Annotated in this window: 48 protein-coding genes; 20 read left to right on the top strand and 28 right to left on the bottom strand. The window is 48.8% G+C overall.

The window, feature by feature from the left end; all coding sequences use genetic code 11:
- Positions 1 to 89 precede the first annotated feature (89 nt).
- The 4 genes from PK629_09745 to PK629_09730 are packed head-to-tail and all read right to left on the bottom strand — an operon-like array spanning position 90 to position 6,679.
- Positions 90 to 323, bottom strand: a complete 234-nt coding sequence (locus tag PK629_09745) for a hypothetical protein (protein HOP11758.1) — start codon at positions 321 to 323, stop codon at positions 90 to 92.
- Positions 323 to 5,200, bottom strand: coding sequence for a TNT domain-containing protein (locus PK629_09740; GenBank protein ID HOP11757.1), 4,878 nt, complete (start codon positions 5,198 to 5,200; stop codon positions 323 to 325). Before PK629_09740 ends, PK629_09745 begins: the two co-directional genes overlap by 1 nt.
- 35 nt (positions 5,201 to 5,235) lie before the next feature.
- Positions 5,236 to 6,363, bottom strand: coding sequence for a hypothetical protein (locus PK629_09735; GenBank protein HOP11756.1), 1,128 nt, complete (start codon positions 6,361 to 6,363; stop codon positions 5,236 to 5,238).
- 16 nt (positions 6,364 to 6,379) lie between these two features.
- The gene (locus PK629_09730; protein HOP11755.1) at positions 6,380 to 6,679 is read right to left on the bottom strand and encodes a hypothetical protein; all 300 of its coding nucleotides are present in this window, start codon (positions 6,677 to 6,679) and stop codon (positions 6,380 to 6,382) included.
- Positions 6,680 to 6,832: 153 nt separating this feature from the next.
- Between PK629_09730 and PK629_09725 the strand changes: the two genes are divergently transcribed.
- The 19 genes from PK629_09725 (at position 6,833) to PK629_09635 (ending at position 27,423) form a co-directional block, all read left to right on the top strand.
- Positions 6,833 to 7,225 carry an ImmA/IrrE family metallo-endopeptidase gene (locus tag PK629_09725; protein ID HOP11754.1) on the top strand — a complete coding sequence of 131 codons (393 nt, stop codon included), beginning with the start codon at positions 6,833 to 6,835 and terminating at the stop codon, positions 7,223 to 7,225.
- Between the two features lie 257 nt (positions 7,226 to 7,482).
- Positions 7,483 to 7,971, top strand: coding sequence for a hypothetical protein (locus PK629_09720; protein ID HOP11753.1), 489 nt, complete (start codon positions 7,483 to 7,485; stop codon positions 7,969 to 7,971).
- Positions 7,972 to 8,006: 35 nt separating this feature from the next.
- Complete coding sequence (locus tag PK629_09715; protein HOP11752.1) at positions 8,007 to 8,552, top strand: Lar family restriction alleviation protein; 546 nt, start codon at positions 8,007 to 8,009, stop codon at positions 8,550 to 8,552.
- A gap of 37 nt (positions 8,553 to 8,589) precedes the next feature.
- Positions 8,590 to 9,915, top strand: a complete 1,326-nt coding sequence (locus tag PK629_09710; GenBank protein HOP11751.1) for a sialidase family protein — start codon at positions 8,590 to 8,592, stop codon at positions 9,913 to 9,915.
- Between the two features lie 471 nt (positions 9,916 to 10,386).
- Positions 10,387 to 12,210, top strand: a complete 1,824-nt coding sequence (locus PK629_09705) for an ABC transporter ATP-binding protein (protein HOP11750.1) — start codon at positions 10,387 to 10,389, stop codon at positions 12,208 to 12,210.
- Positions 12,203 to 13,981: an ABC transporter ATP-binding protein gene (locus PK629_09700; GenBank protein HOP11749.1), complete on the top strand. Its 1,779-nt coding sequence runs from the start codon at positions 12,203 to 12,205 to the stop codon at positions 13,979 to 13,981. The genes PK629_09705 and PK629_09700 overlap by 8 nt, the downstream gene beginning before the upstream one ends.
- 216 nt (positions 13,982 to 14,197) lie before the next feature.
- On the top strand, positions 14,198 to 15,112 hold the full coding sequence (locus tag PK629_09695) for a phosphatase PAP2 family protein (GenBank protein HOP11748.1): 915 nt from the start codon (positions 14,198 to 14,200) through the stop codon (positions 15,110 to 15,112).
- A 37-nt stretch (positions 15,113 to 15,149) separates the two neighbouring features.
- Positions 15,150 to 15,854 carry a LytTR family DNA-binding domain-containing protein gene (locus tag PK629_09690; GenBank protein HOP11747.1) on the top strand — a complete coding sequence of 235 codons (705 nt, stop codon included), beginning with the start codon at positions 15,150 to 15,152 and terminating at the stop codon, positions 15,852 to 15,854.
- 1 nt (position 15,855) lies between these two features.
- Positions 15,856 to 16,620 carry a GHKL domain-containing protein gene (locus PK629_09685; protein ID HOP11746.1) on the top strand — a complete coding sequence of 255 codons (765 nt, stop codon included), beginning with the start codon at positions 15,856 to 15,858 and terminating at the stop codon, positions 16,618 to 16,620.
- Positions 16,621 to 16,938: 318 nt separating this feature from the next.
- A complete protein-coding gene (locus tag PK629_09680) occupies positions 16,939 to 18,834 on the top strand; it encodes an ABC transporter ATP-binding protein (protein ID HOP11745.1) in 1,896 nt (631 codons plus the stop codon).
- A complete protein-coding gene (locus PK629_09675; GenBank protein ID HOP11744.1) occupies positions 18,834 to 20,726 on the top strand; it encodes an ABC transporter ATP-binding protein in 1,893 nt (630 codons plus the stop codon). Before PK629_09680 ends, PK629_09675 begins: the two co-directional genes overlap by 1 nt.
- 209 nt (positions 20,727 to 20,935) lie before the next feature.
- Entirely contained in the window at positions 20,936 to 21,130 is a 195-nt protein-coding gene (locus PK629_09670) for a hypothetical protein (protein ID HOP11743.1), read from the top strand.
- A 276-nt stretch (positions 21,131 to 21,406) separates the two neighbouring features.
- Complete coding sequence (gene rplU, locus PK629_09665) at positions 21,407 to 21,715, top strand: 50S ribosomal protein L21 (protein HOP11742.1); 309 nt, start codon at positions 21,407 to 21,409, stop codon at positions 21,713 to 21,715.
- Positions 21,715 to 22,029, top strand: a complete 315-nt coding sequence (locus tag PK629_09660; protein HOP11741.1) for a ribosomal-processing cysteine protease Prp — start codon at positions 21,715 to 21,717, stop codon at positions 22,027 to 22,029. Before rplU ends, PK629_09660 begins: the two co-directional genes overlap by 1 nt.
- 4 nt (positions 22,030 to 22,033) lie before the next feature.
- The gene (rpmA, locus tag PK629_09655) at positions 22,034 to 22,312 is read left to right on the top strand and encodes a 50S ribosomal protein L27 (GenBank protein HOP11740.1); all 279 of its coding nucleotides are present in this window, start codon (positions 22,034 to 22,036) and stop codon (positions 22,310 to 22,312) included.
- Positions 22,313 to 22,446: 134 nt separating this feature from the next.
- Complete coding sequence (gene obgE / locus PK629_09650) at positions 22,447 to 23,712, top strand: GTPase ObgE (GenBank protein ID HOP11739.1); 1,266 nt, start codon at positions 22,447 to 22,449, stop codon at positions 23,710 to 23,712.
- Entirely contained in the window at positions 23,684 to 24,100 is a 417-nt protein-coding gene (locus PK629_09645) for a ribonuclease III domain-containing protein (protein ID HOP11738.1), read from the top strand. Before obgE ends, PK629_09645 begins: the two co-directional genes overlap by 29 nt.
- A 12-nt stretch (positions 24,101 to 24,112) precedes the next feature.
- On the top strand, positions 24,113 to 25,000 hold the full coding sequence (locus PK629_09640) for a YitT family protein (GenBank protein ID HOP11737.1): 888 nt from the start codon (positions 24,113 to 24,115) through the stop codon (positions 24,998 to 25,000).
- A gap of 257 nt (positions 25,001 to 25,257) precedes the next feature.
- Positions 25,258 to 27,423, top strand: a complete 2,166-nt coding sequence (locus PK629_09635) for a hypothetical protein (GenBank protein ID HOP11736.1) — start codon at positions 25,258 to 25,260, stop codon at positions 27,421 to 27,423.
- Positions 27,424 to 27,588: 165 nt separating this feature from the next.
- On the opposite strand, the gene PK629_09630 is transcribed toward PK629_09635, so the two are convergent.
- Together PK629_09630 and PK629_09625 are read right to left on the bottom strand one after the other, a co-directional pair.
- The gene (locus PK629_09630) at positions 27,589 to 28,368 is read right to left on the bottom strand and encodes a hypothetical protein (GenBank protein ID HOP11735.1); all 780 of its coding nucleotides are present in this window, start codon (positions 28,366 to 28,368) and stop codon (positions 27,589 to 27,591) included.
- Positions 28,369 to 28,382: 14 nt separating this feature from the next.
- A complete protein-coding gene (locus PK629_09625; GenBank protein ID HOP11734.1) occupies positions 28,383 to 29,666 on the bottom strand; it encodes a hypothetical protein in 1,284 nt (427 codons plus the stop codon).
- Between the two features lie 394 nt (positions 29,667 to 30,060).
- On the opposite strand from PK629_09625, the gene pckA reads away from it, so the two are divergent.
- Complete coding sequence (gene pckA, locus PK629_09620; GenBank protein HOP11733.1) at positions 30,061 to 31,635, top strand: phosphoenolpyruvate carboxykinase (ATP); 1,575 nt, start codon at positions 30,061 to 30,063, stop codon at positions 31,633 to 31,635.
- Positions 31,636 to 32,262: 627 nt separating this feature from the next.
- Here pckA and PK629_09615 read toward each other — a convergent pair.
- From PK629_09615 to PK629_09510, 22 genes are all read right to left on the bottom strand, one after another.
- Positions 32,263 to 33,282 (bottom strand): uroporphyrinogen decarboxylase family protein, encoded by a 1,020-nt coding sequence (locus PK629_09615; GenBank protein ID HOP11732.1) that lies wholly within the window; start codon positions 33,280 to 33,282, stop codon positions 32,263 to 32,265.
- A gap of 24 nt (positions 33,283 to 33,306) precedes the next feature.
- Positions 33,307 to 34,233 carry a SufD family Fe-S cluster assembly protein gene (locus tag PK629_09610; protein ID HOP11731.1) on the bottom strand — a complete coding sequence of 309 codons (927 nt, stop codon included), beginning with the start codon at positions 34,231 to 34,233 and terminating at the stop codon, positions 33,307 to 33,309.
- A 14-nt stretch (positions 34,234 to 34,247) separates the two neighbouring features.
- Complete coding sequence (locus PK629_09605; GenBank protein ID HOP11730.1) at positions 34,248 to 34,988, bottom strand: ATP-binding cassette domain-containing protein; 741 nt, start codon at positions 34,986 to 34,988, stop codon at positions 34,248 to 34,250.
- Positions 34,989 to 35,148: 160 nt separating this feature from the next.
- Entirely contained in the window at positions 35,149 to 36,624 is a 1,476-nt protein-coding gene (locus PK629_09600; GenBank protein ID HOP11729.1) for a DUF4340 domain-containing protein, read from the bottom strand.
- Positions 36,624 to 38,123, bottom strand: coding sequence for a Gldg family protein (locus PK629_09595; protein ID HOP11728.1), 1,500 nt, complete (start codon positions 38,121 to 38,123; stop codon positions 36,624 to 36,626). Before PK629_09595 ends, PK629_09600 begins: the two co-directional genes overlap by 1 nt.
- A 13-nt stretch (positions 38,124 to 38,136) precedes the next feature.
- Positions 38,137 to 38,841, bottom strand: a complete 705-nt coding sequence (locus PK629_09590) for an ABC transporter permease subunit (GenBank protein HOP11727.1) — start codon at positions 38,839 to 38,841, stop codon at positions 38,137 to 38,139.
- A gap of 20 nt (positions 38,842 to 38,861) precedes the next feature.
- Positions 38,862 to 39,803, bottom strand: coding sequence for an ATP-binding cassette domain-containing protein (locus PK629_09585; protein ID HOP11726.1), 942 nt, complete (start codon positions 39,801 to 39,803; stop codon positions 38,862 to 38,864).
- Positions 39,804 to 40,028: 225 nt separating this feature from the next.
- Complete coding sequence (locus tag PK629_09580; GenBank protein ID HOP11725.1) at positions 40,029 to 42,527, bottom strand: hypothetical protein; 2,499 nt, start codon at positions 42,525 to 42,527, stop codon at positions 40,029 to 40,031.
- Positions 42,524 to 43,312, bottom strand: a complete 789-nt coding sequence (rlmB, locus tag PK629_09575) for a 23S rRNA (guanosine(2251)-2'-O)-methyltransferase RlmB (GenBank protein HOP11724.1) — start codon at positions 43,310 to 43,312, stop codon at positions 42,524 to 42,526. The genes PK629_09580 and rlmB overlap by 4 nt, the downstream gene beginning before the upstream one ends.
- Positions 43,313 to 43,582: 270 nt before the next feature.
- The gene (locus PK629_09570; GenBank protein HOP11723.1) at positions 43,583 to 43,987 is read right to left on the bottom strand and encodes a hypothetical protein; all 405 of its coding nucleotides are present in this window, start codon (positions 43,985 to 43,987) and stop codon (positions 43,583 to 43,585) included.
- Positions 43,988 to 44,072: 85 nt separating this feature from the next.
- A complete protein-coding gene (locus tag PK629_09565) occupies positions 44,073 to 45,017 on the bottom strand; it encodes a transketolase family protein (protein HOP11722.1) in 945 nt (314 codons plus the stop codon).
- Between the two features lie 2 nt (positions 45,018 to 45,019).
- Positions 45,020 to 45,865 carry a transketolase gene (locus tag PK629_09560; GenBank protein HOP11721.1) on the bottom strand — a complete coding sequence of 282 codons (846 nt, stop codon included), beginning with the start codon at positions 45,863 to 45,865 and terminating at the stop codon, positions 45,020 to 45,022.
- A gap of 52 nt (positions 45,866 to 45,917) precedes the next feature.
- Positions 45,918 to 46,730: an HAD family hydrolase gene (locus PK629_09555; GenBank protein ID HOP11720.1), complete on the bottom strand. Its 813-nt coding sequence runs from the start codon at positions 46,728 to 46,730 to the stop codon at positions 45,918 to 45,920.
- Positions 46,727 to 47,647, bottom strand: a complete 921-nt coding sequence (locus PK629_09550; protein ID HOP11719.1) for an RluA family pseudouridine synthase — start codon at positions 47,645 to 47,647, stop codon at positions 46,727 to 46,729. Before PK629_09550 ends, PK629_09555 begins: the two co-directional genes overlap by 4 nt.
- Positions 47,640 to 48,116, bottom strand: a complete 477-nt coding sequence (gene lspA, locus PK629_09545) for a signal peptidase II (GenBank protein ID HOP11718.1) — start codon at positions 48,114 to 48,116, stop codon at positions 47,640 to 47,642. Before lspA ends, PK629_09550 begins: the two co-directional genes overlap by 8 nt.
- The gene (locus tag PK629_09540; GenBank protein HOP11717.1) at positions 48,116 to 49,003 is read right to left on the bottom strand and encodes a M28 family peptidase; all 888 of its coding nucleotides are present in this window, start codon (positions 49,001 to 49,003) and stop codon (positions 48,116 to 48,118) included. The genes lspA and PK629_09540 overlap by 1 nt, the downstream gene beginning before the upstream one ends.
- Before the next feature lie 116 nt (positions 49,004 to 49,119).
- Positions 49,120 to 51,858 carry an isoleucine--tRNA ligase gene (gene ileS / locus PK629_09535; GenBank protein ID HOP11716.1) on the bottom strand — a complete coding sequence of 913 codons (2,739 nt, stop codon included), beginning with the start codon at positions 51,856 to 51,858 and terminating at the stop codon, positions 49,120 to 49,122.
- Between the two features lie 22 nt (positions 51,859 to 51,880).
- On the bottom strand, positions 51,881 to 52,471 hold the full coding sequence (locus tag PK629_09530) for a hypothetical protein (GenBank protein HOP11715.1): 591 nt from the start codon (positions 52,469 to 52,471) through the stop codon (positions 51,881 to 51,883).
- Between the two features lie 14 nt (positions 52,472 to 52,485).
- A complete protein-coding gene (locus PK629_09525) occupies positions 52,486 to 53,241 on the bottom strand; it encodes a YlmH/Sll1252 family protein (protein ID HOP11714.1) in 756 nt (251 codons plus the stop codon).
- A gap of 55 nt (positions 53,242 to 53,296) precedes the next feature.
- Positions 53,297 to 54,370, bottom strand: a complete 1,074-nt coding sequence (locus PK629_09520) for an aspartate-semialdehyde dehydrogenase (protein ID HOP11713.1) — start codon at positions 54,368 to 54,370, stop codon at positions 53,297 to 53,299.
- 149 nt (positions 54,371 to 54,519) lie between these two features.
- A complete protein-coding gene (gene sepF / locus PK629_09515) occupies positions 54,520 to 54,963 on the bottom strand; it encodes a cell division protein SepF (protein HOP11712.1) in 444 nt (147 codons plus the stop codon).
- Positions 54,964 to 55,017: 54 nt separating this feature from the next.
- Positions 55,018 to 55,124, bottom strand: a 107-nt coding sequence (locus tag PK629_09510; protein ID HOP11711.1) for a YggS family pyridoxal phosphate-dependent enzyme, incomplete at its 5' end; no start/stop codon positions are given.

Genomic DNA, 55,124 nt, shown 5'->3' with positions numbered 1-55,124 from the left:
CATTAGCCTTTTTTTCTACCACTCGCCTAGCGAGTGGTTTTCTGGATACAATAAAAGCAGGGCAAAAACCCTGCTTAATTATATAATTCTTATGCCTTTTTAAAAATCTTTTTAATCCAAAGCAAGAAGTAATTACATGCTTCTCCTTCAGAATTAAAAATTTTTAAAGCTGACTTTATACCGCGCTCACTGTAATAAACCAGCCATTTGCCGTCTAATTCCGAAATACAATACATTTCATTTGGTAATCCTCCTTTTAAAGAATATGAGTTATCCGGAATTGCAAGTTTAATTAATTCTGTTTTTAAATCTTTAGTTGTCATTAATTAAAAACCTCCTTTATGTAACCATTGTCAAGTAATTCTTGAATTGTCATGTCAAATTGATATTGTGTTCCTTCTCCGGGTTCACCAAACCATGCTGCAATATCCCCCCCATTACACTCAATTGGTTTAATTATTTCATATACATGATAAGGTTTTAAATATGTACCTGGGGCTAAAGATCTCATGTTATATGGTGTACCTTCTGGTGATACAAAAGTACCACTCTCAAAGCCATACCTATCAATACGCAAGCCTTGTTTTAATATAATTCTTTTAATAATTCCTTTAAATCCATTATTCCCATCCGGCCAATGAATTTCACCTGTGCTTTGATCAAAATATTTCGGATTATCAAAAATCGACTTATATTTGCGATATAATTCTTCACTCGGTGCATTTTCCCATTTACTTAGTTTTTCTCTGTCTTTATCTGAAATAATAGAATCTTCCGTAGTTCTATTATATCCCTCGCTCTGCTTAGTGTCAATCCCGTTTTCGGCGTTGAATTTCTTAATAACCTCAGCGCCTTGCATGATCTTATTAACCATTTCTTTGCCGTAGCTATCTGGAATTACATTGGCGTCACCTGTCTCGGCATATTTTTCAGCAACGGCTCTTTGTTCTTCTGTATATTCAAACGGTGCTAATTTCGCTTCTAATTCCGGATTCACTTCTGTGTTTGATTGTTCGGTTGAAGTCGTGCCTGCCTGTTCGGTGCTTGAAACTGACTTTGTTTCTGCCGCACTTGTAACAACTGTCTCAGCAGCCGGATTAACCCCTTGCAAAACTTCCGCAGAAGAAGTCAAACTGGCTTTCGCGTCAGCTTGTCCGGCATTGTACATGGCCTCGACCGAATCTGTGTAATTCCCGGCAGCAGCATTATCCCGCGTGTCCCTCGATATGTCCTCACCGTTAAAACCCGCATTATAGGCCTCGGTTAAGTCAGTATTCTCCGCAAGCCCCGGATTTGTTTCGGCGATACCCGCTAATGCCTGTGTCCCGACTTCTCCCATCGACGGTTCGGCTTTCGCGTTGTTATTCGCTATGTTCTCTTTTTGCCCTGTCAAGGTTTCAATCGCATTGACCGTTTTTGTACCCTCAACCGTTTCGGTTGTTTTGTTGTCTGACTTCATTTCGTTCAGGGTGTTTCGGATGTTTTCAAAATACGATTTGATACCCTCTGAAATTCCGGGCTTTTTCGAACCGGATGCTGTTTTGCTGTTCGTACTTGCCGCCATCTGATCCAGTGTGTTTTTTAATACGGTTTTCGCCGAGTCCGTTTCTCCCCTCGCGAGTGCTTGATAATACTCCGCTGCCTCAGAAAATCCGGATTTGAACACCGAGTTCTTCTCACCCATCTCGATGGCCAGGTTCGCGGCGATTTCATCCCCTATGCGGGACGTCAGTTCGCCGAGATCGATATTGTTCAGTTTTCCGGTCTTGGCAGCGCCCTCGACCGAAGCCGCCAATGCTCTCGTCGCCTCATACCGGGAAGATTTGCCCTGCTCGATGATGTTATCTGTGCCGTTTTGAATGTTTGATACATTATCCCCGATTTTGGACAGCACTTTTATATCCACAAAAGTACGGTATGCGTCTGTCGCGCCGCCGAGCAGCACGCCGGTGATCATGCTGATAAAGCCGTCGTACGCGGCCTGTCTGCCCTGATTGCTGTCCCAGTTGAATTCCCCCGTGGCAAAGTAATGGAGAAACGGCTCGATCAGGGCCTGTGTGCTTTCTTCGAGCAATTCGCCCGCGCCGCGTGATGCCATGGCGCCCAACTGTGTCAGAGCAATTCGGCCCAGTGTCGTTTCGGATGAATATTTGACAAACTCGCCGAAGTTCTTTGACAGTTTGCTTGCAATCGAATTTGCCCCGCCCAGTGAGCCCAAGCCGTCAAACACCATTTCCAAACCGACTTCCGACAGCGTAATCCAGTTTGCCTTTCGAACCGCTTCCGCATCGGAATACCCGCTCAGTTTCATATCATTATAGGTATTGCCCCATATGCTTGAACCGAACACGGTGGTTGTTGCAATTCTTCCCGCCACATTGATTGCAGCCGCAGCAGCGCCCGAAGCCAAACTTGCCGCGCCCATTGTGGCTACTGCGACCACGACCGCCGGAACATTCTGCCCGATGCCCATACTCATATCCAGCGACGTATTCTCGGAACGGTTTAGTTCATCCTTCAATATCGGAATGGCGTAATCATCGGAAAAAATCACCGGAAGGGTTTCTGTATCGCTGTCCAGAAAGTTGACAAGCGAGACGATACCCTTTCCCCAGTTATTTAATCCCATGCCCACGCCCATGCCCAATCTCTTGAATCCGTTGGCTTTTTCATATTCCTCTGCGGTCTGCGTGCCTTTAACCTGCAAATAAAACGAATTCAGCGTTTCGCTGTACTTGGACGCTTCTTCGAAACCGTATTTACCCAAGATATAGAACAGTGTGTCTCCGGCTTTTTCATTCCCGTACAGCGCGGAGATCTGATCCAGCACGTCGTATATCTCCCGCCTATCGTCGGTGCTTTTGTTTGCAAAGTCGGAAAGCACATCTTTCGTATAATAAACGTCGTTGTCAAACGAATCCCCGTTCTTCAACTCCGACTTCGAGGCGTTGATATATTTAATTTTACCCTCTGCTATGAACGCATCCCTGTCGGCTGAATACTCACAATCCTTGATATACAGATCGGAAATTTCTGCTTGTTCGCTGTCATATGTTCTCCTGCCGGAGACGTTTGTATTGCCTTTATTGGCGCGTTCCTTTAATCTTTCAGAGATCGAATCGATATAAAAGCGTGCCAATCCGCCTTCCTCATCGCCGTATAAACCCACAAGGTAGGTATACTCCGCATATTCCTGATCGGTCATGAACCTGTCGTCGAATGTTGCCTTAGACTCACCTTCACTTTGCAGCTGATACAATTTGACGGGGTCCTCTTTATTCAACGTATTATAATCGTTCAGTGCATGTCCCAACTCGCTGTACGCTTTTGTAATCTCCAATCGGTTAAGGGCGGCGGGGCTGTGATCACCGCTTTTTACGGCTGCCGCTGCCTTTTCATATGCCGCGTCAATTCCTGACATATTTATTGTAGCTGTTTTTGTGGGATCATTTTTTTCATAATACTTTGCCGACAGTTCAAGATAATATAAAAGGTTTTGATATACCGCATTTTTCTCTTCTTGTTTTGCAGCTGCGGCTTTTACCATTTCTATTTCATCTTTACCTCGCGCATGACCGGTTGAATTGACATGAAATATTTTAGAACTTATTTCCGCTAAATATTTATCATATCCGGGCAGATCGGATCCCCCAAAAGCCAGATAATCTTTTTCCGTATATGTTTTTCCGTCTTCAGCCTTATGGGAAAATGAGACCACACCGGAAAGCGCGCTCTCGTAATCGGTGCCACCCATCTTCTCTTTAATCCAATCGTTTTTCTCTTGATTGAATTTATCCATATTGGCTTGAAACTCTGCCTGCGCTTGATCTTCAAGCTCTGATTTCACCATTCTGACCGACATGCCGTTACGATCCGAATCACTCACTTTAATACCGGAGGACAGAGGTTCCACTGACTGGGCATAATCGACAACGTCTTTCGTAACCATTGGATCAGTTGCACTGCCTTGTGTATACAGTGTGTTATCGACCTCGGTTTTCTGCCCCATTTTGTCCCACGTCAGTTCCCTCGAATCAAAACTTCCTGGCTTTGTCGCTTCTGTGAATTCAAAATATCCGGGAACAGCCATGCCGCCCTCTTCATAGTCCGCAGCAGTGTATTCAATTAAACTCCCATCCACTCTTAATTTATCCGGAATTCCGCTGTTGTCACTGTAATGCAGCTCATAGTCGGCATTCTCCGTCGGCTTGACCCATTGATCCACAACTTCCATGCCTAAATATTTATCTTGTCCCTGCATCCTTTCCTCCATGAGTTCCTCCTTTGTTTTGGAGGTTTTGGCAGGCGGTGGGTTTTCTAAATAATCATAATATTTTTCGACATCATCGGGATCAAGCGGATCCAATCCCATTGCGGCCATTTCATTTTTTTCTTTTTTATATTGATCTTGATTTACTTTTTCCGCTTCCCGGAATGCCTTTTTATTTTCACTGTCTTGAAACACTTTATATATTTGATCTAAATTTTTGTTAAACTGTTCTTCAAATTTTGCTTTATATAAATCATTTTGCGATTGATATAACTCCGGATGGGATAACATGATCTCACGAAGGGTCTTATTGTAAGCTCTTTCAAGCGCGGTTTCAAAAATTTTATCGCCCTTCTCTACCTCAATACCGGCATCAAGAAGCGTTTTCCGCGTAGTATAAAAATCAAAAAAATTAATTTCGCCGTCTTTATTACCTTTAATAACTTCATTGTATTTTTCAATAGCTGCGTTCTCTTTATTATATTCTTCTTCGGTAATTTCCTCTCCGGCTGCATTCGTATAACGAGGAGATGTGTCAACACCAATATAATCCGGCACACCCTCCTCGCCGTTGTCTTTACGATATTTATACCAACCGTTTATATAATCCGCATATTTAAAATCCTTAACGGTATTATAATACGGTTTAATAGGATCCGGAACATCCTTTTCTCCGGCATCTTTACGTTCCTGATATTTTTTATTCATCCATTCTTCGCGTTGGGCAATCTTGATCATTTGAAGACCCTCGCCGCGCTGACTGGCTAAATTCATCGCAGCGGCTTTATAATCGACATCACTGATTATCTTACGAGAAGCTGGGGGCGTTTTTTCCTCCGCCTCCTTCTGGGCGGCTGCCAAAGCCGCCTCTCTTTCTTTTTTGATTTCATCCTGCTCTTCTTTTAACTTCCTTAGACGATTAAGGCTCATATCTATTCCTCCCAATCACGCATTGACTTAGGTTTTTAAACGCCGAATTCTTCTACGCCGATATCCATTACCTCACCTTCGGTCAGACCATACATGCCCATCAACGTCTCTGCATGTTCATCGGTCATTTTGTCAAGATATTGATAAATAAGGATAGCCGCCTCCCATCTCAGGTCATCTCCGACCAAACCGCTTTTAACATAATTTTGTATTTGTTCATTTATATCAGTGGCTGTTTTATAACTATCATCCGCATTTATTCTACTTGTATTTGTCACCCTGCTGTCCCCGCTTGTATATGGCGATCCCGAATCATAATACCCTGTGCTCCCCGTCTGCGCCGCGTGTTCCAGATCAAATGCCGCTTTTTGCAAGGCATACGAAAGCTCCCACTGACGGTCTGCCACAGCATCCCTGGATTCCTGATACAGCTGCTGCGCAAGCTGAATCGCATAGGTCTGAATGGCCTGCATGGTCGCGATATCTCCGCTCTGCTGGGCCTGACTGATGGCTAAATTGAGTTCCTTAACCGCCGTATTGTAGTCGCTGGTGTTGGTGTTCAGAGCATTTTGATAACCGTTGAATAAGCCCACCTGACTGGTCTCCTGCCAGCCGCTTCCGGCAAGACCCGCAGACCGGATGTTCTGATTGATCTTTCCGGTCGAATTGATGGCTCTGCTGAAGGTCAGATCGGCCTCCCGGTTGGCTTTTACGCGGGCTTTTTCGGCTTTTTCTTTTTCATATTCAAGCTGGTCGATCGCCTGTTGGGTCGTGAGTTTTTGTGCCTCAATTGCAGACAAAATCGCGGCTTTATACTGCTCTGTCACACTGCCCGATTTCGTCATGTCTTCAAGCTGCTTCAGCAGTTTTGTATACGGATCTTCCCCTTCGGCCGTCTCTGTTGTCCCGGTCTCTTCGACCACAGGCGTCTCCGGCGTCTCGGTATTCGTTCCGGTTTCCCCGGTGATCGATTCATCCTGATCGGTCACGTCGGTCTCTTGCGTATCCGTATCGGTAACAATCGGATTCGATGTCCCGGTATTCAGCGCTGCTCCGGCTGCTGCCCAACGATTCTTTTTCCTATTCACTTCATCTTCCGCAATCAGATAAGGATTATCTTCCTGATCCCCCGGCAGACCGTAAGTTGTTTTATAAATTGCCATTGATTCTCACCCGCTCCTATCTGTTTCCGATCCGGAGTTTTTTCACTTCCGTCATAATGTGGTCGAGGTAACCGTTCCCACTGAGGTCATCATGATAGATCTTGTGCATATCGATCAAATCCTCAAGGTCTTCCGCGGAGACCTCGCCCGCCCCGATATATTTCCGCCCCAAAAATTTAATCTTGTCATACAAAAGCTGGCGAACGCCTGCGCGCACGCCGTCTTTACAGGCTTTCCGGTCTCTGATCAGCGCGAAAACGCCGCTGATCAGAGCCGACAACGCGCCGCTCCCGAGGACCGCCAAGAAAATCTCCATGCGGCCCTCCTAAAAAGCGGCACGTCTTGCCGCTTTTTTGTTTTCATCCGAAAAGTGAATGCTTGAAACACCTCACCAAAAGGAAAACAATGCCATTGACCTGTTTATGGGACTGCGGATATGAAATAATCAAAGCCGCAGGAGGTGCTCAGGATGACACTCAAGGAAATCTACAACCTTGCGGACAACAAAGGATTTAACGTCTGGTATTACCCCTTCAAAGCCATTACATCCATGTCCACGCCGCAGGGCGATATTGCCGTCAATACGGATAAGCTCAAAAGCGAAGCCGAAGAACTGTGTCATCTGGCGCATGAAATCGGACATATTGAAACCGGCTCGTTTTATAAACTCGACGCCGATTCCGCAACCATTCGCAAAGCCGAAACCGCCGCCAACCGGTACGCGGTAAATTTGTTGATCTCAAAAGACCGTCTGGACAAGCTCGCCCGAAACGGTTATATCACCCCTTATGAGATAGCCGAACATTTCGGGGTAACCGAGGACTTCGCCCAAAAAGCCATCCGCTATTACAATAGTAATTAAATGAAAACGGGGATTTTGTCATACCCGCTTGAAAATACTGGTATTTTATGCTATAATCACATAAAATAATTGAGGAGGATTTTATTGTGCCTTTTTGTACGAAGTGCGGAGCAGAAACGGAAGGACCATTTTGCTCTGAATGCGGCAATCCTTCGCGCGAAAACGATGATCGTAAAATAGATAATGAACAAAACCCGTCTCATTATTCCGCCCCTCTTGATCATCCGAATCCCTGTCCGATTTGCGGGGGTGAAGCCTTGTTCATTGAAACCTATAAAGACCGCAACGCTTTTTATTACAAATGCCCGACCTGCGATAAATCCACCGACGAATTTCCCTCGCCCATCACCGCTTTAACTGCATGGAACAACAGCGAACCAAAGGATTTGAAAGATACATATGATCGGATTCTGTATTCTTTGATTATGCATCCGGCAGCGACCTGTTGGCAGCTGTTTTGGCGTCTTTTTCTTATATTGCTCTTTCCTTTTACCATTTCATTCAACCTAATCGAGGCCGACGATTCTTCAGCTCTGACTGTATTCCTGATCATGACCGTTGTCTGCCTCGGAATCGGTATTCCCCTTTTCGTCCGTTACGACAAGCGTCGCCGCAGTTACATTCGTCATCTCCCACCCGAAAATCGAACAGCAAATGAAAAAGCGCGTTATCGTGCTTTTATCCTTGTTCCGATCATCTATCTGGCTCTGTACTTAATGTTTTTATTACCGATTTTATTTTCATAATTCAATGATAAGAATTGCGTTAAAGGAGCGACAATATGTATTTAAAATCCTGCCCAATCTGCGGCGGTGAACCCGAGCTTTCCGAAGCCATACAAGACCGCACCGGATACTACTGCGAGTGTTATGCATGCGGAAAATCCACCGACGAATTTGCAGCCAAACAGGCCGCTGCCGATGCCTGGAACCGCAGCCGTACCACGGATTTAAAAGACACCGAACTCAGGGGTGTGTATGCCATCATCATAAATCCGTTTAAAACCTGGTGGCAGGCTTTCATTCGTTTCTTTTCTTACCTTTTCGGCCCGGTTTTTGTCTATTTTATCGTATCCTCTCTCAGCGCAGATTATCCGACATTTCTATCTGTCGGAATGTATATTTTCGGTTTTTTCTGGATTTTAATCGGTACCTATTTTTACATAAAGTTTTTTAAAAAACTCATCCGCGTCATCCGGCGGTTATATAAAAAAGAACGCATTACAAATATTGCGGCATTGGTTTTCGGCAATGTCGTTGCAATTTGCGCACATGCCGCCCTGCTCTGGTATGCCCTCATCCCATATGCCGAATTATGCCGTTACTAAAAACACGGAGCGCTCTATGTTGCACAGCAGGAATTGGTTGATAAAACACAACTATCCTTTCGGGAAAGCTGCCGAAAGGATCCCGTTCGGCGACGTCAAAATCGAATATCTGCGTACCAGGCCGGACGTCACACTGTTCAATCCCAACGGTGAAGAGGATTATATCGGCGACAACGAACATCTGCTCGTAACGGTTTCGCCCGACGGCGGCGAACTGTTGGCATTTTGGACACAAAGCTCCTGCGAAGCCAACGGAGACAATCACATCGTGATTTCAAAAAGCCGAGACGGCATTCATTTTACCTCCCCCGAATATATCACCGGCACAAAGCGGGGTCAACTGCACAATCAATCGAGTTGGGGCTTCCCGGTTTTAAGTCTGAAAGGCCGCATTTACCTGTTCTTTACCAAGGAACTCGATATTTTCGACAACAACTACAGCGGCAGCGGGGCCATGGGCTGCTTGTATTCGGATGATGGTGCAAACACCTGGTCAAAAGAATCGCTTATCCCTATGCCCCGCTCTCGTCACGATAACCCTGATGTAAGCAAACCGAAAAACTGGATCGTCTGGCAAAAGCCCATTCGGGACGCAAAGGGAAAACACTTTGTCGGCTACACCCTTGTAACCAGCCATGCACACGGCATCAAAGACCCGGATCAAAGCCGCTGGGTCAATGCGGACAGCCGGTGCTATTTTATGTGCTTTGAAAATCTCGACGAAAACCCGGAACCCAAAGACATCAAAATTACTTGGCTGCCCGACGATGATAAAGGCATTGAAGTTCGAAATAAAACTCTGCCTGATATGTCGACCGCTCAGGAACCCGCTGTTACGCTGTTGCTCGACGGAAGAATTTTCTGCATTATGCGCAACACCACCGGCTATATCCAATATTACCTGTCTTCCGACAACGGTCATACTTTTACCGATCCGAAACCCCTGCGTTATTGCGATGGCGGACCGAAGATCAAGCACCCGATGTCCCCCTGTCCGATCTATGACGTCGGCGGCGGGCACTACCTCATTGCCTTTCACAACAATGCCGGAACCCACCTCGGATTTTCGCAGTACGCCGAAAATTGGCCCTGTAATATGGCCAACTTCTACCGTAACCCTTTATATATTGCAGTCGGAAAATTTTCGCCCGAGAGCGAACAGCCCCTGCGGTTCGGAAAGCCGTATAAATTCCTCGACGATGACGATATCGCAGTCGGCCCGAAACAGACCGCCGAGACCGGAACTTATACAAGCGTCACCGACTTCAACGGAAAACTGACCTTTTGGTACCCCGACCGAAAATACTATCTGCTCGGCAAATACCTCTCACCCGAATTGATTACCAAACTCGCCCCGGAATAATTCCCAATTTGCTCTTGCTTTTTTTACAAATATCGGTTATAATGCCATTTACTTGAGTGTGCGGCTGCACTCAAAAATTCTTTTCTGTCCCCGGACGTCATGCAGAATCTGCAGACGTCATTTTCGGTACGGCATAAACAAATTGTGCGGCTGCTGTTTTTTATGCTGATGGAACAATTTCATATTACTGATAAAACCGTAATTTTCATTGCGATTCAATTTTCTGTTGAGACATCCTACACCGTCTTAACGGCTTTTTGAGTTCATTGTAAAACGCGGCGGATCATGATTCTCTATGCAGGATTTTTGTATAGATATCCGGGGCGGAAAAGAACATCATTAACCGTTCAGGTCCAAAAAGATACCGTTGGTGCAATTTTCACGAACCATATTTACGACTATGCTATTATTCACTGGGGGTGATTATCCGCTTTAAAAAAGGCCGGAAAAATCAAACAGGAGGACAAATTCTTGACGAAACAAACACAGAAAAAAAGCACAAAAAAAGTCAAGGAGGAGACAGAAAACAAAAAAATCAATTGGCATGAAATCCTGTCGATCATGAAACGTTATTATAAATACACCATTGAGTATTTCTGGCAGTGGGGCATTTGGCGCTTCATCGGCGGTTTTGCTTCCGCTTCAGTCGGTCTGCTGTTCAGTTATAATCTCGGTAAAATCATCGATATCATCGTTGACAACGATTGGCAAGCCGCTGTCAAAGCCATCATTGTTTTGGCTTTTCTGGCAATATTCCGCATGATCATCGGGTACACAAATTCGCTGACGTCTTATCGGTACGATATTCTTTCGGGCCGAAAACTGCGCAAAAAGGCCATGGAACGAATTCATTCTTTGCCGATCAGCTATTTCGAATCCAAACACACCGGCGAAGTTATTTCGCGGGTGGTCAACGATATCGATAAACTGCAGTCCTACTATTCCGACTCGATCGCCGGCACTTGGAGTTATCTGCCCATGAACACGATTGTAGGACTGTGGCTGTTGCTCTCAATCAACTGGAAACTGACTATCATATGCGTTATTTCAATTCCACTGTTCACGATAGTGATCGGTAAAATTTCGATGCCGATCGCCGAATCGGGCAAAAAGATTCAGGAGTGCATTGCAACCTGCAACTCCTATCTGCGCGATTTCATCGAGGGGATCGAGATTTATAAGATTTTTACCATGGAAAAACGCCATGGCAAGCATTTCGAAGACGCTGTCGACGAAGGCGTTATTCACGCCAGAAAAAAATCCGCTCGACAGCGTGTATCCTGGGCCATCGGTTCGTTCAATTATGTGCTTCCGACCGTACTCTCCTATGCCATCGGCGGTATCTTTGTCGCACGGGGCGAGATGAGCATCGGTGACTTGGTCGCTTTCAGTACGGTACTGCCGCCGGTCGCCAACATCACACATCAGTTTGCAGGCAGCTACACCGGTCTGATCGAACATATGGGCATTGCGAAGCACTTCTTCGAGCTGATCGACGAAAAGCCCGAACGCACCGACGGCGGTGATTATTCCAAATCGGGAGCCGGCGTAGAACTCGAATTTAAAGACGTTTCCTATTCCTATCCCAACGGCCTCGCGGTATTAAAGGACTGCATATTCAAGGTCCCGGGCGGCAAAACAATCGCGATGGTCGGCGCCAGCGGCGGCGGAAAATCCACGCTGTTCAAACTGCTGTGCGGTTATTACACCTCCTACACCGGTGAAATCCGCATCAACGGCGCCGAACTCTCCGAATGGAACCTCGATGATTTGCGCCGCAATATCGCCTATGTCAGTCAGGAGAGCTACCTGTTCGACAATTCAATCAAAGAGAATATCCGATTCGGCAAGCTCGATGCCACCGACGAGGAAGTGATCGAAGCCGCCAAAAAGGCCTATGCCCACGATTTCATCACCGAACTCGAAAACGGCTACGACACCAAGCTCGGTGAGCGTGGCGTGCGGCTTTCGGGCGGACAAGCCCAGCGTATTGCCATCGCACGTGCTATTTTGAAAAACGCGCCGTTAATCCTGCTCGACGAACCGACTGCGGCGCTTGATACAAAAGCGGAATTCTATGTGCAGAAAGCGCTTGAAAACCTCTCGCAAAACAAAACCGTATTCGTGATTGCGCACTGCATCTCCACCATTGAGAAATCCGATAACATTCTCGTTTTGGAAAACGGCCACATCATTGAACAGGGCAAACACGCCGATCTGGTCTCCCGGGGCGGCCGCTATATCGAGCTCTACAGCTCTCAAATCGCAAGAGAGGAGGCGGTTTTTAATGCCTGAAAACACCAAAGACAAGACCCTGTCTGAGAAAAAGAATAACATCCTCAAGGATATAAAACACCTTCTCTCCATCCTCGGTAAATACAAAGTACTCTATATCATCTTCATGCTCCTGTCATCGATTATCGGATCATTCATGACGATCATCGCTGCCGAGACAATGCGGTCTCTGGTCTCTTTTTTCGTGGATAAGGACGGCAGTATCACCGTAACGCGACTGATCGTACTTATCGCATCCATGACCTTTTACCGGCTGGTTATCGGTCAGCTGATCAATTATGTTATCAGCATTCTCCAGATTAAAATGGAAGCCGATATCCGCAAACGCCTGTTTTGGAAACTCCAGTCAATGCCCGTCGGTTATTTCCACGGCAGCCACAGCGGCGATTTTGTAGCAAAGATGAATCTTGACGTAACATCGGTCAGCAAAGCTGCCGATACCCTCTGGGATGGCGCTTATACGATCATCAATATGGCGTTTATCATTCCCTACTTCATGTCGCTCGACTGGCGTCTTTCAGTGGTCGTAATAGCGCTCGGCATATTGTTCTCTATCTTCATCAATCTGGTGGTCCGTCCGATGCGTAAACGCAGCAAGGATATCCTCAAATCAATGTCGGAGATGTCCATGACGACGACTGAAAGCGTGACCGGATTTAATGTGACCAAGATGTTTTTACTGCAGGACAAATTCTCAAAGGATTTTTCCGACGGTGTCGACACCATCTACGAAAACCAGAAAAAGTACGGGAATCTCTCGGCGTGGATCGGTTTTTCCCAGATGGTCATTACATATGGCGGCCGGGCTGCTATCGGCATTTTCGGTCTGATATTTGCTTTCAACGGCACACTTGATGTTTCAGTGCTTGCGGGTATGCTGACCGTCTATTACAACATTATCGACTCCTTCATCAACGTCGGCAGCGTTCCGTCGGATATGCAAAAATACTTCGCAAGTTCCGACCGTCTTTATGATCTCTTCAACACCTCCTCCGAACCGGAGCGTTATGAGATCGGCGGCACCGATCCTGAGGCGGGCGTGCTGCTCAAAGACGTCGAATTCGAGTATAACGACGGCATGCCGGTGCTGAAAGGTGTCAGCATCTGCGCCAAGAAAGGTGAGATGATCGCCTTGGTCGGCGACAGCGGCAGCGGTAAAACCACCTTAGTCAAATTGCTCGCCGGCTTGTATGCAGCCAATAAAGGTGAAATCGTCGTCAACGGCAGAGGCCTGTCGGATTATACCCTGACGGAACTCCGCCAAAGCGTCGCCTATGTCCCGCAGGACGCCTATGTCTTCAACGGCAGCATCAAAGAGAACATCTCCTACGGAAAAGACAACCCCACCGACGACGAGATCATCCTGTCGGCCAAAGAAGCCAATGCCGACACCTTCATTATGGAAAAGCCGGACGGCTATGAAACTCAGGTCGGGGAACGCGGCATCCAGCTCTCGGGCGGTGAGCGCCAGCGAGTTGCGATTGCAAGGGCAATTTTGAAAAATGCGCCTCTGCTGCTGCTCGACGAAGCCACCTCGAGCTTGGACAGCGAGACCGAATTAGCGATTCAGGCAACGCTTGAGAAGCTGATGAAAGGCCGCACCAGCGTGGTGGTCGCCCATCGGCTCTCGACCATCATCAACGCCGACCGAATTTACTTCATGCGTGAGGGAAAAGTTGTCGATTCCGGCAGTCACAAAGAACTGCTCGAAAAATGCCGTGACTACTCCGACCTTTTCTACAAAAACTTTGAAAAAGTCGCGGTCTCTTGATTTCATTGCTTTCTATTTAAGGGTTAATCCCTTACACACTTCACACCATGGCAAAACGGGCGGGATATCTCGCCCGTTTTGCCACTCCCGCCCTAAATTTTGTCTGGGTTCTGCCAATATTTTGTTGAAATAAAGCCCAAATTATGTTATGATAACTTTTGTACATACGATAATAAAATCGGTCTTGCACCGATGTAATTCATGATGGGAGGCAACATGGAATTCTTAAAAGCACTCGAGCAGATTCGTACCCCGTTTCTCAATGCCTTTTTCCAATTCTGGACTTTTTTCGGTGAAGAATTGTTGTTGCTCTCTTTACTCTGTATTGTTTATTGGTGCATCAATAAAGATCTGGTCTATAAATGCGGATTGGCTTTTTTCGGCTCGGGTCTGGCGGTTCAGTCGCTCAAAATCGCATTTCGAATCCCGCGTCCCTGGGTACTAGATTCAACATTTCAACCTGTCGGCAGCGCCATTGAGACAGCGACCGGTTATTCATTCCCGAGCGGTCATTCACAGGGGGCGGCAGCGGTCTTCGGCACAGCGGGACTTCATATAAAAAAGCCATGGGTTAAAATCGTCTGCTTCATCATCTTCCCGATGGTTGCCCTGTCACGGATGTATCTGGGCGTACATACACCAAAAGATGTAATCGTCGGCCTGCTTTGCGGCCTGCTTTTTGCCGTTATCGCACAATTGCTGTTAAAAAAAGAACTGTCGCCCAAACAAAACCTCATAACCGCTATCATCCTCGCATTGATCTCGATTGCCACGGCGGTCTATGCTGCCCTGATGTATAAAAATGGCATCATCGCTTACGAATATGTCTCCGACTGCAGCAAATCTGCCGCCGCAGGTCTCGGATTCGCTGTTTGTTGGTATGTCGAGCGCGTACATATCAAATTCGATACGCACTGTAACCGCTGGTGGAAGCACGTGCTCAAAGTGTTCATCGGTATCATCGGAATTCTGCTCATCAAAGAGGGCTTCAAGCTCATATTCGGTGAATCCCTCGCTGTCGATATCATCCGATACTTTCTCATGATCATCTGGGGCATGACGGTGTTCCCACTGATCATCAAAAAGACCTTCAACCGCAGCCCGAAAGCCGGTATAAAGTTTGAAAAATGAATTTTCAAACTCAATCTATAAAAATAGGATAATAAATATGCGAATTGCAATCTGCGACGACAACCCCGTTCAGGCCGGAAATCTCCAAAAGATTGTCTCGGGCTGGATCGAACAGCGCGGCGTTCGCGCCTGCGTCACCAAATACCCAAGTGCCGAAGCCTTTTTATTCGAATATGCTGAAAACATGTCGGTCGATATTCTGCTGTTAGACATATTGCTCAGCGGCATGAACGGCGTCGAACTCGCCCGACGTATCCGCGAATCCGATGCCCACCCGCAAATCGTCTTCATCACGGCCTATTCGGATTTCGTCGCCGACGGCTACGATGTCGACGCACTGCACTACCTGATGAAACCGATTGAACCGGAAAAACTCTGTGAAGTTCTCGACAAAGCGGTTAAAAGTCTCTCCAAAGCAGAGCCTTCCGTCATGTTGGAAACCGAGGAGGGTATTGTTCGTCTGCTTGAAAAAGATATTATTTATGCTGAGGCGTTCTCGCACATCGTCTGTGTTAAGTGTATATGCGGCGATTTAACCGTAAAAACACCGATCTCCGAACTCGAAACCCAACTCGGCGAGTCGTTCGTGCGCTGCCACCGGTCGTATCTGGTCGGCCTGCGCCATATCCGCCAAATCACCCGCACCGATGTCATTCTCGACGACGGCGGCAAACTGCCGCTCTCCCGCCGCAATTACGACGCGGTTAACCGAAAATTTATAAGCTTTTATAGGGTTAAATGATATGGATTATTATTGGTACATTATAATCGGTGCGGTTTTCATCGGCACGGTTCTCGGTATCATCCTTTGGCAGCGTGCCTACACCAGAAAGCTCGTCAACAAATCCATTTCGGAATACCAAAGCGATCTCATCACCAAACACTGCGAAGAGGTCGAGAACATCTATACCAAAATGCGCGGCTGGCGGCACGATTACCGCAACCACATTCAGGTTATGAAGGTCTACCTCGACGACGGTGAAACCGAAAAATTAGGCAGTTATCTCGAGGATTTGAAACTCGACCTCAACAGCGTCGATACGGTGGTCAAAACCGGCAATACCATGATCGACGCCATCTTAAACAGTAAACTCTCGCTGGCTTATAAACGCGATATCGACGTCAGCGTCAAAGCGGTTGTCCCGAAGGACATCGGCATCCCCGATATCGACCTCTGCGTCATCATCGGAAACCTGCTTGATAACGCCATGGAAGCCTGCGCAAAAACCGATACGGATGCACGTCCTTGGATGCGCATCTTCATCGGCGTGTTAAAAGGGCAGCTCTATGTCTCCGTCAGCAATTCGATGACCGGAGATGTTCAAAGAACGCGAAAATCGGACGAAAACGTTCCCGCCATGTATGCCACAACTAAGAACGGAAATACGGAGCATGGTTATGGCCTGATTCGTATCGACGATATTGCCGCCCGCCACAACGGCTATGTCAACCGCCAGCACGAAGACGGCGTTTTCGCAACCGAAGTTTTATTGCCTCTTATTAAATAATGTATGGGTGCGTGCCTATGTATGTGCTCGTCTCACCTTACCGTAGAGGCGAAAAAACCGTCTTTGTGAAGCAAGCGCGACGAAGCAATCCAGAAACAAAGCGTCCGGGTTACCGCTGCAGCCCCGTTAACCACTCATCTGAATTGCTGCGGGGCTAAAGCCCCTCGCAATGACGGGGTATCGGAGTGCCGCTCCGGTCACCCCTACATTAAAATATTCCGTTCGCGTCGAAATTTCGACCATTTACGATGAAAATTCAATAAATAAATAATTCTATGTTACACTTCATTCGAATTATCCGAAAGGAGCTGTACTTTCTTGCCTGAAAAAGAAGAAAAAATAAAACAGAAAATCAAACCCACCTATTCGGTCTTCCAAAACATTTGGTTTTTATTTAAAAACATCTGGGAGGTCGACAGATTAACGATCTTCTCTCTGCCGGTTGCGATGGTTTGCTCTGTTGCTTTGCGTTACGCTTGGCTTTATTTACCCAAATTCGTCATCGACCGGGTGACCAACGGTTCGACGGCCGGGCAGATCGCGTTGGCCTCGGGCATTTTCGTCTTGGCCTGTATTTTAGTCGAAATAATCAACGGCTATTTTACCGGTAATGCGAGTAACCGCTTTCAAAAAATTTCGGTCAACTTCCATAAGCGTATTTTCATGAAAACGCTCAACTGCGATTATGCGCTGCTTGAGGGCGCAGAAGGCCAGACCAAATACCAAAAAGCCCGCAACTGCGAGGGTGACTCTTTTAATGATCAAGCAAATTCTACTCTTATGTTTTATAGATTCTTCCAAACCACACAGAACATCCTTTTGTTCATCCTATTCACCACAGTGCTCTCGGTCGTGAACCCGTTGATCGTCGTATTGGTACTTGCAGGTTCTGCGGCAGAAATGCTGGCGCGAATGGCATTCGAAAAATGGGTTGAAAAGCAAAAAGACCGCTGGGCCAAGAACGATAAGCGTCAGAATTACGTCATCAAGACCTCGTCCGACGCCATATCCGGCAAGGATATCCGCATCTACAAAATGAACAAATGGTTTGCAGACCTGCGGAATATGCTGCTGAAACAGCAGATCAAAGACCGCCGGGAGCGCAATTTCAAAGAATTGCTCTCCGATGTCCCCTACTTACTCAACACCTTCCTGCGTGATGCCATTGCTTATGCCTATCTGGCATGGAAGGCCTCCATCGGTGACATCTCGGTCGGTGACTTGATTCTCTATTTTACAGCCATCACCCAGTTTTCGGTGCAGATGCAAAATGTTGTCGGCTGGATTCACGAGATCAACCTCTCGAATTATAAAATCTGCGACCTACGCAATTATCTTGACATGCCCGATCAACCCGACCCGTCCGATCCGACCGACGTTACAACCCTAACCCGTCCGCTGAACATCGAATTCAAAGACGTCAGTTTCTCTTATCCCGGTTCTGATAAATTAATTCTTGACCGGCTTAATATAAAAATGCGCGGTGGTGAAAAGATCGCGCTTGTCGGCGTCAACGGCGCGGGTAAAACGACCATCGTCAAATTGCTCTGCGGCTTTTATAAACCGACAAGCGGTCAGATTCTGATCGACGGAAAAGACATCGCAAACATGCGCCGCGAAGATATTTTCTCTCTGCTCTCAGCGGTCTTTCAGGATATCTCCCTGCTGCCCGTCTCGGTCGCTCAGAATGTCGCCATGAAAAAGCCGGAAGATATCGATTATGCACTCGTACAGGACTGCCTCAAACGCGCCGGTATCTGGGATCGCGTTTCTAAACTGCCGGAAATGGAAAGCACTCAATTGCTGCGCCATATCCACGACGACGGCGTGTTACTCTCGGGCGGTGAACAGCAAAAACTCCTGCTTGCAAGGTCTTTATATAAGCAGGCGCCAGTGTTGATTCTGGATGAACCGACCGCAGCGCTCGACCCGATTTCCGAAAGCGAAGTCTACGATAAATACCAGGAACTTGCGGGAGGCAGCACCGTTCTCTTCATCTCCCATCGGTTGGCCTCGACCCGTTTCTGTGACCGCATCTTCTTCTTGGAAAACGGCAAGATCACCGAACACGGCAGCCATTTCGAACTGATGAAAACCGGCGGAAAATACGCCGAAATGTTTGAAATCCAAAGCCACTATTATAAAGAGAACATCACTCCGAACGCTGACGCAAACGGTGTGCAAAGCATGCCGTTGAAAGGAGGTGCGGTCTGATGTCAACCGAAAAAGAAAAAACAGCTAAGCCAAAAAAAGAAAAGCTCTTAAAACGCATGGGTGCCACCATCCGGGCAATGGTCAAGTGTTATAAACTCGCTCACTCGCTCGATAAATGGATCGTCCCGCTGTCTTGGATCCGCTGCACCATTAATTCCTGCTATTCGCTGGTCGCAACGCTGATCCTGTCCAAAGTACTGGATATGCTGTATGCGGGCGAGCCGTTCAAGGCGATTCTGACTCCGATCATCGTCGCTTCCTGTACCATTTTGGCGCTCAATACCACCTCAACCGTCATCGGAAAATACATGAACATCCATAGAGAAATCGCCATTCTCAACTACGCGGCCCGTACCGGCGAAAAGACGCTCGATATGGACTATCCGCTGCTCGACAGCCCCCGTTCGCAGGACTTGCGCCGCCGCATCCAAGAGGATAACCTGATGGGTTTCGGCCTCAAGAGTACCTTGGAAATGATCTATTGGCTTCCGCGAAATTTGGGTGATATCATTTCCTCTTTTATTTTGTTGTGGCCGATGCTGACCGGCACGGGAATTTTCCGCCAATGGGACTTCTACGTCTACTTTTTCCTTTCATTAATTACCTATCTTGCAATTGAAATGCTGCCCACTTTGAAACTCAACAAGATTTGGCTGAAAGAAATGGAAGAAAAGAGCATCGAAAAAAAGACCACGATGTATTATATATACGAATCCGGTCAGATGGAATACAAGATCGGCAAAGATATCCGCCTGTTCGGCGGACAGGATATGCTTGAACAAGAAGTCGAACCCGGCCGCAAGTGGTGGTTTAAAAAGTTCGAGCGCTACGGCCGCCTGAACGGCCTCGGATGGATTTTCGGCGGAATCCCGGAGTATATCCTTACCGGCGGCGCTTATTTCTACACCGGCATCAAATGCGCGGCCGGCGTCTTCGGCGTGGGAGGCCTGTACCGTTATGCATTTGGTTTCTACCACCTCATCGGCTCCATCGCCTCAATCGTTCGCCAGCTCACTTATTTCGAAGTTGCGGCAAAGCGTCAGGAGAGCACGCTTGAATTCCTCTCGATTCCCAATGAGATGTACAAAGGCACGCTTCCGGTCGAAAAGCGCGTTCACTGCGACGGCGGCGACAACGATTATCTGATTGAATTCAAAAATGTCTCGTTTAAATACCCCGGTTCCGAAGAATACGCCCTGCGCGATCTCTCGATGAAGTTGCATATCGGCGAAAAGCTGGCGGTAGTCGGCATGAACGGCAGCGGCAAAACAACAATGATCAAACTGCTCTGCCGCCTCTATGATCCCACCGAAGGTGAGATCACTTTAAACGGAATCGATATCCGCAAATATGATTACGAGGAATACATGCGCATTTTCGGCGTTGTTTTCCAGGACTTCAACCTGTTCGCTTTCTCACTCGGCCAAAATGTCGCAGCCAACGTCGAATACGACGTTGCAAGAGTCACTGACTGCTGCAAAAAATCAGGACTTTCTCTGGATAAACCCGGCGATGTCGCCCATCTGACTACCGAAACCTGCCTGTATAAAAATTTTGACGAATCAGGTGTCGAGATTTCAGGCGGCGAAGCGCAGAAAATTGCTCTTGCCCGTGCCCTTTACAAAGATGCACCGTTCATCGTTCTTGACGAACCGACTGCAGCACTTGACCCCATTGCCGAATACGAGATCTATTCTAAATTCAACGAGATCGTCGGTGACAAGACGGCTATCTATATCAGTCACCGGCTGTCCTCCTGCCGTTTCTGCGATGACATCGCGGTCTTCGATCAAGGTTGCCTTGTCCAACGCGGAAGCCACGATCAACTCATCAAAGAACCTAACGGTAAATATTTTGAACTCTGGAACGCTCAAGCCCAATACTATGCATAATTCAAACTCTTAACCGCCCTTAGGCGGTTTTCTCTTCTTTTATCCATAAATTGATCCCAAAAACGACTGTTAACAATAATTCTGCACACAATATGTCAAAATGTAACCGAAAATGTAACCATTTCGTGATATTATATGCATATCAACACATTCCAACCGATTAAAATGTAACTTCAACGATATATGTCACCTGGCAGAAAGGAATCGATATGAAAAAGCGCCCCCTCTTAACAGCCTTATTGTTATTGCTATTTGCAAGCATTATTTCCGGCGTGTTGGCGGTTTGCTATACAGCGGCTGATCTGATTAACAACCGGCCTGTCAAACCCAGTGCTTCGGCAGTTGATAACAACCGCATCACGGCGGATATTTTCATTGTTCCGTCCGGAATCATCGGCCGTTAATTTTCCCATTTTGAAATATCGATAACTCATCGAGCGGGCTTGCACGGCAGGCTCGCTTGATTTGCTTTTACCACAAACAGGCATCCCTTTAACCCCTTCTTTTTATGCAAAAACGCTTGACATCATGCCGATTTTATGCTATATTATTTCGAGCCGCATGTGTGCGCTGCCAATCAGGCAGTCAGGGCTCCCGGAAGCAAGTGGATTACACAAACTCGACGCGAGGTATCCCTTCGCCCTGCACAGCGAGATCATCGAAAGGTGTTTTTAAAAACAATGTACGCAATCATCGAAACCGGCGGTAAACAATACCGCGTCACCGAGGGCGACGAAATCTTCGTCGAAAAGCTCGGAAAATACGACGGCGAACAAGTCACGTTCGACAAAGTTCTGGTCGTCGAAGGAGATAAGCTGATCACCGGCACACCGTTTGTGAGCGGCGCCGCAGTCGTCGGAACCGTCATCAAATCCGGTAAAGCCAAAAAGATCACCGTTTTCACCTACAAAGCCAAGAAAAACGTGCATCGCAAACTCGGTCACCGTCAGCCCTACACAAAGGTCAAGATCGAATCGATCACGCTCTGATGATCAAAGCCACCTTCTTTTACCGCGCAAAAACGTCGGTCGGATTCGAGGTCAGCGGACACAGCGGAACAGCGGAGTCCGGAAAAGACATCGTCTGCGCAGCGGTCACGTCTGCGGTCATGATGGCCGCCAACACGATCACCGAATCATTCGGCATAAAGGCAACGGTAACAGTCGGCGAAAACACGGTCTCCATCCACGGATGCAAAGACCCCAACGGGCATAAGGTCATCGGCGCACTCAAAGACCATTTGGCTGCGATTCAGTCCGATTACCCGGATGCAATCAGGATAATTACCGAAACGGAGGAATAATAAAATGATTAAACTCGGTCTTCAGTTCTTCGCTCATAAAAAAGGAATGGGCTCGACTAAGAACGGACGCGACTCCGAGTCCAAGCGCCTCGGCCTCAAGCGGGCAGACGGTCAGCAGGTTCTCGCGGGCAATATTCTGGTCCGTCAACGCGGAACCCATTTCCATCCCGGCGAGAATGTCGGCATGGGCAGCGATAACACATTGTTTGCCAAAGCCGACGGTAAGATGAAATTCGAACGTCTCGACCGCAACCGCAAAAAGATCAGTGTCATCACCGAATGAAATGTCACCGTGTGACATACGGCGAATGACCTCGATCCAACACTGAATATGAAGAATGGGACGAGCAGTCGTCCGAAAGCAGGACTCCTGTTTTTGGTCGTCAGACCGTCCCTTATTCTTTTACTGAGGGAACTATGTTTATCGACACCGCAAAAGTTTTATTAAAAGCCGGAAACGGCGGCAACGGAGCTGTCACTTTCCACCGCGAAAAGTATATCGCCAACGGGGGACCCGACGGCGGTGACGGCGGAAAGGGCGGCGACATCCTGCTATGCGGAAATACCCATCTGACCACGTTGGCCGATTTCCGTTATAAGCGCAAATATGCCGCGCCCGACGGCGCTAAGGGTGACGGCGGCTGCAGAGCCGGACGAAAAGGTGAGGACATCGTCATCGCACTGCCCATCGGCACCGTCATCAAAGACGCCGAAACCGGCCGTATCATCGCCGATATCTCCTCCGAAAAACCCGTTATCATCGCCAAAGGTGGAAGCGGCGGTGCCGGTAACCGGCATTTTGCCACTGCAACCCGTCAATGCCCGCGCTTTGCCAAAGCAGGTGCCCCCGGCGAAGAGCGCGAGGTGTTATTTGAGTTAAAACTGCTGGCTGACGTCGGTTTGGTCGGCTTTCCGAACGCAGGCAAATCCACGTTGATCTCTGCGATAAGCAACGCACGCCCCGAAATTGCCGATTATCCGTTCACGACACTGCGCCCCAATCTCGGCGTGGTTTACGGAGACAGTGAGAATTCCTTCGTCATGGCGGATATCCCCGGCATTATCGAAGGAGCAGCCGAGGGCGTCGGATTGGGTCATGAGTTTTTACGCCACATCGAGCGCTGCCGCCTGCTGCTGCAAGTCGTAGACGTCGCCTCGACCGAAGGGCGTGACCCCAAGTCTGATTTCGATGTTATCTGCTCCGAACTGGAACGTTACAGCCCACTGCTGGCTTCTCTTCCCCGCATCGTCGCGGCCAATAAGACCGACAGCGCCATTGAGGAAATGGTCGACGATTTCTGCACCTATGTTCGCGGCAGGGGTTTCGAGGTCTTCCCGATCTCTGCAGTCACGGGCGTGGGACTTAAAGAATTGAAATATTATATCTTCAAAGCCCTGCCCACACTTCCGGCCATCAAAGTCTATGAACCCGAACCGGAGCCGGAACTTAAAATCGAAAACGACCGCCCGTTTACAGTTACGAATAACGAAGGTGTCTTCATCATTGAAGCGCCGTGGTTGATCCGGATCTTGAATTCCGTCAACATGGACGACTACGAATCGTTGCAATATTTTCAACGCGTGCTGCGTCAGAGCGGCATCATTGCCGAACTGGAACGCCAGGGCGTCAACGAGGGGGACACGGTGAGCATCTATGACTTTGAATTCGAGTATGTCCGATAACCGTTTTTTCGAACCGGTCGGTTCTCCCGATCAAATGCCGGTTTCCAAATTGGCTTTTCTGGGCGACGCGGTTTATGAATTAATCGTGCGCGAGCAGCTGGTCGAAAGTGCCGAAGTCCCGTTTGAAAAACTCAACGATCTCAAGCAGGAATTTGTCAAAGCCACTGCACAGGCCGAAGCGGCAAAACAGATCTTGCCGCTCCTGACTGAAAAGGAAGAATTGATTTACCGGCACGGTCGAAACGCCAAACATAAGAATGCGCCAAAGAGCGCTTCACTCGGTGAATATTCAAAAGCCACGGGTTTTGAGGCACTTTTGGGATATTTATGGCTTTCCGGTCAAAAATCACGTATAATGGAACTTGTGGAGGTCATTCGAGAAAAGTAGGAGGTCTTTCAGTTGAGCGGTTCCGAAAAAAGCGTAAAGCTCAAAAGCATTCTTTTTGACATTCTCGGTTTTTTCGCGGGCAGTTTATTAATGGGGTTCTCGGTTCAATATTTCGCAGCCCCAAACAACATTTCCATCGGCGGCGTTACCGGTATCGCCACGATGATCAATTACCTGTCGGGCGGTAAATTTCCGATCGGTATCGTAACGATCATTCTCAACATTCCGCTCTTTGCACTCGCAGCATTTATGCTGGGAAAACAATTGCTTTTCAAATCAGCAATCGGAATGCTGGCGGTCTCTGCGATGATCGACTTATTAAAATTCATAAAACTCCCGGTCTATCAAGGTGACATGATCATTGCAGCGTTGTTTGCAGGCGCAATCGGCGGTGTCGGACTCGGCCTTATCTTTTTACGGGGCGGCACAACCGGAGGCGTTGACATCATCGGTCGGCTGATCAAACTCAAACATGCCCACATGGAGATGGGCAAATTGATTCTGATGATCGAGGGTTTTATCTTAATCGGTACGTGGCTGGTCTATAAAAACATCAACAACTCCTTGTATTCACTGGTCACGATTTATGCCTATTCCCGTCTCACAGATACCGTGCTGTACGGTATCGACTACGGAAAATCCTACTTCATCATCTCGACCAAACCGCGCGAAATCGCCCGAGAGATCATGGCGCGCATCGGGCGCGGCGTCACATTTTTAAAAGGTAGCGGCGCTTATACCGACGTCGATAAAGAGATCATTCTTACCGCGCTGCGTAACAGCGAAACCTCCAAGGTCCGTACCATCATCCGGGAAATCGACCCGTCGGCATTTATCATCGTCTGCAGTACAAGCGAAACAATTGGAGAGGGTTTCAAATCCATCCGAGAAAACAAATGATTCTGCGAATTTACGTTTCGCCCGCGAAACAATTGGAGAGGGTTTCAAATCCATCCGAGAAAACAAATGATTCTGCGAATTTACGTTTCGCCCGCGAAACAATTGGAGAGATTTTTAAGAGTTATCGCTTCAATATTAATGTAGGGGCGGATATTATCCGCCCACCGTATCCTTTCTCCATGAAGATAAACCGCGTTCACCTGTCCTAACGATATAAAACATCCCATTCACAATTCCCAAGCAAGTGAGGTATTCAAATGAGCGGAAATTTCTGTTTTAACTGCATGAAGGCCTTTGACGGAGGCACGGTTTGCCCTTACTGCGGCTTCAACACGCAGTCCAGACAACTCCCACCGGCCCTGCCCTATGATTCGCTCTTGGGCGGCCGTTATAAAGTGGGCAGATCCATTCGCATGGACGGCGACAGCTACACCTATACTGCGCTCGACCTGCGTACAGGCCGCATCGTCCAGATCACCGAGTTCTTCGTCCACAATCTGATGAACCGCTCCGAAGATGGTACCACGGCGGTCTGTCGCCCCGATAAGGTTGATTTGATCGCCGAACTGCGCGAAGACTTTGTCGACATGGCACACAAGCTGGTCAAACTGGTCGAGCAGAGCAATGTCGTCTCAGTTTGCGATATTTTCGAAGGCAACAGCACCGTTTATTACGTGGTTACCACCGAAGAGAGCATGTCCATGGTGGAAGTCATCGACGCCTTCCGCAGCACGGGACACGCTAATTGGGAAAAAATTCACCCCATTTTCGACATTTTGATCTCCGAACTCGAAATGCTGCACCTTTATGGTCTTGTACACCGCGGCATTGACGAATCAACCGTGTTGATTGCCTCCGACGGCAGCATCCGTCTGCGCGGCTTCTCGATTCCTTCAGCCCGCATCAACGGCAAGGGCGTTCAAATCAATATCTCCGATGATTACGCCGCCCCCGAACAGTTCACCGGCAACCCCTATCCGGATCGCACCGCTGATGTATATTCGGCTTGTGCATTGATGTTCCGCTGCATCACAGGTAAAAAATACAGCCGCGCCAATCTCGATCTCTCGACTTCCCTGTTCCCGGACGATGTGCCGGTCAGCGCCGTTAACGCAATTTTAAAAGGGCTGAATCACGATCCCGAAAAACGCTTTGCCACAATGATGGAACTGCGCGCGGCGCTCTCGGGTGAGACGATTACCGTCCCCGAGACAACCGAAAGCCAACCGAAAAAAGAGGGCAAATACGCCCGAACCCCCTTTGTACTCGGTGTTTTTGCCGCTTCACTGGTCCTGCTTGCCGGTATTGCAATCGCAGCGCTCTATTTTGTTTTTGACGTCAATGTCTTCAGCGCCGATTGGAGGCGAACCAGTTCGGTCGTCAGCCATGTCTATTCCAGCATTCCGCAAACCAGTTCTCAGCAAACTGTTGCAACCGTTCCGAACCTGCTGGATCTCCGACTCTCCGACGTCATGGATCTATACGGAAGCAGCGACAAATTCACCTTTGAAATTGAATATTCCGATTTTAACGATACTTATCCGCGTAATATTGTCATGGCACAAAGCCCTGATCCGAGCACCCCGTCGCCCGGCTTGACCACAATCGTTCTGACTGTCAGCCGCGGTCCGGAATACATCGTTATGCCGTCGGTGTTAGGCCGTCCGCTCAGCGAGGTCTACGAAGAACTGTCCTATTTGGGGCTTGATGTCTATCTGGTCGAAGTTGACGCGAGTTATGTCTCAACTGCGGCGATCACCTATGACGTCGGCATTGTTCTGGATTGCCCCACAGCCGCCAGCAGCATTGTCAAAGCGGAATCGACCATCATCCTGTACGGTACCGCCGACCGCACCTCCGGTACTGTTTCCACTGAAATCAACACGGATGGTACGGTCAGTGCCTGGCTGATTCCCGACCCGGTTGTAATCAACGGCACGGTCTCTTCTTCGACCGACGTTTACGGCAACACAACCTATTATCTGCTCAAAGACCCGTATGAGCTGCCCTACACCTATTCGTATGTCTACGATGAATTCGGCAACATGACGATGAGCAAAGAATTCTCGCCGACCCCGAGCGGAGGCACCGCCTCAGACACCATCGGGTTGGACGGTACAACGACACGTATTTTCACCCCGGATCCCGAACGGCTCTACGGAACCGTCACCGAAAACCTGTTAGCAGACGGTACGGTGCGTTACATATTCCAAGCAGACCCCATTCAAATCACAGGCACCCTTACCACGGTTACCAATCCGGACGGCACAACCTCACAGGTCTTTGTCCCCGATCCGCGCGGCGGCGAAGAAATCCCCACGGCTTCGGTTATCGCAATCCCGCAGCCCAACGGCACAACGTCTTATATCGTCACCCCGCTCACACCGCAATCCGACCAGTCAAGCCAGCAAACGACGCCCTGATCCGTAAACTTATAATCCCTCTTTATAGAAAGTGGCACAAAGTGCCGAGGTGGTTTATTACTAAGGAAACATTCGCATGAATGTTTCCTTTGTTTTTGCACTTATCACCTTGCGTGTGATAAAAAGTATCCGTAATTCCTAAATTGAGCCACTCGCTAATATCTTTCATCCAAACGGATACGCCGAAAATTGTACCACGATCTTATCCGCGATCAACGCATCCGTAAAATGCACCTGCAGCATCGGCCAATATTCATCAGATGCCACAAAAATCCAAACGCCGTCATCAAATGCGGGATCTCCATTTCTTATACTTACTGAACCCCACCCAAGCTTTCTTTTTGACCAACAATCCCCGTAAAACCGTCCGCCATTCCCGCTTTCCTTATAATCTATCTCCTGTGGAAACTTCTTTAAAACATCCTCAAATTTATCCCCAATCCGAATCCCGCGCGGAAATTCTACCAAATTCTCGGTAAAAACAGCTTTATACGCTCGGCAGGTGTTATCTTCCGTACTATCATCCCAGACTCGCACAAAAAACTCGAACTGCACACCGTCATACTGATAAAACACGGAATCAATTTGGGTTCCATACTCCGGTATTTCGGCAGCCGGCACGCCGAACACCGCCTTCATAGATTCGACATCCGTATCCGGCTTGATCCCTTCCGCAGCAAACTCCGATGCGGCCAACCAAACAGCGTCCACTTCAGCCGTCACCATGGGAAGTTCGGCAAAAACACTTTCACTCGGATTATCTTCTTCCCCCGCAACGGTCTCGCTTTCGGTTGCTTTGCTTTCTATGGCACTGACCGCGCTTTGAATACTATCGGTTGCCTCGCTTTTTATATAACTGACCGTTTCACTTTCAACCGGGTGACTCATCACCGGCGCGCAACCGCACATCAAAAACACCAGAATTACCGCAAACACTTTTTTCATGCACACCCTCCTTTTTATCCATACGGATATGGAGAAAACTGAACCGTTATCTTATCCGCAATCAATTTCTCATTGAAATGTATATAGAGCATCGGCCAAATGTCGTCGGATGTTATAAATATCCAAGCACCGTTGTCAAACCAAATATCATGTTTAATTTGCACCGTCCCCCAGCCCACTAAACCATATTTAGTCCAATAGTCCCCGTAAAATAAATTTTCACCCTCTTTATAATTCATCTCCTGTGGAAATTTTTTAAGCACATCCGTGAAATTGTCTCCGATTTTAATTCCGCGCGGAAATTCCACCAAATTCTTTGTGAACTTAGCTGAATAGGTAATATTCTGCTCTTCCCATCCGTCTCTGCCGAGAATGCCTGTTCGAAATGTATATTTAACGCCGTCATATTGATACACCTGATAGTTCAATGTCTTTTCATATTCACCCCAACTCGACATCGGTTCGCCAAATACCGCTTTCATCGCTGCCACATCGGTGCCGGGCTTAATCCCGTCTGCGGCAAACTCTGAAACCGCCAACCTTTTCACCTCTCTCTCGGAAATCACATCGGGCAAATCGGCATAAGTTAAGGTGTAATCAGGTTGTGGCTTCTGCGCTTTTATCGTCACGCAAAACCGGTCGATCTCACTTAGCCCCTCATTGCCCGAAATTACCGAAAACCACGTTTCCGTTTCGCCAAGTGTATTCGGCGCGTTTTGCCCGAGCAGCTGAACTGTCGCGTCGGTTAGAACGCTCCCGCAGTCTACCCTCTCTCCATCTTGCTCATACCAGATAAATTGTGTGTCATGCAGCACATTTCCGTCGCCGTGCTCCATTCCCTCGTCGACATAGAGCGTGTGATTCTCATCACTGTAAACCGTCTTTATCGTATCATATATGACCTTCCCACCACCGAGGATATTCACTTCCACAATTGTATGCCCACTACGGATTCCAATGTTTTTTAATGTATAAGTAAAATATTCGCTGCTCTCCGTAATATACCCCGCATAAAGCGTCCAAAAAGACCTCCCGTCTTCTCCCGTACTCACCTCCACGGGATATCTAAGAGCAATATCATAAGTGCGGAGAGTAACATTCCCTGATACCTCCTCCGTGAATTCAAAGTCCTCAAGTTCGATTTTGTGCTTAATATCCTGCCCCTCAGCGCAAATAAAATAATCTGTCAGCGTCCAATCGGCAATCTTCAATTGAAACTTTATCTCATAATGTTGAACAGCGGGAGCACATCCTGCTAAAAAAAGCAAAATGACAACCGCCACCACCAGCTTTTTCATATCGAGACCCCCTTGTATTCTGATTATACATAATATTCCATATCTTGTAAAGCACTTCATTTTCGAATTTTTGATGTGTTTTTTTGGCATATGTCGATATAAAAGTGATAAAAATAGCGCTTATCGGGGAGAAAATAGGCATTTGCTCTATATTTTATTTAATATTTTCATTTTTTTTGGTGATAACGGCAAATCTGGGCCAAAACAGCATAAACCTCGTAAAAAGGTCTTCAAATTTGACATTCTTTGTGGTACAATATATATGGAGAAAGTTGAACTATTCTCCACGGAGAAAGCTAAATCATTCTCCGCGAAACGAAGAAAATCAAATCGTTCTCCACGGAGAAAGCCTGAACCTTCTCCGGTTATTCATTTTGAAAAGAGGTCTGACACTATGGAAACATACGGAATCGAGAAACTCGGAATCATCCATCCGACAGCCGTTTGGCGTAATCTTACACCTGCAATGCTCGTAGAAAAAGCACTGGCCCGTGGCGAAGGTTCCCTGTCTGCGACAGGCGCACTGGTTGTTAATACCGGAAAATATACCGGACGTTCGCCTGACGACAAATTCATCGTTGACAGCAAGGGCGTTCACGATTTAATTTCCTGGGGTAAAGTCAATGTCCCCACCACACAGGAAAACTTCGATAATATTTATGGTAAGCTCGTTGCCTATCTGCAGAACCGGGAATTGTTCATCTTCGATGGTTTTGCGGGTGCGGATGTCAAATACGGCCAGAAATTCCGCGTCATCAACGAACTGGCTTCTCAGGCTCTGTTTACCAACCAGGCGTTGATTCGCCCGACCAAAGAGCAGCTTGAAAGTTTTGCCCCTGATTTTACAGTTATTGCGGCACCGGGCTTTAAGTGCATCCCCGAAATTGATCATACCCACAGCGAAGCGGCAATTATGATTGATTATGAAAAAAAGCTCGTTATCATCGCAGGTTCTCAGTACGCAGGCGAGATCAAGAAGAGCATCTTCTCAGTTATGAACTTTATTCTTCCCAACAACGATGTGTTCCCGATGCATTGTTCCGCCAATATCGGCGAAGAAGGTGATACCGCGCTGTTCTTCGGCCTGTCCGGCACCGGCAAAACCACACTTTCCGCAGACCCCTCACGCAGCCTGATCGGTGACGACGAACACGGTTGGTCCAAAGACGGCGTCTTCAACTTTGAAGGCGGCTGCTATGCCAAATGCATCAATCTGTCTCAGGAAAACGAACCCCAGATCTGGAACGCCATCAAATTCGGTGCTCTGGTCGAAAACGTCATTATGGATCCGGATACCCGTGCCCTTGACTTCGATGACGACACCCTTACCCAGAACACCCGTGTCGGCTATCCGGTCGATTATATCCCGAATGCTGTCATCCCCGGCATCGGCAGTCAACCCAAGACGGTTATCTTCCTGACAGCGGACGCGTTCGGCGTACTGCCCCCGATCTCCAAGCTCGACGAAAACCTGGCTATGTATCATTTCGTCTCCGGTTACACCAGCAAACTGGCCGGCACCGAGCGTGGCATCACCGAGCCGCAGGCGACTTTCTCGACCTGCTTCGGCGCACCGTTCCTGCCGCTCGACCCGAGCATCTACGCCAAAATGCTGGGCGATCGTGTTAAAGCCACCGGCGCGAATGTCTTCCTGGTCAATACCGGTTGGTCCGGCGGTTCCTACGGCGTCGGTAAGCGCATGAGCATCAAGTACACCCGTGCGATGGTCTCTGCAGCGCTCAACGGTTCACTCGACAAGGTCGAATATGTCCGTGATCCGTTTTTCAACCTGTTAGTTCCGCAGAGCTGCCCGAACGTACCGGCCGAGATTCTCGACCCAAAGAAGACCTGGGCGGATAAAGAAGCCTATAATAAGACAGCGAAGGATCTGGCAGAGAGATTCATCAACAACTTCAAGAAATACACCCATATGCCCAAGGAGATTGTTGATGCTCCGATTGTAAAATAAGAATTCAGGTAATCTCCTTTGGAGATCTGTCGACGCTCCCATTGTGGAATAAGAATTCAAGTAATCTCCTTTGGAGATCTGTCGACGCTCCCATTGTGGAATAAGAATTCAAGTAATCTCCTTTGGAGATCTGTCGATGCTCCGATTGTAAAATAAGAATTCAGGTAATCTCCTTTGGAGATCTGTCGACGCTCCCATTGTGGAATAAGAATTCAAGCAATCTCCTTTGGAGATCTGTTGATGCTCCGATTGTAAAATAAGAATTCAGGTAATCTCCTTTGGAGATCTGTCGACGCTCCTATCCTGAAGAAATAATTCGACTCATTGTGAATAGATAACGGCGGCTGTCCAATTCGGACAGCCGCCGTTTTGTTTTGATTTGTCATTCTGAGCGGAGCGCACAAGTGCGCGCAGTCGAAGAATCTCCGACTGATAACAGCTTAAAAATCTAAATGTCTGTTTACATAATGATACCGAGATTTCTTCGACTCGTCTTTGCGAAGAATGCAGTGACAAAGCAATCCAGAAACGAAGCGCCCTGAATACTCCCTATCTGGATTGTTACGCTCCGCCCGCAATGACGGACCATCCTGTGATTATGAAAGATTTCCCGTATAGGTAGCGACATTAATCCGCGCGGTGTGCCGCTTCCGCCATAGCTTTTATATTCGCCGCCGGAACGTTCGGCAAAATCTCCTCATGACTGGGAGAAATAATGATATTCGGCCCCAATATCCCTCGTACCCGTCTGACTTCATTTCGAATATCATCCGGCGTGCCGTTGACAAACAGCGACTGTGCGTCAATACCGCCGACAAAGGCGAGATCGTTTTTATATTGACTCAAATCGTTTGCGCTCATCCCCGTAGCTTTTGCCTGAATGGGATGGAGGGCGTCCACACCCGCATCGATTAAATCTGGAATGATCCGATAAATCGACCCACAGGAGTGAAGCATCACCTTTTTATTGTGTTTTTTCCCGACCGCAATCAAACGTTTAAATGACGGCATTAAAAAACGCCGAAATTGTTCAAGGGACATAAACAGATCGATCTGCGTTCCGAAATCATTTCCGAAAAACATCACATCGGCCCTGTCGCCCAATCCGCTGAAAAACTTCTCATTTGCAGCCACATAAAAATCAATCATATGCTCGAGAATCGCTTCAACCACCGCAGGGCGCTCATACATGGCCACGAAAAAATTCTCCATGCCCATAAAATCGCAGATGTTGTGAAAAAAACAGCACCACATCCCTGTGAAAATCAGCTTATCCGAGTATTGCTCAATGGTTTTATATAATTCATCAAACACCAAGAACTTGACGTCCGGCCAAGGATATTGATCGACTTCGGCGACCGATTCGGTCTCGGCAAAGCAACCCGGTGCGCTTAAATTCTTTCCGCGCTTAATACCAAAAGAGGGGTCAAATATCGGTCTTCCCTCGGGATGGTGATAGCATTGATCTGCCATAAACCACCGGCAGTCGTCATTCAAGTATTCGTAGATCGCCTCTCGGGTCGGTTCAATGCCCCATTCCTTTGCAAAAATAGGTACCGTATCGGTATTGGGGTGTCCGGTCCACATAACGCCTTCGCCGTTGCTGCTTCGGTTGAAAACACTGAGTCCTTTTTGCCGGGAATTCACAGTCGACCACCTCTTCCGTTATATTTATTTTAAAAATCCCTCGATAATCTTGCGTTCTGCTTCCTCTTCAGTCAGACCCAAAGTACGCAGTTTTGTAATCTGCTCACCCGCAATCTTTCCGATCGCAGCCTCATGAATCAGCGAGGCGTCCACGTTGGCAGCCAGCAGCTCAGGCGCGGCATTGACTCTGCCGTTTCCGGCTAAAATCGCATCGCACTCCGAATGACCCGTACAGCGGCAGTTGCCCTCGATGCGTGAACGATACTCCTGATAGGAGTTATCCCGTGCAACCGAGCGAGACACCAGATCAACCGCGCTGTCATCTCCGTTCAGGATAACAGAAAAATCGGTTTTGGCCTGCTGTTCCCGTTCCGTCAAAATGCGCTCATGAATCACCAGTCTTGCTCTTGCAGCCAAAGTCGCATTCGTCTTACGGATCGTGCTGTCGACGCCGCCGATCTGCACGGTGTCCATCTCGAGAACCGCTTCCTCATTCAAAACCGCCTCGGTCACCGGGTCGATTCTGCGAACGCCTTTCCCTTTTCCGGTTCCAATGTGATTTTCCTTATATAATACATGCGCACCTTCCTCAAGGAAGAATCGGTGGATGCCGTTATGTCTCGAATCATGTCCGTCTTCGGTGTGAACGCCGCAGCCCGCGACGATGATTACATCAGCCCCTGCTCCGACGAAAAAATCATTGTAAACCAAATCGTCCACAGCCCCGTGGGTCACACAGGCCGGGATAAAAACAGTCTCTCCCTGTGCCTTGGAGTCGATATGAATTTCCAATCCGGGCAAATCCTTTTTAGACTCGATTTTAATATGCTCCGAGGATTTCCTGCCGGCACATTGCCCGTCTTCGCGGATATTATAAGCGCCTTTAAAATCGTCTTTAAAAGGGTTTATCTCAGAGATTATTCCAAGCAATTTTCCGGTTATATCATTCATCTCTTCGCCTCCCCTTAGGCCTTTACTGTTTTTTCAATCGGTCTGCCCAACGGGCAGATATCCTGTTTTTCACCGGAGAGTAACTGCGGCAGAATCTCCTCCCGTTTTCCGGCAGTACGCACGGAGCCGTTGGCCACTACGATCAAGTAATCTGCAATCTCAAGAATTCGTTCTTGATGCGAAATTACCAGCAAGGATTCCCTGTGTTCGTTTTTCAGTGCCTGAAACGCTTCTATCAAACTCGTAAAGCTCCAGAGGTCAATTCCGGCCTCCGGCTCATCAAATACTGTTACCTGCGCATCGCAGCGCGCCAAAACCGTTGCAATCTCAATCCGTTTGCTCTCGCCGCCCGAAAGCCGCCCGTCAACTTCCCGGTCGATATATTCGTTGGCACACAACCCGACTTTTCCAAGCACGGCACAAGCGTCGTCAGTACAGAGTTTTTTCCCGGCCGACAGCTCCAATAAATCGCGTACGGTCAGCCCCTTGAAACGCACCGGCTGTTGAAACGCATATCCGATACCGTGCTTGGCCCGCTCGGTGATATCCCAATCGGTGATGTCGGTTCCATTCAAAAATATTTCCCCTGCCGTCGGTTTTTCCAGTCCCGCGATCAGTTTTGCAATTGAAGTCTTACCGCCGCCGTTCGGCCCGGTAATCACCGTCAGCTGTCCATCCGGCACCGTTATATTGACATTGTCCAAAATTTTCACTCCGCCGGGAAGTGTCCATCCGATATTTTTTAATTCAAGCATATATTGCTACCTCTTCGCAAACTCCGGATTATTTATTTTCAACCTTTCAGCCTTAATCTATACCTAAAAGGTATATTGATAATATTATATCATAACCCTGTTATGTTTACAAGCAAAAAGCAAGAGGCGGTTTTCGCCGCCCCTTCTTTGTTTTATTTAATTATCCTAAAGCTGTCTTATCGGTTTCTTTCAGCACATCCATCAACTCGTCAACCAGTTCATAAGAAATCAGCAGATCGCCTTCGCCGTTGATTGTGACATAGTATCTGCGCGAATTATACTCAGTGAATCGAATCACATCGGTGACGCCGGTGTTCAGCTTTATTGTGATTGTCATATACGGCTCAGCCGTCGGCGGATTCTCACTGCGTTCCGAATAGGCAATTGAAGCAAATGTCGTATACAGCGACTTGATTGCAGAAACGTCAATGCTCTTGCCGTTCAAAGTCACGCCGGTGACTTCGGTCGATGAGGTCAGCTTGTAATCGAAGGTTTTGAAATCGGTATCGAAAATAATCTCATCGATATTAATAAGCTTTTCCGTATAGATGTTCCGTTCAGCCAATGAATCAAAGCTCGCTTCGTATACCGCACCCAACAAACTGTAGGGCACCGCATAAATCGCGTTTACGTCATCCACCATCACATAGACCGTGTTGTCATAGACAATGCCCATTTTAATGGTATGCTGCCCTTCGTCATATGTTTGACTGACACTGCCGTCTTCTCCGATTTCGGTGTTTTCGATGGTGTATTTGAAATTCAAGATACGAGCCGGATCATCGAGTCCATACATATGCAAAGTGTAATCGGAAATCTGCATGTCCTTTGTGCCGGCGATCTCGACGGTAACGTCCTCATCAATGATATCAAGTTCCCCCAGCAGATCGCTGATTGCGGTTGAATCCACATCTCTGTTATAGGGTTCGACGATACTGTAATCGAGATAATTGTCCTCGTTGTTTTGAATTTTCAAGGTATCACCCTGCGAACCGCTGAAATTCAATTCCTGAATTACCACATCATCTTCAAGCTGCGTATAGAGTGACGTTTGCATTACGTCTTTCAATGATATAAATGCAATATCGTAAAAGTAATTTTCAATCAGATAAACCGCATCGTCACCGCTGCGCATCATGTAGCAGTAGTAATCGGTCTCGGAATCGCTGAGGCCGACGGATCCGCCGAACGAATAGACGTAGACATTCCCGTCGTTAAACTCGATTGTCACCGTCAACTCCGGATTGTCAAACCCGTACGTCGTAAGATCCTCGGAGGCGACCTCCAGTTTCTTGGTAGCGGTGATCGTGTAAAACGCAAGTGCGATATCGTTGACTGCATAGGCGTCGGACTTGATACCGTCCAAATCATCCAAGAACCAGCTCTTATCGTCGATTCCGTTCACGGATGGATCCGGCGTAAACGAAAAGACGCCGTACAAGTTGTCAATCGTCATTTTCTTAATATCGTTCGCGACGTTATACTCATTATAACCGCTGATTCCGATAGAAATATTCTGATCGGTTTCGGTTTCGCCGTTATTGTTATCGCGTTGGCTCAAGAGAATATATGCACCGCTTGAAATCGCGAGCGCCAATACCAACACAATAACGATGATAATCGACTTTTTCTTCATCACAGATGTCTCCTTCTGGAATAGACCGTGAGTCCCGCGATGATGATCGCAACCGGCGGTAAAACCACAATAATCAGGAAGATCACAACCGTCTCACCGAATCCGCTCACGGAATAGGTCTCGGTGGTAAGATTGATCGGATCAATCACAACCTCATTGACGACGCGTTCAGTCCACTGTTTGAAAGACTCCAGCAGATATTTCGCATTGATCAGCGTACTGTCATTGATAAACGTATCGCTGGCGGAAATGACGCTGCCGGAAACCCAGACGCGTGAAGACACCGCGCCGACGGTCTTGGTGCTGATTGCGGCAACGGTATAGGAGGTATCGCCCGGATCGTCTTCTCTGGGAACAAAAGAGGCCTCTTTTGCATTATCCACAGTTGTCAGGAACGGATTGCCCGTACTCTCAAGCAAAGAGGTTGTCGTAATGGCACCCTTTGCCGGCGCTGTGAATGTAAATTCGATATCTCGGGTATACGGCATCAGCAATTTATAATTGGTGCCCGGCGTCAGGGACGCATAATTTTCACCGTAAGTGGTCTCACTCTCGGGGACTTGAGCATACACCATCAGCGGATTGCTCATATAGCGGTCGGAATCCAGTTCATATACGACATCGTCGGTGACAACAAGACCCCACTCGGCTAAAAATGCATCCAAATTCGGCGTAGTTTGTTTGTCCAATGTTGCGAAATACGCAAACGTGCGATCATATTCACCGTCATTGGTCAGGAACTTGTCGAGAATCTTCAGTTCTTCATCGGAGAAATCATACTGCGGACCCTGTGCCACGATCACGCTGACGTCGCTGAGGTCGGGATTACCCGCAAGATTGATGCTTCTGACTTCAAAGAGATTGTCCTCGAGGAATGTGCCGAAGTCGCCTGTAATCGCTTCATTGTGGCCTGTGGTAAAACCGATAACATAGGTCTTATCCATCAGAACATACTGAATGGCATAGTTCATGGCATTTTCGACATCGGAGTATTCTTTTGATTCATAAGTAGTGGTATCGGTTGTGGTATAATCCAAATCGCTGTAAGATACGATCTTATAACGCTCTCCGCATTTGACCAGAATATCACCCTCGCTGATCTGCTCATCCTGATACGGCAGCAAATAAGTCGGATTATACACAACGTCGACATAACTGTAAGTGAAATAATCCGGATTCACCTGCGCATAGGACTGGATAATTTCCAGCTGCTGCGGAAAATCCGCTTTGAAAGAGTTCTCGTTTTGCAATACCACGATATCGACCGTCTTATTGATACTCTGCACAAAGGCCTTCGTCTCATCGCTCATGGTAAATATTTTTTGCGCTGTCATGTCTGCTTTCAATGACAGCAGATCCAACGCTGATTGCGCAAGGAAAATCGTCACAAGCAGTACGATGGATACAACGACGGTAATCCAGACATGTGTTTTGCCCGTACTCGATTCCTTATGAACTCTGGCCGTTTTTTGGACGGGAGTTTTCTCGGTTGTCTTCACTGTGTTATCCTCCTTATGCCCATCTCTTGCGGTCCAAGATTCTAACCGCAATAAAGAGCAGCAATCCGGTCATACTGATATAATAGAAAATATCGGCGACGTTTAAAATGCCGTTAAAAAAGCCGGTGAAATGATGCCCGGGTGAAATCCACTCTGTGATCTTGATCAGCGTTTCGCTGGACGAAGACTGTGTCAGGGAATCGATTCTGTCCATGATCATCGTGACCGCAAGGGTGATGATAGCGGCAACGGCTTGGCTCTCAGTCAAAGCCGAGACGACAAGTCCGATTCCGATCAGCAGACCACCCAGCAAAACCAGCCCCAGATACCGGCAGATCAACAGACCCCATTCGGGGCTGCCGTAAAACGCAAGCACAACCTGGTGGACGAACACGATCGCTGTAGCGACGATATAGACCAGACAGGCGCCGAAGAACTTACCCAACACTACCTCGGTCATTGTGACAGGAGATGTATAGAAGATCTGTTCGGTTTTATGGCGTTTTTCCTCGCTTAAAAGACGCATTGTAATCAAAGGTACGATTAAATACATCAGACCGAACAAAGAACTGAACACCGGTGAAATATCTGTGGTTCCATAAAGGAAAACATCAATAAAAAAGCTAAATGACGCCATCAGAAACGTCACGCCGATAAAGAGATATCCGACGGGATGCGCAAAATAGGAGGAGAATTCACGTTTGATAATTGCTCTCATAATTCAATTTCCTTTCCGGCTCATTCCGAATCAGCGGTATCGGTCAGCCGCAGGAAGACTTCTTCCAAAGTCAGTTGACCGCTGACCATGCTGATAATCGGCCATTTCCGGTCTGCCAAACGTTCGAAGACCTCTCTGCGCACGTCAACTTTCGCTTTCGGAATGATAATGAAATCGTTGGAACCGCTTTCGCGCACGCCGTCATCGACGATCTTATCCACACCGGCGATCTTCACCAAAGTTTTTGCGACTTCATCACGCGGACCGGCAACCCGAACGGTAAAACGTGCATCCTCAGTGACCTTGCGGATAATATCATCACGCTTGCCGTCAGCCACGATCTCACCTTGATTGATGATGATAATACGGTTACATACCGCCTGAATCTCATGTAAAATGTGTGAACTGACCAAAATGGTATGTCTTCTGCCGAGGTTGGCAATCAGGTCTCGAATCTCGACGATCTGTTTGGGGTCCAAGCCGACTGTCGGCTCGTCCAAAACCAAAATCGGGGGAGTTCCTATCAAAGCCTGCGCGATACCGACACGCTGTCTGAAACCCTTTGATAGATTCTTAATCAGGCGCGGATAAACCGCATCGATTTTAACCAGTTTACAGATTTTCGAAATATGTTCCTCACGGTTGGCCTTAACCTGCTTCAGGTTAAACATGAAGTCCAGATAGGCCTTGACCGTCATATCCGGATACAACGGAGGCAGCTCCGGCAGATATCCTATATTTTTCTTAGCCTCGATGGGGTTTTCGCGGATGTCAAATCCGTTGACGGAAACCGTGCCGGAAGTTGCGGAGAGATAGCCGGTCATTATGTTCATTGTTGTGCTTTTACCGGCGCCGTTAGGACCCAAAAGACCGACGATTTCGCCTTCGCCGATTTTAAAACCGACGTCTTTAATGGCGTATTTTTCGCCGTACCGCTTGGTCAGTCCGTTCACTTCAATCATTTCAAGCCATACTCCTTTTTAATTAATCAGTCGCCTCAATGCCGAATACTACTCGGCACCCGTGACAGATTTGTGATAAACTCGTGTCATCTTATGCAAGCAATCGTTTTGACACGAAAAAAACGTCCCACATAGAAACTCAGTATAGCATATTCCCGTACATTTTTCAACCGATTCATACGGTTTCCGGACATTCCCGGGAACCGCTGCCAACATCTGTGAACGTCACCAGAGATTTCGATATCCCGGCAGGCATTGTGCAATTGCTGACAATAACAGAATGATGCCCTGCGCCGCCAAAACCAGCAGGATCGTCATCGTACTCAGTGTCGCGGAAAACACGGATACGAGCAGCGCACCCAATGCAAGCACCATCAGACCCGCCTGCAGCGCAAACCCCACCGAAAGAGATTTTCTCAATTTAAAGCAAGACAGCACAGTACGAATTCTGTCGGTCATTTTCCCATCGCAAACGGCGCCCGCTTTCAATGCGGTTCGTTCACGCAAAATCTTCTCCAATGCGGTCTTTCCCTGCGTGTCGATAATGACAACATAATCGTCGGGCAGCCCGAGTTGCTTGGAAATAATAGTGGATTTAATGCAGGGATCGCGTGTGTCCACCAGCAGGCGTACCCGCTGCTTAGCCAGTGCCCGGAGCGCATGCGCGGTATCGGAATCAATCTTATAAGTCACCAGCAATACCGCCATCAGTTCTCCGCCGAACGCCAGATAGATCAGACAGCGATTGCGTTTGGTGAATTTTTTATCAAAGTCATCGCTCGGGAGTACGATATCATATTCCGAGATGAACTCCCGCGAGCCCAAAATCACACGTTTGCCCGAAATCCAGCACACAATGCCTTTTTCGGGCTGATAGACGGTCTCGTTATCGACCGGCAGCAAATACCCTTCGTTCTCCGATAAAATCCCGGTAAACAATTCTTTCAGCGGACCGCCGCGTTTTTCCACCGCTGACGCAGCCAGAATGATCGCTTCGTCCATGCGTTTGCCGGAGAAGGTCTTGATCCCGTTCAACACCATGGTCTTTGTGCTGAAAATCTCATTATCCGTAAAGAGCATCGACGTCATATCGTAAGCGTCGTCGAAAGCGCATTGGTTGCTGACGGCAATGCCGTGCTTTTTATTCACCCCTGATGCGCGCACCTGCGGCAGCATACAGATGATACCGGAGGCAAGCGGTATCAGCATACAGACCGCGGCTGTCCACACCGTGAAAAACATCGCAAAATTACCGCCCCGGATGACTGTCACCGCAATAGCCAACAGCAGACCGAACAAGGTCACCGCAGGCACCAGAACTTTATTGATACGGTCAGCACCGTCCTCGGAATCCGACATCGCAAAATAATCGGAGGCGAAATCGGCTTTGACAAACACGCCGGCAACCGCATCTTCATCCTCTTCCGGGCGCTGCAAAATAGCGGAATTCCCTTCGTTTTGCAGGCGCAGATGAAATTTTGCGCCCGGATTGGAAATCACCTCAAACCCGTTTTTCTCTCGGACTTGCCGTAGCAGACCGGTCAGATGCGCAATCATCGCCGCAAATGCGGCAAACGGCAAAAACACGCCGAATACACCCGCCGCAAAAGATTCCGGTGTCACCATCAAGATTATCCCTTGCACTGTCGTAAAGAGCCAAATCAGCGAAGCCGCACTGTCTCCGGTCGGGCAGAGTTTGAACAGATCAACCAGCCCGCCTGAAAGCGTATCGACCGAAACCGCCAGCACAATGATATTCAATGCCAGCAATACGCCGATGATCACCCGAACCTGCTGTTTGTTCGGATTCACCTCATAGTTGCTTCCGGACACTGTCACAGGCGATTGATTTGCTTCTCCGATGGTCAGCGTTCCGTCGTCCGAAAAAACATCTGTATTGACGGCAGATGTCTCAGCCGACGCAGAAAGATCGTAAGGCAGCGCTGTCATCGGCAGTGCGGGTGATAAGACAATCAAAAGCGACGCGATAAAGATCACCAGACATACCACCACCCGCAACACCTTTTTACGGGTCCACCGCGCCAAATCGGCCGCGATTTCTTCGGTGTTGGAATTACGGGTAAATTCAAATTCCTCGCCGATATCCTCATCCTGCGAAGCCGTGGTGTCCAGAACAAAGTTCTCCATTTTTTCACGACGCGATTTTAAAAGCAGCTCCTGCGCATTGTCACTCTTCTCGTTTTCCGGTACGGGCTCGGCTTTTTTCACAGGCACATATTCGACAGGCTGTTCAGCTTGAATCTCGGGTTCGGACTCCTGCTCCGGTTTTAATTCCTGCTCAGTCTGCGGCTCCTGCTCCGGCTGGGGTTTTATGTGGGCGACAGGGGAATAAATCCGCACGTCGTCCTCTTCCTCCTGTGCGGGTTCGGGTTCCGGCCGTATCACCGCTTTTTTAATCGGCCGGATTTTAATATCTTCTTCCTCGTTGAACCTGCCCACCTGCGGCTCGGAAATCTGGGTATCAAGCGGCAGTTGGTTATCCTCAAAACTTCTCGTTCTGGGGTGTTCCTGTTTTTTACGCTCACCCGGGAACAGATCGCGGTGAATGGTTTGGCGCGTGTCCTCGTCCAGATTTTTGGACCGCTCCCGCTCTTCAAAACTGCTGATCAGTTGATTGAGTTTGCGGCGTTTTTCGGCGGCAATGCGCTCAAAAATTTCGTCACTGATCTCGCCGGGATTGTTTTTATTTTTTTCGTCGTTCATTTTTTATACCCCGCCGTCTCTCTCTTCTTACGCTGCACCGCGGCCTCGAACAGCAAAATGCCGCCTGCGACCGAGGCGTTCAGCGAGTTTATTTTACCCTTCATCGGAATGGAAATGATTCCGTCACAAGTCTCTTTAACCAGCCGGCCGATCCCCTCGCCCTCCGAGCCGATCACAATCGCGCTCGCACCGGTCAGATCGGTCTTATAAAAGTCTCCGCCGTCCATATCGGCGCCGTAAATCCAGATGCCGCGCTGTTTCAGTTCCTTCATTGCGTTCACGAGGTTGGACACCTTGACGATCGGGATATGCGATACCGCGCCCGCGGAGCTCTTGGCAACCACGCCGCCCAGCATCGCACTGCGGTGTTTGGGCACAATCACACCGTGTGCACCCGCGCATTCGGCACTGCGAATCAATGCGCCCAAATTATGCGGATCCTGAATATCGTCCGCAATTAAAATCAAAGGCGGTTCCCCTTTTTCCTCCGCCGCTTTAAAAATATCGTCCAGTTCCGCAGGTTTTGCACAGGCCGCGATTGCGACGATACCCTGATGATTTGCGCCGCCGGAAAGCGCATCCAGTTTGGCAGGATGCACCTCTTTAATCATCGCACCCGCTTTAACGCATTTGGCAATCAGCGGTGCGTTCGGCCCGTCCTTTTTGGTGACAAAAACCGTGTCGAAAATAATGCCTGCGGCCAGTGCTTCGGCCACGGGATTTTTTCCGGCATAGATATCATTCAATTCCCTGTCGCGTCCGTCTTTTTCGGAGGTAAAGCTCATTTTCGCGCTCCTGAAAAGTTTTTGCGGCTGTTTTTAATCGCAGCGTCGGTTTGCGATTTGTCGCTTGTGCTTATTATACCAAAACAATACAATAATTTCAATTATTTTTCCTTATTCGCGGGTTGAATACGTCGACAAATTCACCGCCCTGATGACGGTTACAAACACGTCACAGAATGTGCTCATTTTATAACTTCGCAGCCGTACTTGCGACCTCGGTGTTTTTCCGTAGGGAGCGACGCCCTCGTCGCTCCGTCATATACCAAGCTTTTAGAATTTCCCGTGTAAACAAGAAATCAATTCACCTGTCGCCTTTTTGATAATCAAATCCACACCGCCGTCAAATAGTTTCCCTTGTGCGCGGATGTAGTAAACTTGATCTTCTTCATCAAAATAAACATAGTACGGGCCATGCCGTGACGGCGGTTCATCATAAATGATTCTTATGTATGCTTTTGCAAGCGTCACCGCGTCTTCCGCATCTTCAACAGCAATATAATTCAATACATTCGGGGATTCTTCACATATACAAAAACGCTCTGGCTTTTGGTCAAGCATAATGATGTCTGATCTGAAAAGGCTGAAACCAATAATGAAAATTGCAATTAATGAAGCCAACAAAAAACCAGATAATACGACAACAAAAAAAGGATTCGTTATTCTTTTGCTTTTCATGCCGTTTCTCCTTTCGGTTTTTGATAGAGCAATCCTTCAAATTAAAAAACCGCGGAGAACATATCCCCGCGGCTCTTTATATTTTTTATTTCAGCGCAATTGCCTTTTTGGCCATCACCGCGATGTTTTCGGCACAAAGTCCGAACAGCTTTAACAAATCCGCCGCCGGGCCGGAGGTTCCGAACTGGTCGTTGACGCCCAGTTTCAGCACCGGAACGGGCTTGTTGCAGATCGCATCGCAGACCGCGCTGCCGAGTCCGCCGATCACGCTGTGTTCTTCGGCGGTCAGTATGCATCCGGTCTTCGCAGCGTATTTCGCCAGCAGTTCCGCATCAATCGGCTTGATCGTATGAATGTTGATTACCGCAGCGTCAATACCGTCGGCTTTCAGCAGTTCCCGGGCTGCGAGCGCTTCATTGACCATCAGGCCGGTCGCCACAATCGTGACATCCTTGCCGTCGGCTAATACGACGCCTTTACCCATCTCGAATTCATAGGTCTCCGGATTGTTGAACACCGGTGTCGCAAGCCGGCTGAATCGCAGATATACCGGTCCGTTATGCAAAATCGCCGCCTCGACAGCCGCCTTGGCTTCGACGTCATCCGCCGGGCTGATCACGGTCATACCGGGGATCGTGCGCATCAGGCCGATATCCTCGTTGCATTGATGCGTCGGGCCGTCTTCACCGACAGAGATACCGGCATGCGTTGCACCGATTTTGACGTTCATATGCGGATAGCCGATGCTGTTGCGAACCTGTTCAAACGCTCTGCCGGCGGCAAACATCGCAAACGTCGACGCGAACGGAATCAAACCTGTTGTGGAAAGACCCGCCGCCACCGACATCATATTGCCCTCGGCGATACCGCAGTCAAAAAACCGGTCGGGGTAAGCTTTTTTAAATTTAATCGTCTTGGTCGCTTCGGCGAGGTCTGCGTCGAGTACAACGATATTTGGGTATTTTTCAGCCAGTGCCACAAGCGCATCACCGTAAGATTCTCTGGTTGCTTTTTTCACAATGTCAGCCATTTTCAGTTACCCTCCAATTCAGACAGCCGTGCCTTTAATTCACTCATTGCCTGTTCATATTGCTCAGTGTTGGGCGCGCTGCCGTGCCACTTCGCCATATTTTCCATATAAGAGACGCACTTGCCCTTGACGCTGTGCGCAATGATCACCGTCGGTTCGCCTTTATGCGCAAGAGCCTCAGCAAACGCTTTTTCGATATCGTCAAATTCATGGGCGCAGATCTCAATCACGTTCCAGTTAAACGCCTTGAATTTCGGCGCGATAGGTTCGGGAGAACAGACGTCGGAGAGTTTCCCGTCAATCTGCAAACCGTTATAGTCGACGATCGCGGTGAGGTTGTCGAGCTTGTAGAATCCGGCAAACATGGCCGCTTCCCAAACCTGACCCTCTTCGAGTTCGCCGTCACCGAGCAGCGCATAAACATGAAAATCTTTCCCCTGCACCTTTGCACCTTTGGCCATACCGCAGGCTGCGGAGATGCCCTGTCCCAGTGAACCGCTGCTCATATCCACGCCGGGCGTGCCCTTCATGTCGGGATGTCCCTGCAGATAACTGCCGATATGCCGAAGCGTCTTCAAATCCTCGACCGGAAAATATCCGCGGTTGGCCAGTGTTGAATACAGCACCGGTGCGCAATGTCCCTTGGACAGCACAAAGCGGTCACGGTCGGGATCTTTGGGGTTTTTCGGATCGATGCGCATCTGTTTGAAATACAGATAAGTCATAATATCCGAGCTTGAAAGAGAACCGCCCGGGTGACCCGATTTTGCGTTGTAAACGCCCTCGATCACGCCCATGCGGATTTTTACGGCGATTTTCTCGAGTTCCAATTTTGTCTTTGCGTCCATTAATGAAACCATCCTTTCAGTCATATCATAAATCCAAATTACTACCTTATGCTTATGCGAGATATTTTTCTCTCAAAACCGATATAAATTCCGCCACGGCGCCTTGTCCCACCGGTTTGCAGATGACGTCCGCAATCTGCTTGACCTCATTGATCGCGGTCGACGGACAGCCGGAAAAAGTGGCTGCTTTCAGCAGAGCGATATCATTCCCGTAATCGCCCACCGCGAAAACCGGAGCGTTTTCCATGCCGCACAATTGCTTCAGCTGCGGAATCGCATCGCCTTTGGTGCATCCGCGCGGAATGACTTCCAAAAACACCGCGCAGGAAAAAACATAATCAAACGCGCCGGGATAATTTTTCTCCAAAAATGCTTTTACACGCTCTAAAACCTCATGTTCTTCGAGCAGCAGCATCTTGTGACAATTATAAATCTTTTCCTCGTGATTGACAAGGGTGTATTTCTGATTCTCCCACGAAAAGTGCCACTTCACCTGCTCATTCAAACGCGAGACATAGAGTTTATCCAACACCCGCATCTCCAGACCGAGCCCGGGGAATTCGCGCATGACCTTCGGAATGGCCTCCTGTGCGATTGGGTTCAAGAACCGTTCCCAGAGCACTTTTTTGTTCGGATAATCAAAAATCACCGAGCCGTTTCCGATGATGCAGGGCACATTTGTCCCGATGATCTCGGCATATTCTAGCATATCGGGCATGCGTCCGGTAGCCAGTGCGAAATGTCCGCCGTCAGCCATATATTGCTGAATGGCTCGGATATCCTCGTCACATACTTTTCCGTCATGCGGCAAAAGCGTGCCGTCGAGGTCCGAGACCAAAATCGTGTCCTTGATGTGATACTTCATGCTTGGGTAATTCCTTTCAGTTCATCTAAAAAATCAATAAAATACTGCGGCAGATCGCTCTCAAATTCCAACCAATGCCCGTCTTGGGGATGGGCAAAACCGATGTGCTTTGCGTGTAAAATCTGTCCGCCGAAATTTCTGCCTTTCTGCAATCCGCCGTAAAGCGGATCACCGGCCACGGGATGTCCCAGCGCCGCCATATGCACCCGAATTTGATGGGTTCTTCCGGTCTCGAGCTTTAAACGCACATGGGAGTAACCCGGATATTCGGCCAGCACCCGATATTTGGTCAGCGCGGGTTTGGAATTGTACGCTGTCGCCGCCATCTTTTTGCGGTCGTTCCTGCTGCGCCCGATCGGCAGCGCCACTTCCCCGCTTTCCTGCGGCAAACGCCCGATCACAACCGCTTCGTATTCACGCGTAAAACTATGCTCGGCGATTTGCACGGCGAGGTTTTTGTGTGCCTCGTCGGTCTTTGCGACAATCAGAAGGCCGCTGGTGTCTTTGTCTATGCGATGGACAATACCGGGACGAACCACGCCGTTGATGCCGGACAGCGAATCCCCGCAGTGAGCCAACAGCGCGCTCACTAGCGTTCCGTCGGTATTTCCCGCCGCCGGATGCACCACCATTCCCCGAGGTTTGTTCACGACCAGCAGCCAGTCGTCCTCATAAACGATGTCGAGCGGGATATCCTCCGGCTTCGCGGCGCACGGCTCAAGGTCGGGCAGTTCAAAAGTCACAACCTGCCCGTTTTTCAGCAGATATTTTTTTACCTGCGGCACACTGTCAACAAATATGTCGCCGCTCTCGGTCAGTTTGGCGGCCATAGCACGGCTGATAGGTGCGTTGTCGGCCAAGAATTTATCTAACCGAACGCCGTCCTGTACGGCGGTTAAGACAATCTTCTCACCCATCTTTTTTAACTTTTTCCGGTTCCTTAGAGAATAAAATAATGATCGCCAGTGCAATCGCCCCGCAGGTCACGCAGCTGTCCGCGAGGTTAAAAATCGGAAAATTAATCGGCTTAAAATAGATAAAATCAACCACATACCCGCGAAACACCCGGTCGATCAGGTTGCCGATTCCGCCCACAATGATCAGCGTGGTGCAGATGCGCGTACCCATTTTTTGAAACATCGGCAGTTTGAACATAGCCCAAACCCCTGCCGCCGCAATAATCAGCGTCACGATGATAAAAATAATCCGGCCGCCCTGCAGCATACCGAATGCCGCGCCCCGATTTTCGTGATAAAACAACTCCAATACGCCGTCAATAACGGGGATCGGATTGCCCGGCAGCGTATTCATCGCCCAGAGCTTCAGCAGTTGGTCAGCGCCGACCAAAACCACAAACATTGTGCTCAGTATGATAATGGTACTCATCACATCGCCTCCAAAAACCGCACCATCGTATCCGACAGCGCTTCAACATTTTTCTCATTTAAAAACCGGTCGCGTTTGGTGTGTATCCGACTCAAATAATATCCGAAAATCCGGCTTTTCCGAAACGCCGCGACGCCGATACCGCATCTGAAATTCGCATGGTCGGACGGATAAAACGTCGTTTTCGACGGAAAGAATATCATCTCCCGCTGTCCCTTGTCCGCCGCTTTTAATTTCTTTTCAATATCCTCGCCCACATCTTTTTTCAATAAAAACGCAAGGGTTTCTCCGTCACCCACACAGTCAAAATTGACGACCGGTTTGTTGGCAAGCAGTTTTGCATACCGCTTTTTAAATCCCAGAGATCCCAGTGTCCCCCATTCCTCTCGGTCAAAGAACACAAAAGCGGCTTCTCGTCGCAGTTCGGGCGGCAGTTTGGCTGCAATCTCGAGCAAAGCCACGACGCCGCTGGTGTTATCGTTATAGTTGTTGCGGTTCGGCATCCCTAAAATCAAATAACCCAACAAAAGAATCCCGATAAAGCCGCCAATGGTTGTAAAAGTCACAGCCGCCTCATTCACGGTGTCACCGGTGAGGATGTTGGCAAAATTGGTGATAAACGAAGTATCGGCCGTTTTGGAAACGAGCGCCGAAATCACGGCACCCATATACCCACCGGCCAACAAGAAGACATAAAACCCGGCCAGCATCAAAACGCCCAAAATAAGCTGATACAACACCGAGAGTCCAATGCTGCGCGGCAAAATGAAATTTGGGACGGCCATTTTCGGGGGCGTATCGTAATGTGCGGTAAAAATCACTTTGGCTTTTCCGAGATCGCCGACAATCACGTTGCGGTTTTTTCCCAAACACCGGTGAATTTCCATACGCGGATGATAGCCTAATTCCTCAAAACCCGCTTTAAGGGCAAGTCGAAACCGACCCTTATCGCGGGCATGAAAACGAATCATATTTTCCGATATAATTTTCTCCGAAAACGGGGTCATGATCTCAAAACAGCGGCACAGCGGGCACAGAGTTCCGGGTGTTCACCGTCGTTTCCGACAGTATCGGAATAGGTCCAGCAGCGCACGCATTTCTGCCCGCCCGCCTTTTCAACTTTAACCGAGAGCTTATCGCCCTGTTCGAGCTTCAAGCCGGAGACGATGCAGAGTTCACGCAGCAGATCAGCGTTTTTAACGAGCTTATCAGTATCCGGCGTTGTGATGGTCACAGCGGCGTCAAGCGGCGCGCCGATCAGTTTGGCGTTGCGGGCTTCCTCAAGCGCCTTTTTGACCTCCTCACGCAGGCCGAACAACATCTCCCAGTCGACGTCGGAGACATCGATTTTCTCTGCTTTCGGGAAATCATTGAACACCGGAGAAGTCCTGTCGTCGGACGAGCGGTGCGGCATCGCCTTCCAGATCTCATCCGAGGTGAAAGCGACGATCGGCGCCATGATGCGGGTGATCGCGTCAAGCACCTGCCAGATCACGGTCTGAGCGGCCCGGCGTTTTTGCCCGTCGGACTTTTCGACATACAGACGATCCTTGAGTACGTCGAAGTAAATATTGCTCATATCAACGACACAGAAGTCGTATAACGCCCGATAAACGGCATGGAACTGATAATTATCATATGCTGTTGTGGTCTTTTTAACCAGATCAGACAGACGCGACAATGCCCAGCGGTCGAGCGGCTCATAGTCGGTGCAATAATCTTTATCCGGATCGAAATCGCTCAGATTGCCCAGCACGAACCGCGCGGTATTACGAATCTTACGGTAGGCTTCGGACAGCTGTTTGATGATATCGGGTGAGATGCGTACATCATTTTGATAGTCCGATGAAGCAACCCACAGCCGCAGCACATCCGCGCCCCAGTCCTTGATAACTTCCTGCGGTGCGACGGCGTTTCCGAGGGACTTGTGCATGGCCCTGCCCTCACCGTCGACGGTCCAACCGTTGGTGATGACTGTGCGGTAGGGCGCAGCTCCTCTGGTCGCAACCGCAGTTAAAAGCGACGATTGGAACCATCCGCGGTATTGGTCGCCGCCCTCGAGATAGATGTCGGCGGGCCACTGTTCGGGGTGATTTTTCGCCAGCGAAGCAAAATGCGTCGAGCCGGAATCGAACCACCCGTCGAGCGTGTCGGTCTCCTTGTCAAATTCGGAGGCGCCGCAGTGCGGACATTTGTAATCCTCAGGCAGAATCTCGTTTGCCTCTTTTTCAAACCAGGCATTGGAGCCGTATTTCCCGAACAGCTTCGAGACGGCTTCGGTGGTCGTGGCGTCGCAGATCGGCTTGCCGCAGACCTTGCAGTAAAACACCGGAATCGGCAACCCCCAGTGACGCTGACGTGAAATGCACCAGTCGCTGCGCTCACGGATCATTGAAACCATACGGTCATGACCCCAGTCGGGGTAAAACTTGACGTCCTTGATTGCGTCAACAGCTTGTTCCTTAAAGGCGTCGACCGAGCAGAACCACTGGCTTGTCGCACGGAACAGCACCGGATTGTGACAGCGCCAGCAATGCGGATATTGATGCACGATCTTCTCACTTGCAAACAGCAGGCCGTTATCGCGCAGTTCGCCGATGATCTCTTCGCTCGCCTTGTCGGTCGGCAGTCCGGCGCTCTTTCCGGCCTCGTCGGTCATAAAGCCGCGGTCGTCAACCGGCACGAGAATCGGAAGCTCCTTGTATTTGCGGCAGACAATGTAGTCGTCCATACCGTGTCCGGGTGCGGTGTGTACGCAGCCCGTACCGGTATCAAGCGTGACGTGGTCTCCAGTGATAATCAGCGATTCGCGGTCTAAAAACGGATGCGCAGTGCGCATATACTCCAATTCAGAACCCTTAATCGTGCCGACAATCTCATAATCGGTCTTATCGGCGGCCTTCATCGTGCTTTCGACCAGTTCTTTGGCGATCACATAAAATTCATCGCCGCTCTTGACCAACGCATATTCAAATTCAGGTCCGACGCAGATGGCCACGTTGGCAGGAAGCGTCCAGGCGGTCGTTGTCCAGATGATGAAATAGGTCTTTTCACCCGCGCCGAGTGCTTTCAATTTGCCCTTGTCGTCGACGAGCGGGAACTTGACATAGATGGTCTCGCAGGCGTCGTCGCCGTATTCGATCTCGGCTTCGGCCAGCGCAGTCTCGTCGTGCGGGCACCAGTAAACCGGCTTCAGACCTTTGTAGATGTATCCTTTTCCGTACATCTCCCCAAAAACCTTGACTTCTTCCGCCTCGAATTCGGGTGCCATTGTCAGGTAGGGATGATCCCAGTCGCCCCAGACGCCGATCCGTTCAAAGCCCTCTTTTTGAATTTCAACAAAATCCGCCGCAAACTTATGGCAGGCACTGCGGAATTCCGCAATGCTCATCTTTTTGCGATCGAGCTTGTTTTGTTTGATGATCGCACTTTCAATGGGCATGCCATGGTTGTCCCAACCGGGGACATAAGGCGTATAATACCCCTGCATGGCCTTGTATTTAATAATAAAATCCTTGAGCAGCTTGTTCATTGCGGTGCCGATATGAATCGGACCGTTGGAGAACGGAGGCCCGTCGTGCAGAATAAACTGCGGCTTGCCCCCGTTTTTCGCTAATAATTTCTCGTATATTTTTAATTCTTCCCACTGTTTCAACATCTCCGGTTCGCGCTGCGGCAAACCCGCGCGCATGGGAAAATCGGTCTTGGTCAGGTTCAGTGTGGTGTTGTAATCGGTCGGCATTTTATCGTTTCATTCCCTTTATTTATTCTTGATTTTTCAGTCGGTCCAAAACTTCGGCGGCGTTCTCGCCGATCCCATCGGGCATCTCCTCCAGCAGTTTGACAAGCCGCGTTTTCAGTTCGCGCAGTTCGCCGTCAGCCGCCTTGAGTTTGCGCAGATTGTCCCCGAATTCCCGCTCAAAAGCAATGGTTTTCTGGGTAAAAGCCGCGTTGGCCCGATTCATTTTTACCAGGTAGTCGCGCTCGGCCTGCTCCAGAATCAATCTGGCCTTGTCCTGCGCGACCTGAATAATTCGCTCGGCCTCTTCGGTAATATCAGGCTTCTTTGTCGGTTCGGGTTCCGGTTGCGATACAGGCGTCGGAGTCTCCGGCGTTTCGGACAGCTTTTGAAGCAGCTCGTCCTTTTCGGCCACGAGTTTTTCGTTCATCTCTTTCAGACGTACGCAGCGTTCATTCAATTCGATGTTTTCGGCGCGCACGGACGCGTTTTCGTTTTGAAGCTGTTCCACGGTTGCCGCAGTGCGCTCAAGGAATTGCTGTGCCTCTGTTTTTGCTTTTCTCTTGACACCGTTCTTGATAAATTCCGCATCCCTGATTTGTCTTGCATCCAACATACCGGGCACTCCTTTCAGTCGTATATCTCAATTTCGGCGTGCGTTTTGTTCTTCCTGCCGCCGACGTGTGAGCCGATGAATCGAAACTTCCCCTTACCTAAAATCGAAAAAACCGTATCTTCGCGCAGTATGGCGCTCTTGTCGGTCTGTTCGGCGCCGTTGACTTTGACCTTCCCGGCGGCGATCAGCTCGACCGCTGATTCGCGTGATAAGTGCAGCAAAGCCGCCAAAACCGCGTCGAGACGAGCCGACGCGACGATCAATTCGCGCCTTTCCCGATTATGAGAAAAATTATAACACTTTTCCCCTGCGAAATCAACCCTGACGCCGCATCTGCCCACGGTTTTCAGCTCATTTTTCAGCAGCTGCGCAATCGCCTCCGAGCAAAACACGGTCGCGCCGTCCTCATCGGTCAAAATATCGCCGATGCGCTCCCGCGCAATCCCGAGCGCGGTCATCGCCCCGAGGTAATCCCGGTGCGAAAGCGACCCGAATTTTTTATCGTACTCGACACGCACCGCCCGAATCGGAAACATCGCCAAATCCGGCTCTTCGGCGAATATGCCGATCATCACCCGCTCCGCGTCCTCATATCCGCCCCAAAACGCAACTTGTACTGTTCCGATGCGGGTCAGCTTCTCTGCGGCGGGACGCAAAAATTCCCGCTGGAATTCGTCCAAAAACCCGAAAAAGCACGGTTTTCCGGGCGCGGCGTTTTTCACCGCGTCGTCAAACCGCGCCTTGATTAAAGTGTTGTCTTGATTTTTCATTGATCATTCCATATCCGCAGACTCAGCCGTCGTGCAATCCCGGAAAACAGTCGGATTATAACAATCCTCTTTTTATCATTTGCTCCGCAATTTGAACCGCGTTTGTCGCCGCGCCCTTGCGTAAATTATCGGATACACACCAAAGATTGATGCAGTTGGGTGCGGTCATATCATCGCGAATTCGCCCGACAAGCACGGCGTCACGCCATTCGTCCTTTGCCAAATCCGCTCCCACAGGGTAATTGCGTTCAAGGGAGTCCCCGCGGATATTAAGCGCTTCTTCATTCCCGTTCATTCCGTCCATACAGACAATGCCCGGTGCAGATTGTTTATCCGATAAAATCTCAATCGCTTTTGCCGCATGCATCGGTTCCATAAATTCCGCATTGATTGATTCACCGTGTCCGACCATCACAGGAACACGAACCGTTGTTGCGCTGATCATCAAATTGGGTTCTCCGAATATTTTGCGCGTCTCATTGATCATTTTCAGTTCCTCGCGTGTGTATCCGCTTTCCGTGAACCGATCAATATGCGGAATGCAGTTAAAAGCAATTTGACGAGTAAAAATTGATGAATTCTGCTCCGGTAAATTCCCAGAAAGCACCTGTCTGGTTTCTTTCTTTAGCTGTTCTATCGCAGCGCCGCTGTGTCCGCTGACCGATTGATAGGTAGAGACAATGACGCGGCGCAATCTTGCGGCTTTATGCAGCGGGTAAAGCGAAATTGCCATTTGAATCGTAGAGCAGTTGGGGTTGCAAATTAACCGCATATCCGCCGTAACAGCGTCCATATTGATTTCCGGAATCACGAGCGGATAACAGGGATACATGCGCAAATCCCCGCCGTTGTCAATGACTGTACAGCCCTTTTTGACGGCGATTTCGGCCCATTGCAAACTTGCGCCTTTTGCACCCTCTTTTCCGGCGAAAAAGACAAGATCAAGATTGCCGAAAAGGTCTTCACTGATTTTTCGGACATGCACCGGTTTCCCGTTTAAATTTTCATCCCGTTCGCTGGTTGCCATCACGGTGACAGGCCCATCCGCAGGAAACGCCCGTTCACTTAAAACTTGAAGAATCTTCTCACCCACAGGACCTACACCCAAAACCCCGACTTTCAATCCCATATTATACCTTCTCTTTCTTATAATAATGCCAACTGCTTAAAATTCAATTAATATCCTTGAATAATCAGATAAAACACAGCAAGGCAAGCCCACTGCCGGACCTGCCTTGTGAAAATTTTATCAAAACCCTTGCGGGTCAGGTGCAAAGTTTAGTTCAGACCGTTGTCGATCTCGTACAGGAAATCGCCGGTCTCGACCTCGACGTTGTACGGTGTGATCAAGAATGCCTTATCGGCGATGCGCTGGACACTGCCGTCCTGGGCATAGGCGACACCGGACAAAAAGTCGAGCAGTCGTCTGGCCTCGTTGCCGACGGTGCGTTCAAAATTGATGACGACCGCGCGTTTGTTCTTGAGATGGTCGGCGATCGGATTGGCGTCGCGGCTGTAGGACTCCGGACGGATCAAAACGACTTTGAGCTGAGATGTGGCGTTGATGTTCACGACTTTTTTGTCGTCCGCTTGAATACGCTCATACCGTTCGGGTTTTTGAAGGACGGGTTGTTCAAACTCCTCAACTGCCTCTTCATCCTGCTCGTACTCGTCATAGTCCTCTACGCCGAAGACTGCCTTCAGCTTACCGATAACGTTCATTATTCAATTCCTCCGCTCTCTTTTTTCGACCTTTCGGTCAACCCCAAATTTTTTCTATCTCTGTCTCCGTCCGAATAGGGCGGTGCCGATGCGGATCATCGTGGAGCCGCATTTGATGGCTTCTATATAATCGCCCGACATTCCCATGGACAGTAACATAT

The organism is Oscillospiraceae bacterium (genome assembly GCA_035380125.1).
Lineage (GTDB): Bacteria > Bacillota > Clostridia > Oscillospirales > JAKOTC01 > DAOPZJ01.
The sequence above is the reverse complement of the archived record's forward strand: the minus strand, read 5'-3'. Positions and strand labels throughout refer to the sequence as shown.

Excerpts from the sequence above, each read along its gene's own strand:
- PK629_09625 (HOP11734.1), bottom strand. The coding sequence starts at position 29,666 with ATGAAAAAGCTGGTGGTGGCGGTTGTCATTTTGCTTTTTTTAGCAGGA.
- ileS (HOP11716.1), bottom strand. The coding sequence starts at position 51,858 with ATGCCGACCGATTACAACACCACACTGAACCTGACCAAGACCGATTTT.
- sepF (HOP11712.1), bottom strand. The coding sequence starts at position 54,963 with ATGAACGTTATCGGTAAGCTGAAGGCAGTCTTCGGCGTAGAGGACTAT.
- PK629_09570 (HOP11723.1), bottom strand. The coding sequence starts at position 43,987 with ATGAAAAGCAAAAGAATAACGAATCCTTTTTTTGTTGTCGTATTATCT.
- PK629_09560 (HOP11721.1), bottom strand. The coding sequence starts at position 45,865 with ATGGACGCAAAGACAAAATTGGAACTCGAGAAAATCGCCGTAAAAATC.
- pckA (HOP11733.1), top strand. The coding sequence starts at position 30,061 with ATGGAAACATACGGAATCGAGAAACTCGGAATCATCCATCCGACAGCC.
- PK629_09635 (HOP11736.1), top strand. The coding sequence starts at position 25,258 with ATGAGCGGAAATTTCTGTTTTAACTGCATGAAGGCCTTTGACGGAGGC.
- rpmA (HOP11740.1), top strand. The coding sequence starts at position 22,034 with ATGATTAAACTCGGTCTTCAGTTCTTCGCTCATAAAAAAGGAATGGGC.
- PK629_09675 (HOP11744.1), top strand. The coding sequence starts at position 18,834 with ATGTCAACCGAAAAAGAAAAAACAGCTAAGCCAAAAAAAGAAAAGCTC.
- rplU (HOP11742.1), top strand. The coding sequence starts at position 21,407 with ATGTACGCAATCATCGAAACCGGCGGTAAACAATACCGCGTCACCGAG.
- PK629_09585 (HOP11726.1), bottom strand. The coding sequence starts at position 39,803 with ATGATTGAAGTGAACGGACTGACCAAGCGGTACGGCGAAAAATACGCC.
- PK629_09530 (HOP11715.1), bottom strand. The coding sequence starts at position 52,471 with ATGTTGGATGCAAGACAAATCAGGGATGCGGAATTTATCAAGAACGGT.
- PK629_09555 (HOP11720.1), bottom strand. The coding sequence starts at position 46,730 with ATGAAGTATCACATCAAGGACACGATTTTGGTCTCGGACCTCGACGGC.
- PK629_09600 (HOP11729.1), bottom strand. The coding sequence starts at position 36,624 with ATGAAGAAAAAGTCGATTATCATCGTTATTGTGTTGGTATTGGCGCTC.
- PK629_09730 (HOP11755.1), bottom strand. The coding sequence starts at position 6,679 with ATGGAGATTTTCTTGGCGGTCCTCGGGAGCGGCGCGTTGTCGGCTCTG.
- PK629_09700 (HOP11749.1), top strand. The coding sequence starts at position 12,203 with ATGCCTGAAAACACCAAAGACAAGACCCTGTCTGAGAAAAAGAATAAC.
- PK629_09715 (HOP11752.1), top strand. The coding sequence starts at position 8,007 with ATGTATTTAAAATCCTGCCCAATCTGCGGCGGTGAACCCGAGCTTTCC.
- PK629_09685 (HOP11746.1), top strand. The coding sequence starts at position 15,856 with ATGGATTATTATTGGTACATTATAATCGGTGCGGTTTTCATCGGCACG.
- PK629_09725 (HOP11754.1), top strand. The coding sequence starts at position 6,833 with ATGACACTCAAGGAAATCTACAACCTTGCGGACAACAAAGGATTTAAC.
- rlmB (HOP11724.1), bottom strand. The coding sequence starts at position 43,312 with ATGAGCTTTACCTCCGAAAAAGACGGACGCGACAGGGAATTGAATGAT.
- PK629_09610 (HOP11731.1), bottom strand. The coding sequence starts at position 34,233 with ATGAATGATATAACCGGAAAATTGCTTGGAATAATCTCTGAGATAAAC.
- PK629_09670 (HOP11743.1), top strand. The coding sequence starts at position 20,936 with ATGAAAAAGCGCCCCCTCTTAACAGCCTTATTGTTATTGCTATTTGCA.
- PK629_09740 (HOP11757.1), bottom strand. The coding sequence starts at position 5,200 with ATGAGCCTTAATCGTCTAAGGAAGTTAAAAGAAGAGCAGGATGAAATC.
- PK629_09550 (HOP11719.1), bottom strand. The coding sequence starts at position 47,647 with ATGGGTGAGAAGATTGTCTTAACCGCCGTACAGGACGGCGTTCGGTTA.
- PK629_09520 (HOP11713.1), bottom strand. The coding sequence starts at position 54,370 with ATGGGATTGAAAGTCGGGGTTTTGGGTGTAGGTCCTGTGGGTGAGAAG.
- PK629_09645 (HOP11738.1), top strand. The coding sequence starts at position 23,684 with ATGACTTTGAATTCGAGTATGTCCGATAACCGTTTTTTCGAACCGGTC.
- lspA (HOP11718.1), bottom strand. The coding sequence starts at position 48,116 with ATGAGTACCATTATCATACTGAGCACAATGTTTGTGGTTTTGGTCGGC.
- PK629_09580 (HOP11725.1), bottom strand. The coding sequence starts at position 42,527 with ATGAACGACGAAAAAAATAAAAACAATCCCGGCGAGATCAGTGACGAA.
- PK629_09690 (HOP11747.1), top strand. The coding sequence starts at position 15,150 with ATGCGAATTGCAATCTGCGACGACAACCCCGTTCAGGCCGGAAATCTC.
- PK629_09660 (HOP11741.1), top strand. The coding sequence starts at position 21,715 with ATGATCAAAGCCACCTTCTTTTACCGCGCAAAAACGTCGGTCGGATTC.
- PK629_09745 (HOP11758.1), bottom strand. The coding sequence starts at position 323 with ATGACAACTAAAGATTTAAAAACAGAATTAATTAAACTTGCAATTCCG.
- PK629_09565 (HOP11722.1), bottom strand. The coding sequence starts at position 45,017 with ATGGCTGACATTGTGAAAAAAGCAACCAGAGAATCTTACGGTGATGCG.
- PK629_09590 (HOP11727.1), bottom strand. The coding sequence starts at position 38,841 with ATGAGAGCAATTATCAAACGTGAATTCTCCTCCTATTTTGCGCATCCC.
- PK629_09695 (HOP11748.1), top strand. The coding sequence starts at position 14,198 with ATGGAATTCTTAAAAGCACTCGAGCAGATTCGTACCCCGTTTCTCAAT.
- PK629_09735 (HOP11756.1), bottom strand. The coding sequence starts at position 6,363 with ATGGCAATTTATAAAACAACTTACGGTCTGCCGGGGGATCAGGAAGAT.
- PK629_09630 (HOP11735.1), bottom strand. The coding sequence starts at position 28,368 with ATGAAAAAAGTGTTTGCGGTAATTCTGGTGTTTTTGATGTGCGGTTGC.
- PK629_09525 (HOP11714.1), bottom strand. The coding sequence starts at position 53,241 with ATGAAAAATCAAGACAACACTTTAATCAAGGCGCGGTTTGACGACGCG.
- PK629_09605 (HOP11730.1), bottom strand. The coding sequence starts at position 34,988 with ATGCTTGAATTAAAAAATATCGGATGGACACTTCCCGGCGGAGTGAAA.
- obgE (HOP11739.1), top strand. The coding sequence starts at position 22,447 with ATGTTTATCGACACCGCAAAAGTTTTATTAAAAGCCGGAAACGGCGGC.
- PK629_09540 (HOP11717.1), bottom strand. The coding sequence starts at position 49,003 with ATGGAAATTCACCGGTGTTTGGGAAAAAACCGCAACGTGATTGTCGGC.